We start from the raw sequence: 56,238 nt of genomic DNA, 5'->3' as shown, positions 1-56,238 counted from the left end.
CCTTTATGCGCCGTGAGGGCCGTCCCTCCCTGCCCGCCGTTCTGGCTTCCCGCCTGATCGACCGGCCCATGCGCCCCCTGTTCCCCTACGACTTCCGCAACGACGTGTGCATCCAGTGCACTGTCATGAGCGTGGACTATGACTGCTCCCCCGAGGTGGCTGCCATGATCGGCGCCTCCGCCTGCGTGAGCTACTCCGAGATCCCCTTCGCCGGCCCCATCGGCTGCCTGGAGGTGGGTTACTGCGATGGCCAGATCGTCCTCAACCCCAACCAGGAGCAGCGTAAGACCTCCCGCATGGACGTGACCGTGGCCGCTACCGCTGAGAAGGTGGTCATGATCGAGGCCGGCGCCGACGAGATCCCCGACGAGATCATGTATGCCGGTATCGTGAAGGCTCACGAGGAGATCAAGAAGCAGATCGACTTCATCAACCAGATCGTTGCCGAGATCGGCAAGCCCAAGATGGAGTATGAGCACGCTCAGTTCAACCAGGAGCTGTTTGACAAGATCGTGGACGAGTTCATGGACGAGGCCAAGGCCGCCATGGACACCGACGACAAGAACGTGCGTGAGACCCGCTGGAACGCCATGATCGACAAGTGGCACGAGAAGTATCTGGAAGAGTACCCCGACATGGACCAGTACCTGGAGGAGTTCACTTACAAGTTCCAGAAGAAGATCGTCAAGGCTTGGCTGCTGGAAGGCCACCGCGTGGACGGCCGCGCCAAGAACGAGATCCGTCCTCTGGCTGCCGAGGTCGGTGTGCTGCCCCGCGTCCACGGTTCCGGCCTGTTCACCCGCGGTCAGACTCAGGTTCTGTCCGTGTGTACCCTGAACACCCTGGCTGCCTGCCAGAAGCTGGACACCATCTGGGAAGAGGACGAGAAGCGCTATATGCACCACTACAACTTCCCCCCCTACTCTGTGGGTGAGGCCCGCGCTCCCCGTTCCACCAACCGCCGCGAGTACGGCCACGGCGCTCTGGCTGAGCGCGCTCTGGTGCCCGTGCTGCCCTCCGTGGAGGAGTTCCCCTACGCCATCCGGGTCGTGTCTGAGGTTCTGTCCTCCAACGGTTCTACCTCTCAGGGCTCCATCTGCGGCTCCACTCTGGCTCTGATGGATGCCGGTGTGCCCATCAAGGCTCCCGTGGCTGGCATTTCCTGCGGCCTCATTCAGGACGACAACGGCGGCTTCACCACCTTCATCGACATCCAGGGCGTGGAGGACTTCCACGGCGAGATGGACTTCAAGGTTGCCGGTACCAAGGCCGGTATCACCGCCATCCAGATGGACCTGAAGAACGACGGTCTGACCCACGAGATCATCAAGGAGGCTCTGGACATCACCCGCGATGCCCGCTACGCCATCCTGGACGAGATCATGCTGCCCTGCATCTCCGCTCCCCGCGCTGAGGTGAGCAAGTATGCTCCCAAGATGATTACCATGAAGATCGATCCCGACAAGATCCGCGAGGTTATCGGTAAGGGCGGCTCCGTGATCCAGAAGATCACCGCCGAGTCCGGCGCTACCGTGGACATCGAGGACGACGGCACCATCCACATCGCCTCCCCCAACGCCGAGGCCTGCGACGCCGCCAAGAAGATGATCGAGACCATCGTGTTCGTTCCCCAGGTGGGCGAGCTGTACTACGGCAAGGTCGTGCGCATCCTGCAGTTCGGCGCCTTCGTGGAGCTGGCTCCCGGCAAGGACGGCATGGTCCACATCTCCAAGCTGGCTGACCGCCGTGTGGAGAAGGTGGAGGATGTGGTCAACATCGGCGACATGATCTGGGTCAAGGTCACCGACATCGACGACAAGGGCCGCGTGAACCTGAGCTACCGCGACGCCATCAAGGAGATCAAGGCCAAGAAGGTCGCCGGCGAGAGCGTGAAGTAAGGTTTTTGCCTGAATAAGAAATAAAAAGTGGCTGCCTGTGAGGTAGCCACTTTTTTATGTTGGTTTATTTGGTAGTAGGATAAGGGGAGGAAACTGGGGTCAAGCCCAGAAGATAATCCACACTGGTATGATAGAATGTGGATAATTTGATCAGGACAGCGGTGGGAATATCATTTTCCCCTGTCTCGTATTTGGAATAGCCGGTTTGGGACATACCCAGCATTTCAGCCACCTGCCGCTGGCTCAGGTCGTGGTCCTCACGCAGGGCGCGGATTCTGGGATACATATTGCATCACCTCGGACTCAGTATAGGTTAACCTAAAACAGAGTATTTACTTTCAACCTGAAACAGGTTAAAATATAGGGGGTGAGAGGCATGGATAGACAAAAAAGAAAAATCTTGCGGATTTCAATTCCGGAAAAAGAGTATGAGCAGCTGCGCATATTGGCGGAGCAGGGCATGCGCACTGTGCCAGCATATAGCCAACAAATTATTCTGCGATACTTAAGAAAAGTGAAGCGTGGCGAATTAGAAGATGGTTGGGGACTGAATGAAAGAGTCGATTGAACCAATGCTCTATATGGATAAAGTAGCGGCTGTCTATTTGGACAGCCGCTTCACTTGTGTAAACCGTAAAATTTTTTTGAAATACCTGTTTACCTTCACACTTTAATGTGTTAATATAAAGGGAAAGCCGGGAACTTCCGTCCGTCCCGGAGGAAAGGAGAAGCCTTATGGCAAAAACGGAGCGTAAAGAGCGCAGCCAGGCCCTGTATGAGACCATTTTGAAGTTGAAGGACCTGGACGAGTGCCGGAAATTTTTTGAGGATCTCTGTACCCCCACGGAGCTGCAGTCTATGGAGCAGCGCTTTGATGTGGCCGTCTACCTCCAGCAGGGTCTGGTCTATCTGGACATCCTGGAGAAGACTGGAGCCAGCAGCGCTACCATCAGCCGGGTCCGCCGGTCCATGCTGGAAGGCGGCGCAGGCGGTGTGGTACGGGACATCATCATCCGGGAAGGCCTGGACAAAAAAGACTGAATCAGGAAGAAAGCAGGGAAGACTATGAAACAACTGATGTTGGGCAACGCGGCTGTTGCCCGTGGACTGTATGAGGCGGGGTGCTCTGTGGCCTCCAGCTACCCCGGTACCCCCAGTACCGAGATCACCGAAGAGGCCGCCAAGTACGACGCCATCTACTGTGAGTGGGCTCCCAATGAGAAGGTAGCCATGGAGACCGCCTTTGGCGCCTGCCTTGCCGGCAAGCGCTCCTTCTGCGGTATGAAGCACGTGGGCCTCAACGTGGCTGCCGACCCGCTGTTCACCATCTCCTACACCGGTGTGAATGCGGGCATGGTCATCGCCGTGGCCGACGATGCGGGCATGCACTCCTCTCAGAACGAGCAGGACTCCCGCCACTATGCCATTGCCGCCAAGGTGCCTATGCTGGAGCCCTCTGACTCCGCCGAGGCCCTGGCCTTTGCCAAGCGGGCCTATGAGATTTCCGAGGAGTTTGACACCCCGGTCATCCTGAAGATGTGCACCCGCGTGTCCCACTCCCAGTCCCTGGTGGAGCTGGGGGAGCGCACCGAGGCGGAGAAGCCCTATGAGAAGAACATCGCCAAGTACGTGATGATGCCGGGCAACGCTATCCGCCGTCACCCTGTGGTGGAGGAGCGCACCCGCAAGCTCACCGAGTTGGCCGAGACCTGTGACCTCAACCGGGTAGAGATGGGCGGCACCTCTATGGGCGTGATCACCTCTTCCACCTCCTATCAGTATGTGAAGGAGGTCTTTGGGGACAGCGTGTCGGTGCTCAAGCTGGGCATGGTCAACCCCCTGCCTGTGAAGTTGATTCTGGACTTTGCCAGCAAGGTGGACAAGCTGGTGGTCGTTGAGGAGCTGGACTCCATCATCGAGGACCACTGCCGCAAGCTGGGCCTGAAGGTTTGGGGCAAGAACGTGCTGCCTCTGGAGGGTGAGTTCTCCCAGAACCTGGTGGCCTCCAAGCTGGGCGGTACCGTACATACCGGCAAGACCCTGGAGGACGCCATTCCTCCCCGTCCCCCTGTTATGTGCGCCGGCTGTCCCCACCGCGGCCTGTTCTACACCCTGAACAAGAATAAGTGCACCGTCCTGGGCGACATCGGCTGCTACACCCTGGGTGCGGTGGCTCCCCTGTCCGCCATGGACATGACCCTGTGCATGGGCGGCTCCATCTCCGGCATCCACGGCTTCAACAAGGCCCGTGGGGAGGAGACTGAGGGCAAGACCGTGGCCGTCATCGGCGACTCCACCTTCATGCACTCTGGTATGACCGGTCTGGCCAACATCGCCTACAACCAGTCCAATTCTACCGTCATCATTCTGGACAACTCCATCACCGGCATGACCGGCCACCAGCAGAACCCCACCACCGGCTACAACATCAAGGGCGACCCCGCCGGTAAGATCGATCTGGAATCCCTGTGCAAGGCCATGGGCTTCAACCGGGTTCGGGTGGTGGATCCTTACGACCTGAAGGCCTGTGACCAGGCGGTGAAGGAAGAGCTGGCCGCCAACGAGCCCTCCGTCATCATCTCCCGCCGTCCCTGCGCTCTCTTGAAGTACGTCAAACACAACGCGCCTCTGGCGGTGAACAAGGAAAAGTGCATCGGCTGTAAGAGTTGCATGAAGATCGGCTGCCCCGCCATCTCCATCAAGGAGGGCAAGGCCTGGGTGGACAACACCCTGTGCGTGGGCTGCGGTGTGTGCGAGCAGCTGTGCCCCGTGGGGGCCTTTGAGAGCACCGGCAAGGAGGGTTAAGGCAATGGAAACCAAGAATATTATGATCGTAGGCGTGGGTGGCCAGGGCTCCCTGCTGGCCAGTAAGCTGCTGGGCCACCTGCTCATGGAGCAGGGATATGACGTCAAGGTGTCCGAGGTCCACGGTATGTCCCAGCGCGGCGGCAGCGTGGTTACCTATGTGCGCTACGGCGACAAGGTGAATTCTCCTGTCATTGACAAGGGCGAGGCGGACTTTATTGTCTCCTTCGAGCTGCTGGAGGCCGCCCGTTGGCTGGAGTATCTCAAGCCCGACGGACAGATCGTCACCTCCACTCAGCAGATCGATCCCATGCCTGTTATTACCGGGGCCGCCAAGTACCCCGAGAATCTGGTGGAGAAGATGAAGGCCACCGGAGCCAAGGTGGACGCGCTGGACTGTCTGGCTCTGGCCGAGCAGGCGGGTTCCTCTAAGGCAGTGAATATTGTGCTCATGGGCCGGCTGTCTCACTACTTCGACCTGCCGGAGGAGGCCTGGCAGGCTTCCCTGGAGGCCATGGTGCCCCCCAAGTTCCTGGAGCTGAACAAGAAGGCCTTCGAGCTGGGGAAGCTTTCTTAAAAGAAAGCTTCGCAAAGAATTTTATGCAAAGCTGCGCTTTGCCTCTGCGCCCGCCTGAAGAGATGCCTTCCATAAGGCGAAAGCCCGCCGGGAAGGCAGATGGGATGGGCCTTATTTAGGAGAAAAGCAAGATCACGAGATACACAAGAGAGGGATGAATCCATTGGAACGGTATTATCAGCCCGAGATTGAATGCGCCTCTCGGGAGCAAATTCGTGCCTGGCAGGATGAGCGCCTGGTCAAGCGGGTGCGCCATGCCTATGACCACGTGCCTTATTACAAGAAGCTGATGGACGAAAAGGGAGTGCGTCCGGAGGACATTAAGTCGGTGGACGACCTGCACAAGCTGCCCTTTACCTATAAAAAGGACCTGCGGGATACCTATCCCTATGGGCTGTTTGCCGTTCCCATGAAGGATGTGGTGCGGCTGCATGCCTCCTCCGGAACCACCGGAAAGCAGATCGTGGTAGGCTATACCCGGGAGGACCTGGATATCTGGGACGATATTGTGGCCCGTCAGCTGGTGGCCGTGGGTGCCACCGAGGAGGATAAGGTACATATCTCCTATGGTTATGGCCTGTTTACCGGCGGTCTGGGACTGCACGGCGGCGCTACCAAGCTGGGCGCCACGGTCATTCCCGTCTCCTCCGGAAACACCCAGCGGCAGATTACCATTCTCCGGGACTTTGGCTCTACCGTTTTGTGCTGCACCCCCTCCTACGCCGCCTTTATCGGCGAGACCCTCCACGAGATGGGACTCACCGGCAAGGACATTCCTCTGAAGGCGGGCATCTTCGGTGCCGAGGCCTGGAGTGAGGAGATGCGCCAGGATATCCAGGAGAAGCTGGGCATCAAGGCCTATGACATCTATGGCCTGACCGAGATCATGGGTCCCGGCGTGGCCTACGAGTGCTCCGAGCAGAACGGAATGCACGTCAACGAGGACCACTTTATTATCGAGATCATCGATCCCGAGACCGGAGAGGTGCTGCCCGAGGGTCAGCAGGGTGAGATCGTCTTCTCCTGCATCACCCGCCAGGCCTTCCCCCTGCTGCGCTACCGCACCCGGGACATCGGTGTGATCCGTCACGAGAAGTGTTCCTGCGGACGTACCTTCGTGAAGATGAGCAAGCCCATGGGCCGCAGCGATGATATGCTCATCATCCGCGGCGTCAACGTCTTCCCCTCTCAGATTGAGACTGTGCTCCTCAACCACGGCTATCCGGCCAACTACCAGATTATCGTGGATCGGGTCAAGTCCACTGACACGCTGGATATCCAGGTGGAGATGACTCCCGAGATGTTTACCGACAACCTGGGCGAGATCGACCGCCGGCAGAAGGAACTGGTGGAGGGCCTGCGCTCTCTGCTGGGTCTGGCCGCTAAGGTTACCCTGGTGGCCCCCAAGTCCATTGTCCGCAGCGAGGGCAAGGCGGTCCGGGTCATCGACAAGCGGAAAATTTAAGGAGGGTTCGCCATGAGCATCAAGCAGATCTCCATTTTTGTGGAAAATAAGCCGGGAGCCCTGTACGGCCTGACCGGTGTTCTGGCTCAGAACAAGGTGGACCTGCGGGCCCTTTCCCTGGCTGAGACCAGTGAATTCGGCATCGTGCGCATCATCGTCAACGATGTGTACAAAGCAACCACAGTTCTTAAGGACGCGGGCTATGTTCACTCCATCACCCCTGTGGTGGGTGTGGCCATCCCCGACGTGCCTGGAGGACTCAACCGGGTACTCCAGGTACTTTCCAACGCCAAGATCAACGTGGAGTACATGTACGCCTTCCTGGGCGGCAAGCAGGCTAACTCCGCCTACATGATCTTCCGGGTCCAGGATGTGGAGGCCGCGGAGCAGGCACTGGCTCAGCGGGATATCAAGGTGCTGGATCAGGACCAGATGGCCGGGGTATAAGAGAGAGCAACTGCCTTGGAATAAGGAACAATCAAATGGCAGTATCCAGATGTTCTGGATGCTGCCATTTTTGCCTTTTCAGACGTGGGAAGGTAGAAGAACAGAGAATGGTATGGTATACTGAATAAAAAGAGACCTGTTTTTACAGAGAGGAACAGAAGGGGAGAGGACAATGAAAAAACGTATCATTGGCGTATTTTTACTGGCGGCTGTCCTTCTTATCTGCGGCGTAGTATTTTATCAAAGCCAGAAAGAGGAGGATGGCGCTACGCTGGAAAGCAGAGAGGTGCTCTTGGATCAGGCGATCTCCCAGGGCAAAGGAACGCAGTGGACCATTGCCACGGAGACCAAGCTGGAGGACCATATTGTAAGCGGCGCGTACAGTACCGATGGAAAAGTGACCCTGGCTGTGTTCAGCCCCTTGGGAGACGGAAAATACGAATTTAGCTCTTCGGTAAACAGAGAGAAAGATGATATCGTGATTGATACCACTGCGATCAACGGAACACGATATAATCTGATCTGGTTTTGTGGAGCGCAGACCGAGTATGCCGAGGCAACGTACATTGTCAATGGGGAGCTGCAGCCTGTAAAACGCTTTGATACCACGAATATGGATATTATATGCGTGAAGATTGACGCGGCAGCAAAGGAGTATAGCAGCCATGTTGCGTACTACGACAGCCAGGGAAACCGATATGAGTAAACCGGGTTTGCCAATCAAACGCGTAGAGAGATAAAAAAGGACCACCCAATGCTCGGTGGTCGTAAAACAGTAATATGTGAATTTCTTGGAACAGGCATGATTTCGGTCATGCCTGTTCCGCTTTTATCAGTTCATACACGGGAATATAGCCAACAAGGTCATATTCGATATGTACCCTCTGTTTGCGTTTACCGCTGGACTGTCCGGTGCCTCCACATAAACCGCCTTTACAAGCTCTCTGAGAGCATATGGCGTAAGTTCTGTGAGGTCGGTGTATCTATGTGCCCGCTGAATAAACTGTTCAAGGTCTTCTATCTGTCGTTCCTGTACTTCAATCTCTTTTTGCAGATTTACGATTTCAACTTTGAGCTGCGCCTGCTCATCCTCGTAGGTCTTGCTCATCATGGAAAAGCGATCATCGTTTAGCTTGCCCTTGGCGTTGTCCTCGTAGATTTTGATAAACAGGCGGTCAAGCTCCCCTATACGCTTTTCTGCCTGTGCCAGACGCTTCTTATATAACCTTATGGTTTCCTCGCTTTGCAGACGGAGTTTTTGCTCCATTTCCACCCTGAAATGTGCTTCATATCGGGTCACATAAGAGATAACCTCTTTCATGTGATTCCAGACCAAATCCTCCAAAACTACGGCACGAATGTAGTGTCCGCTGCACTTGTCCTTGTTGGCACGGTGAGTGGAACAGATGAAAAAGTCCTGTCGCTTTTCAAAGTATTTGGTGGTGGAATAGTAGAGCTTCTGATTGCAATCGGCACAGAATACCAATCCCGAAAACGGACTGCTCTTGCCTGTTGCCGTTCGCCTGTGTCGCTGCTGACGAATCTCCTGCACCTTGTCAAAGACTTCCTGCTCGATAATGGCAGGATGGGTGTTGTAGAAAATCACTCGATTTTCTTCGGGATTCTCCCTCTGCTTCTTGTCCCAAATAGAATTGGTGTAGGTCTTAAAATTGACCGTTGCGCCAATGTACTCTTTTCGTTCAAGAATATTGACAACGGTGCTTTCGTGCCAGCGGTAAGGATTTTCCGGCTCGGTGTGCGGTGTTTTCACACCTTGCTTGTTTTTGTATGCGGTAGGTGTGAGTATCTTGTCCTTTTCAAGCTGGTCTGCAATTTGGCTCGGTCCTCGTCCGTTCATGCAGAGCGTGAAAATCTTCTTGACCACCTGTGCAGCTTCCTCGTCGATTACCCATTCCTTTGGATTTTCGGGGTTTTTCATGTAGCCATACGGCACATGGACGGTCAATCTTTCGCCACGCTCACCTTTTGCTTTTTGCACCGCACGAATCTTTCGGCTTGTATCCTTTGCGAAAAATTCGTTGAACCAGTTTTTAATACCAGCAATGTCACTGTCGGTGCTGTTGGGGTTGATGCTGTCAAAGTGGTCATTGATGGCGATGTAGCGGACATCGTTCTGAGGGAAAGTATAGTTGATATACAGTCCCGTCAAAGCGGAGTTTCGCCCAAGCCTTGATAGGTCTTTCGTAATGACTGCACCCACATGACCGGCTTCAATTTCATCAAGCATTTTCTGAAAACCAGGACGATCATAGGTCACACCGCTGTAGCCGTCATCAATGAAAAATGTCGGGTGGGGAAAGCGGTGATCTCGTGCGTATTGAAGCAACATAGCCTTTTGATTTTGGATGGAATTTGACAAATCCTCTTTGCCGTTTTTCTTCTCATCCTTGGTGTCCTCTACGGACAATCTGCAATAAAGTGCTGTGATTTTGTCGGTTGCCCTTAACATTTCGTTATCCTCCTTTTGTTGGGCAACTGTTTGTACAGGATTGGAATTGGTGTTTATATCAAGAGAGGTGTCGTTATTCATTCGCCATCCTCCGTGATATCAGATTCATCATCGGTAGCGTTCTGCTCCATAATGCGTTTGAGCTTTTTATCAAGAGTTTCCGTGCCCTCATAGCTGCCTGTAACGGTATATTCTGCGCCGCCGATTTCATCCACGATTGTCAATTCGGGCAGCCAAAAGGCAGACAGATTTCTTACAACAATGTTACCGTTCTCATCAAACTTGATGTCACGCTTTGGTGCATCATCGGGGCGAGACTCGACCTTGGCATACGGGTCGGGATTGGAGAAGTAGTATTCGGAAACTTCCTCGTCATACTCTCCGCTCTCAATCTGTTCCTCAAGAATCATATCGTCTATTTCTTCGGGAGTAAGCTCACGAACTTCTTCCTCTTTTCGTTTCTCATCCATCCTGTCGAGCCTCCTTTTCATTCACTTCGATTCTAAATTATCACTGGGATAGCAAGCACAGCAGGCGTAGCTGCACACTGTGATTTTTCAGAAAATACAGCGTTGCCGATTTTGCGGAAAACGAAAATCTTCCATTTGCCTACAAAAGGTTAAAACAAACTTTGCAAGCAGTGCACGTGTGTACACACATCGTGCGTTTTGCAAATTTCAGCGAAGCTGACTTTTGCAAAAGCTTGTTGGGAAGCATCCCAAACCCTTTGACGATTTTTTCAAAATCGGCTACGCTCCTGCGGAGCTAATATCACTTCAGATGGGAGAGAGAAAGCAGAATTTTTTTAATCCCTTCGTAGATTTCCTCTTGATTCTTTTTGATTTCTTCGATGTCCGTTTCGTAGATGTTACCCGTTGTGTTGAGCTGTTTGGCAATCTGGTTTTCGCTGTTGGATATTCGCTTCATTTTGAAAGTCAACTCACGGAGTTCGGGCATATCCAAATTCACAACATACCCGTCGATTGCCATTTTGCGGAGATAAGCACTCATGTTGTCCGTTCCCATCTGTGCCATTTTCTGTTTTATCAGGTCAAGCTCTTTTTCGTCTACAAAAAACTTGACCTGTATCGGGCGCTGACGGATTGCTGGTTTTCGTTTTTCTGCCATTGTGAATACCTCTAAAGCACTTCTTTTTTGCTGGTAGGTTATCGCAGCTCCCATATCATTTCGCTTAACCGATAGAACATTTCTTGTCGTTCTTCAATGGCTTGCTTATTCCAATCAGACCAAGACGACAGCAGTGAGTTTGTTCTATTGATAGCAGTATCCTGTCCTAAATTCACCAGTTCCGAGATAGAAGAAGTGATGTAGAATTTAGACTGTTTATAGTAAGTTGCCTTGTTTGCGTAAACATCATTCTGGATTGATCTGTTGATGGTGTTTTCAAGCAAGGTAAGATTTCCAAGCCTGTTAATATATACAGAAAATTCTTCTTCATTCATGCCGTACAATCCTTTATCTGTACAAGTCTGCGGCATAATGTGTTCAATCTCAACTGCTGTTTCCGTATAGGTGGTTAAGTCCTCCACCGTGGTTTTTCCTAATTTCAATGCATCTACATACGCAGTGATTTTACCAAGAATAAACTTGATTCGATATTGCTGCATACTGTTCAACCCCAAGCGAAGGAAGTTGGATTTATTATCGAGTTTCCAGTCATTCACCGTGGGAATAATAGTGTTCTTTACAAAACAATCTAAGTCCTCTGCTGTAACGATATTGCGAACATCTCTGCACCACAATGCAAAAGTTCGCTCTGTGATGTTGGTCGCTATTTTATCAATTACCGTGTAATAAACTACAGATTCAAGAATGCTTTTGAATTTGGCAAATGCTTCCGAGTTCATGTTGGAAGCCGCAAGAAGAAGCATCAAGTGCAGCTTATAAGATTTACCTGCCAACAAAGGAATGTTCTTCAAATGTACATTTCCTTCTGATGCATCATCGGGCATCCGGCACTTAACATATAACTCAACATTCTGTGCCATTTTTTGAACAAACTGAAATGGAGCTTCTTCATAATGGCACTGTGCGTTGTTATTACTGAGCCAGGTATAGATCTGATCTTCACGGAGAATCCCATCTTTTTCGCTGGAGGTATCATAATTGGCCATGATAAAATAGCGAAGAAAACGGAGCGGCTTCTCATCAATTTTTTCCAGCGAACGAGTAATAGATTTCCAGTTCATATTTAGTTCTTTGAATTTGCTTCTGTCAACCTGACGGAAAACCATATTCTTAAGCAAATCCATCGGGTCAAGCCCTTTGCCTCGCTGGTTGATTGTTTCAAAAATTTTCAGTGCATCGGAAATGTCATAAGTTTCAATACGAATAAAGCTTGTTTTGTTTAGCAGAAACACAACAAATTTTTTCAAATCAGCGATTTGGGGGAATTGCTCCTGCAAAAAGTCCTGGATCGTCTTGAATGCGTCGAACAGTCTTTCTCCCGATTGCGTGATATAGTTCGGCCGTTCCTGTCCTTTTTCAATCAGCTCCAAACAATTTCCTGCATCTTCATATTGAAGCTGGAGATGATACAAGTTAATCACATCACCCTCACTATTCATAGTTGGGCTATAAATTAAATTTTCAATAACACTGGTTTGTTCACCATGATCTATGTAGATTTTTTTGATCGCACACAACAGAATAAAAAATGTGGTAAGGCGCTGCTGTCCGTCAATCAACTCAAACTGGCTGCCAGAGTCATAAGTTACAATAGTGCCAAGGAAATAAGCCTTTTGACTATCGGTATTGTAGGCATCCAGTAAGTCTGCCAACAGCTGCTCTACCTGTTCGTCTTTCCAAACATACTCTCGTTGATAGTCGGGAACAATGTAGTGATTCTTAAATGCGGAGTTGATCGAGTGATCGTTATATTTAATATGCGTATCGGCCATCGGTTTCATCCTTTCCGGTAAGTCGGTGTGTGTACACACATCATTATACAAGAAGGCACCATATTTTTCAAGATTAGTTTCCCAATTCACCAAAGTAAAGCATAACTTTTCATGAACACATTTTTGCCAAAACAAGCGCTGCCCCGCTGAATGGCAGGGCAGCTCTTGTTCGTCACCAAAAATCAATCAAGGTTTTGGTATTCCGTAACTGTCTTGAGGTAGACAGCAGGATCGCCGTTAAGGATTAAATCAGCATATGCAGCAGGGTCATTATAGATCAGATAGTCGAGTTCCGACTGTTGATACATATTGTTTACTACCTCATTTTCCACAGCAATAGTGTCGATAGAAACCATGCTGCCGTCTGAAAAGCAAAGCTCTACACAAGCAGTATCAAGGTTAAATTCACAAGATAACAGGTGTTTCATGGTAAATACCTCCGTAATTTTATGTTTTGTTGGTAAAAAAGAACGATGCCGGTCATGCGACTCGACATCGTTCTTTTCGTTGTTGTTTCCAACCCTGCCAGACAGATGCCGTAAAATAGTAATTTTTTAGAATTACTGTCTTACGAGCACCCATCTAAAGGCGGTCCTTTTTTATGTGGCAGAAGATTAGTTGCCAGCCAGAGCGGCGGTGATAATAGCCATGGAGTAGACCTCCTGGGCGTTACAGCCGCGGCTCAGGTCGTTGATGGGGGCGTTCAGGCCCAGCAGGATGGGGCCGTAAGCCTCGAAGGAGCCCAGACGCTGAGCGATCTTGTAGCCGATGTTGCCGGCGTTGATGTCGGGGAAGATGAAGGTGTTGGCATAACCGGCCACCTTGGAGTCGGGGCACTTGGTGTGAGCCACGCGGGGAGACACAGCGGCGTCAAACTGCAGCTCGCCGTCCACGGGGATCTCGGGCATAGCAGCCTTGGCCTTCTCGCAGGCGTTGCGCATCTTGTCCACGTCCTCGCCCTTGCCGGAGCCGAAGGTGGAGTAGCTCAGGAAAGCAACCTTGGGGTCAATGCCGAAGATCTTGGCGCACTTGGCAGTCTCCACGGCGATCTCAACCAGCTCGTCCTCGTTGGGCTTGATGTTGATGGCGCAGTCGCCCATAGCCAGCACGTCGTTGTCGCCGGTGGCGGAAGGACGAACCAGGATGAAGCAGGAGGAGACGATCTTGTTGCCGGGCTTGGTCTTGACCAGTTGCAGAGCGGGACGGACGGTGTCGGCGGTGGAGTAGGTAGCGCCGCCCAGCAGAGCGTCGGCCTCACCCATAGCCACCAGCATGGTGCCGAAGTAGTTGCCCTTCTTCAGAGCAGCGCGGCACTCTTCCTCGGTCATCTTGCCCTTGCGCAGCTCGACCATCTTGGCAACCATAGCGTCCATGTTCTCGTAGGTCTCGGGGTCTACGATGATGGCGCCGCGGATGTTGAAGCCGGCGTCCTCAGCGGCAGCGCGGACTTCCTCTTCCTTACCCACCAGCATGGGGGTCAGGAAAGTACCGGACAGCAGACGGGCAGAGGCCTCCAGAATACGGGGATCGGTGCCCTCGGTGAATACGATCTTACGGGGATGAGCCTTCAGGATGTCGATGAGTTTCTTGAACATGTGAACCATTCCTTCCAAAACAGAAACTTGGGTGCGGGAGACGAAAAAAACGCCTCACGTCATGCACTCTTTTCTGGGACTATGGTAGCATTTTCCCGTGGAAAATGCAAGAGTTACTGCACTTTCATTTTGCCGGATTTCTCGAAAAGGATACAAAAAAACCCACAAAAATATGAAATTTCTCTTTACGAAAGGTATTGGGTCGTTTATACTATACCAAGTGTATTGATTTTTAGGGCGGCAGCCGGATCGAGTAATCGGCAGGCCTGGCCGCTCGGATAGAGGTGAACAATTTGAACGCAGAATTTGCCCGTACCCTGTCCCTGCTGCGTCAGGAAAAAGGAGTCAGTCAGCGCGCAGCCGCTGCGGAGCTGGGTATCTCTCAGGCCCTTATGTCTCACTACGAAAACGGCATCCGTGAGCCCGGTCTGCCTTTTGTGGTCAAGGCCTGTGATTATTATGGTGTGTCTGCCGATTACCTGTTGGGCCGCACCCTGACCCGGGATGGCACCACCATTGGAGCTGAGGAACTCTACGACGTCAGCGAAGAGAAAAACAATTCTATGCGGGGCTCTGTGCTGGCCCTGCTGTCCAAGAAGCTGCTGGTGAACTCGGTGGGAATGCTCTTCGACCTGCTGGGGAAGACCGGCAGCCGGGAGGCCATCCGTGCCGCCTCCAACTACCTGTCCTCGGCGGTCTACTCGGTGTACCGCCAGCTTTACCACGCCAACCCGGCCAACAACCCCGATTTCTTCTCTGTGTCCCAGCGGCATGCCCAGGCTGGCCTGGCCCAGGCGGATATGGATCTGTCCCGGGTGGAGCTGGAGGATGCTCTGGCCCAGCATGTGAAGGACAAGGGCCAGATGCCTGAGATGGACCACGCCGCTCTGGCCCGGGATTATCCCGTGCTTTATCAGTCCATGCTGCAGCTCATCCACAACTCCGGCGAGCGGATGAACAAGCTATTTGGCGGCCGGGATAATAAAGATAATAAATAAGCGCCGCCTGTTTATGAATCTGAATCTCATCTTTGGAGGGTATCTATGACCGATCAATCCAAAATCCGCAATTTTTCTATCATTGCCCACATCGACCACGGCAAGTCCACCCTGTCTGACCGTCTCATTGAGCAGTGCCATGCAGTGACTGAGCGGCAGATGGAGTCTCAGCTGCTGGACAACATGGACCTGGAGAAGGAGCGCGGTATCACCATCAAGGCCCGTGCCGTCCGTCTGGAGTACCAGGCCCAGGATGGGGAGACCTACCACCTCAACCTCATCGACACCCCGGGCCACGTGGACTTCAACTACGAGGTGTCCCGGTCTCTGGCCGCCTGTGAGGGTGCGGTGCTGGTAGTTGACTCCACCCAGGGCGTGGAGGCTCAGACTCTGGCCAACACCTACCTGGCTCTGGAGCACGACCTGGAGATCCTCCCCGTGTTCAACAAGATCGACCTGCCCGCCGCCAACCCCCAGAAGGCCAAGGAGGAGGTAGAGGCTATCATCGGCCTGCCCGCCATGGAGGCCCCGGAGATCTCTGCGAAAATGGGCATCAACATCCCCGCCGTGCTGGAGGACATTGTACAGAACGTGCCCGCCCCCACCGGCGACGCCAGTGCCCCTCTGAAGGCCCTGGTCTTTGACAGCCAGTACGACCCCTATGTGGGGGTTATCGTCTACTTCCGTGTGATGGAGGGTACCCTGAAGAAGGGGATGAATGTGAAGATGATGGCCTCCGGCGCCTCCTACCAGGTACTGGACTGCGGCTATCTCCGGCCTCTGGGTATGGACTCCTGCCCCGAGCTCACCGCCGGCGAGGTAGGCTGGTTTACCGCCTCCATCAAGAACGTGAAGGACACCCGGGTGGGCGACACCATCACCGGAACCGATCAGCCCGCTGCTGAGGCTCTGCCCGGCTACCGGCCCGCCCAGGCCATGGTTTACTGCGGTATCTACACCCAGGACGGCAGCAAATATCCTGACCTGCGGGACGCCCTGGAAAAGCTCCAGCTCAACGACGCTTCCCTGTCCTTCGAGCCCGAATCCTCCATCGCCCTGGGCTTTGGTTTCCGCTGCGGCTTCCTGGGCATGCTCCACATGGAGATCATCCAGGAGCGCCTGGAGCGGGAGTTCGATCTGGACCTGGTTACCACACTACCCTCTGTAATCTACGAGGTAGATAAAACAGATGGGACTACCGTGAAGGTGGATAACCCCCACAACTACCCCGATCCCGGCCTGATCACCGAGGCCCGGGAGCCCTACGCCAAGGTGTCCATCATCGCGCCCCCCGACTACGTAGGCAACATCATGCCCATGTGTCAGGACCGCCGGGGAATTTTTAAGGACATGCAGTATCTGGACACCAACCTGGTGGAGCTGCACTACTCCATGCCTTTGGGCGAGATCATCTACGACTTCTTCGACGCCTTGAAGGCCCGCACCAAGGGCTACGCCAGCCTGGACTATGAGCTGGAGGGCTATCAGCCCAGCCAGCTGGTGAAGGTGGACCTGCTCCTCAACGGCGACCAGGTGGACGCCCTGAGCTTCATTGCCCACAAGGACAAGGCCTACGGCCGCGCCCGGAAGATTTGTGAAAAGCTCAAGGAGAACATTCCCCGCCAGCTCTTTGAGGTGCCCATCCAGGCGGCCATCGGCGGCAAGATCATTGCCCGTGAGACCGTCAAGGCCATGCGTAAGGACGTGCTGGCCAAGTGCTACGGCGGCGATATCACCCGTAAGAAGAAGCTGCTGGAGAAGCAGAAGGAAGGCAAGAAGAAAATGCGCTCCCTGGGTACCGTGCAGATGCCCACCGAGGCATTTATGGCAGTTCTCAAGCTGGACGAGGAATAAAAAAGCCGCCGCAGGCGGCCCTCCCGCCAAAGCCAGCGCCTGCGCAGCCGTTGGCGGCTGTGCCGCCTTACGGATGCGGCGTGCCCCTTGCGGGTAAGCGGGTTTGGCGGGAAAAGGAGAAGCAAGGAAATGCAGCGAGGAGTGCCCGCCAGGGCGCTGTGAGCGGAATGGACTTTGCTTCGACGCCAGGGCAGTTCTCAAATTGGACGAGGAATAAAAGGAGAAGGATTTATGATCAAATTCAATCACTTCAACTTCAATGTCCTGGATCTGGACAAGAGCCTGGACTTCTATAAAAAGGCCCTGGGCCTGGAGCCTGTGCGGGTGCGGGATGCCGAGGACGGCTCCTTCCGTCTGGTGTACCTGGGGGACGGCCTCACCGAGTTTCAGCTGGAGCTGACCTGGCTGCGGGACCGGACCGAGCCCTACAACCTGGGCGAGTGTGAGTTCCACCTGGCCTTCCACACCGACGAGTACGAGCAGCTGCATCAGAAGCATGAGGAGATGGGCTGCATCTGCTTTGAGAACCCCGCTATGGGCATCTACTTCATTTCCGATCCCGACGGCTATTGGATCGAGATCGTGCCCGAGCATAAATAAGAAAACGGACCTGACGGAGCAATCCGCCAGGTCCGTTTTTTTAGCCCAGATAGGCCTTCTTTACTTGTTCGTTGTTGAGCAGCTCTCGCCCGGAACCCGACAGGGTGATCTTGCCGGTCTCCAGCACGTAGGCTACATCGGCGATGCGCAGAGCCATGTTGGCGTTCTGCTCGATGAGCAGGACCGTGACGCCCTGGCGGTTGATCTCCTTGATGATGTCAAAGATGCCCTTGACCACGATGGGGGCCAGGCCCAGGGAGGGCTCATCCATCATGATGATCTTGGGGCGGGACATGAGGGCGCGGCCCACAGCCAGCATCTGCTGCTCGCCGCCGGACAGGGTGCCCGCCGCCTGCCAGGAGCGCTCCTTCAAGCGGGGGAAGAGCTCATAGACCCAGTTGAGGTCGTCGTCCAGGCTGTCCCGGCGCAGGTAGGCACCGATCTTCAGGTTCTCCAGTACGGTGAGGTCCGGGAAGACGTGGCGTCCCTCGGGCACCAGGGTGATGCCCTTGGAGACGATGCGGTCGGGGCTGAGGGCGGTGATGTCCTCGCCTTGGAGGTGGATGTGGCCGTGGGCGGGCTTCACCAGTCCGGCAATGGTGCGCAGGGTGGTGGATTTGCCCGCGCCGTTGGCGCCGATGAGGGTGACGATCTTGCGCTCGGGTACCTCAAAGGTGATGCCCTTTACGGCCTCAATGCCGCCGTAGCTTACCTTCAATTCATCAATCTTCAGCATCGTCTGCCACCCCCAAATATGCCTCGATGACCCGAGGATTGTTTTGAATCTCCGCCGGCGTACCCTGGGCAATGAGCTTGCCGAAGTCCAGCACGTAGATGCGGTCGGAGATCTGCATGACCAGATCCATATGGTGCTCAATGATGAGGATGGTCAGATTGTATTCGTCCCGGATGCGGTGGATGAACTGGGAGAGCTCCTGGGTCTCCTGGGGGTTCATGCCGGCGGCCGGCTCGTCCAGCAGCAGGAGCTTGGGCTGGGTGGCCAGGGCGCGGGCGATCTCCAGGTGGCGCTGCAGGCCGTAGGGCAGAGAGCCAGCCACTTCGTCCTTCAGATGCAGCAGGTTCTGCTCCTCTAGCAGGGCCAGGGACTCCTCCCGCATCCGCTTCTCCTCCGCGGCGTTGAGGCGGAAGGTAGCGGAGAATACGTTCTGCTTGGCACGCATGTGCTTGGCGATGAGCACGTTGTCCAGCACCGACAGCTTGGAGAACAGGCGGATGTTCTGGAAGGTACGGGCGATGCCCAGCTGGGTGATTTTATCCGGGGTGGGGTTGAGAGTATGGGTGTACTTGCCCTTGTTTTCCCCGGCATACAGCTTCTGCATTTTGCCCTTGGGGAAGTTCTCCACCATGGGCTGATCCAGGAAGGAGATCCGGCCGTTGGTAGGCTCATAGACTCCGGTGATGCAGTTGAAGGCGGTGGTCTTGCCGGCGCCGTTGGGGCCGATAAGAGCCACGATCTCTCCCTTGTTTACCTCCAGGGACAGGTCATTGACGGCCACCACGCCGCCGAACTGCATGGTGATGTGTTCCAGTTGGAGGATATGTTCCAGGCTCATTTCGCCACCTCCTTGGTTTTCTTACGGGGTTTGAGCAGGTCTGTGATCTCCTTGTTGCCCATGATGCCCTGACGGAAGAAGAGCACCACGATCATGATGACCACGGAGAAGACCACCATGCGGAAGCCGTTGCGGAACAGGCCCAGTTTGATGCCCAGGAAGGAGCCCATGTCCAGGCCGCGCAGCCACCACTCGGAGCAGGCCACATACAGGAAGGTGGACAGGACAGAACCGGAGATGGAGCCGATGCCGCCGATGACCACGATGAGCAGGATCTCATAGGTCATGGTGGAGGTGTACACCTTGGCCTGGGCGTTGTTGGCGAACATGGCAAACAGTGCGCCGCCCACGCCGGAGAAGAAGGAGCTGATGACGAAGGAGAGCATCTTGTGCTTGGCCAGGTTGATGCCCATGGCCTCCGCGGCGATCTCGTCCTCCCGGATGGCCTTGAAGGCCCGGCCGTAGGAGGAGTTGATGAGCATGACGATGATGGCCACGCAGATGATCATGATGAGCATGGGGAAGAAGGAGGACAGGTAGAACACCACCTTGCCGCTGGAGTCGGTGATGTTGAAGTTGTTGAAGGTGGGGATCTGGGTGATCATGTTGGCGCCGTTGGTGATGGGGCCCAGAGCCTGCCACTGGAAGATGGCCCGGATGATCTCGGCAAAGCCCAGGGTGGCAATGGCCAGATAGTCACTCTTGAGGCGCAGCACCGGCAGGCCGATCAGGTAGGCAAAGAAAGCTGCCACGCAGCCGCCCAGAATGATGGCCAGCAGCACGCCCAGAATGAGACCGGCCGGGGTGTCCACCCCACCGAACAGGTCAGGCAGGGAGAACTTTACCGCCGAGCCGCCGAACAGGTAGTACACCGTGTCCTTGGCGGATACAGGGACCGTGAGGATGGCATAGGTGTAGGCGCCCAGCAGCATAAAGCCCGCCTGGCCCAGGGAGAACAGGCCGGTAAAGCCGTTGACCAGGTTCATGGACACGGCCACCAGGGAGTACACCGCGCCCTTTTTCAGGACCACAAACAGCTGGCTGGTGGAGGGGAGGGTGTTCTCCAGTACAGTCACCAGAACCAGCACCAGAATCGCGGCGGCCAGCCCCAGCAGGGCGCCCCGTTTGCTTCGTTTCTCTTGAATCATAGTGCTACCTCCTTACACCTTATCCGTGGCCTTTTCACCGAACAGGCCGGTGGGCTTAAAGACCAGAATGATGATCAGCAGGGCAAAGGTAAAGGCGTCTACGAAGGTGGTGGCACCCTCAAAGGGCAGGATCTTCACGAAGTTCTCGCAGATGCCGATGAGGAACGCGCCGATCACCGCGCCGGGGATGGAGCCGATGCCGCCGAACACCGCGGCCACGAAGGCCTTCAGACCGGGCATGGAGCCCACCGTGGGGACCACGGAGGAGTAGGTGGTGAAGTAGAGCATGGAGCCAATGGCAGCCAGAGCCGAGCCGATGATAAAGGTGATGGAAATGACGGAGTTGATTTTGATGCCCATGAGCTGGCTGGTCTCAAAATCCTTGGCCACCGCCCGCATGGCCATGCCCACCTTGGTGCGGTTGATAAGCAGGGTGAGCAGGATGACCAGGGCCACCACCAGAACGGGGGTGAGCAGCACCACCCACTTGATGGAGGTGCCGGCCACGGTGATGGTGTCGGACAGGAAGGGGAGAGAGGGGTAGATCATGGGCTGACCGCCGGTGACGTAGGTGGCGGTGTTCTGGAGCAGGTAGCTCACGCCGATGGCGGAGATCATGACGCTCATACGGGGGGCGGAGCGCAGGGGCTTATAGGCCACACGCTCAATGCAGAAGCCAAGAACCACCGTCAGGATGACCACCAGGGGCATAGCCACATACAGGGGGAAGGTGGCACTCAGGTAGATGCCCAAGAGGCCGGCCACCATGAACACGTCGCCGTGGGCGAAGTTAATCAGGCGCAAAATGCCGTAGACCATGGTGTAGCCGATGGCGATGAGGGCATATTGGCCGCCCACCGAGATGCCGAAAAGCAGGGTGGAGATAAAAAATTCCATGGAATTTCCTCCTCAGTCAAAGTTTTGCTGGACAGTCCCAAAAAGAGGGGGAGACCGCCTCCTTTTGGGGCGGCCCAGCGGGAGGTGGATACAGAATTGGCGGGGACCCGAGGGGGCCCCCGCCAAACCGTAAATCAAATCAATTGCGGGGCGGGGAGCTTACTTCGCTACCGTCTGCTGAGTCTCCAGCTCCCAGGCACCGTCGTTGGTGGAGTGCTTGATATAGGCGGTGTCACGCACGGCGTCGCCGTTGGTGTCGTCAAAGGCGATGTGGCCGGACACGCCGTCATACTCCACATCCCACAGGGCGGCCTTAATGGCGGCGGGGTCCACGCTGTCGGCCTTCTTGATGGCCTCGAGAGCCACATAGTAGGCGTCATAGCCCATGGCGGTGACCGCGGCTACGGTGTCGTTGCCGCCGTTGGACTCCAGAGCGCCGGAGGCGGTGTTGATGTAGTTCTTGATGCCCGCGTCGAAGTCAGGGTTGCCGCCCTCCTGATAGAAGGTGGACACGTACAGCTGAATGTTGGTGCCCTTGGCGGCCTCCAGGACCATGTTGTCGTCCAGGGTGTCAGAACCCACGAAGGGGATCTCCAGGCCCAGAGAAGCGGCCTGAGTGATGATCTGGGTGGCGTAGGCGATGGACACGGGGGTGAAGATAACGTCGGCGCCCTGGTCCTTGGCCTTGTTCAGGTAGGAGTTGAAGTCGGAGTTGTTGGTGGGGAAGGAGTCGGTGATGACCTTGCCGCCGGCGGCCTCAAAGGCCTGCTTGAAGAAGGCGATCAGGCCCTGGTCGTACTCGTTGCCCGCCTCGCCCAGGCAGTAGGCGGTTTTGGCCTGGAACTTATCCATGGAGAAGTTGGCCAGAACAGTGCCCTGGAAGGGATCCAGGAAGCAGATGCGGAAGTAGTAGTCGTTGCCGGCGGTGACGTTGGGGTTGGTGCAGGTCACGCCGATGGCGGGGATGCCAGCGTTGCCGAAGGTGGGGCCGGCGGCGATGGACACGCCGGAGCCGTAGGAGCCCAGCACCATGGCCACGCCCTCACTGACCAGCTGGGAAGCGGCGGTGGGGGCCTTGTCGGTGGAGGAGCCGTTGTCAGCATAGACCAACTCGACCTTGTACTCCTCGCCGCCCACAGTGACGGTAGGAGTCTCGGAGTTAGCATACTGCATGCCCAGCATTTCCTTCTTGCCGCCGGAGGCGGAGTCGCCGGAAGCGGGCTCAAACACGCCGATCTTGATTACCTTGTCGCCGGAAGCGGAGCCGCCGCCGGAACCAGAGCCGGAGCCGGAGCTGCCGCAGCCAGCCAGAGCGGCGATCATCAGGGCGCAGGACGTAGCCAAAGCCAGAAATCGTTTCATGTTCGTTCCTCCAATCTTTTTCGGGCAAATTCCCGAATGTCCACAACAAAAAGACAAATGTCCATGTGAACTTGTGGTTTATTATAGCAAAGTGAAAAAGAAAATGCAAGGGCAATTCAGGAAAGTTTCAGATTCGGCGATTTTAAGACGGAGATATAAAAATGGGGTAGAAAAAAGGGAAAAATAAACAAAAGACGCCTCTGGCTTTTGCCAGAGACGCCTTTATGGGAAGGAAGAGTATTACTTCTTCTGGGCCTCGCCCTCGGGGAAGATGATCTTGTTGACAAAGAAGAAGATCACCATGGAGATACCGCCGTTGAGCACCACGGTACCGATGTTGTAGATAAAAGCGGGCACGAACAGACCGGCCACCGCCATCCAGATGCAGTTAATGGAGTTGACGATGCAGGTGATGATGCAGAAGGCGATGACGTACCACAGGATCTGGTAGGCCAGGTTGCCCTTGCTGCGGAAGACCAGGTTGCGCTGGAGGGGGAAGTTGATGCACTCGCCGATGACCATGGCGACCATGTAGGCGCAGAAGTAAGGCAGGCCGCCGTGGTCCACGTCGTAGCCAAGGATGTTCCACTGGAAGGTCTCACCAAACAGGGTGATGGGGATCCCCGGCCAGCCGAAGTCCACCATGGGCAGACCGGCGAAGGCGGCGGGCAGGAAGGTCAGCAGGATGTACTTGAAGACGGTGATGACGTTGCTGACAATGACGAACAGGCCGCCTTCCCGGATCCACTTGGCAGCTCCGGGATGCTTGGCCGCAAAATTATTCCAAAAACTCACAGTTTTTTGCTCCTCTCCTTCTTGACCTTCCCGTTGGCGAAGAAGCCGGCGATGGTCTTACCCATGCCGCGGAAGAAGTGGCCGTTGCAGGCCTCCAGAATGGAGGCAGTCATCTCGGTGGTCACCAGTCCGTTGCTCATCTTGGCCAGGCCGCGGAAAGGCATGCTGTGGATAAAGAGAACGTTCAGGTTGGGCTGGTCCTTCTCTTCGCTCTTGCGCTGGATAGCCGCCAGACGGCCGGCAGCGAAGCGGGCCACAAAGCCCTTGGCGTAAATCATCTGGGACAGGCTGTCGTTGTAGCCCAGAGGCTGGGAGCGGTCCCACTTGTCCTGGGGGATGGGACGGCCCAGCAGGGTCTCAAACTGGTCGTCGGGGACGGCCTGGACCTGGGCGGAGTAGTAGCAGGACAGCTTCTCCCGGTCGTAGGGGATGGGAGCGCCGGTACCCTCCACCTCCACGGAAGCGGTGAGCAGGATGTCGGCGGCGCTGGCGCCCACCTCCAGGCGGTACTCGCCGCCCTCGATCTCCCAGCGGTTGGTCTTCACGTTGAAGTAACGGAAGGCCTTGTCATCCAGGGGGATGGTAACGGTGCGGCTCTCTCCGGGCTGGAGGAAGACCTTGGCAAAGCCCTTAAGCTCCCGCAGGGGAGTGAAGAGCTGGCTGTTGGGCCGGGAGACATACAGCTGGGCCACCTCCGCGCCGGCGCGCTTGCCGGTGTTGGTGAGGGTGAAGGTGACCTTCTCCTTGTCGGCCTTCAGGTCCGAGTAGGCGAAGGTGGTGTAGCTCAGACCAAAGCCGAAGGGGAAGCGCACGGCCTTCTGGGCGGTGAGATAGTAGCGGTAGCCCACAAAGATGGACTCCCGGTACTGGGCGGTGAGCTCCCGGCCGGGGAAGAAGTCCCGGTTGGGGGTGTCGTCATAGACCAAGGGATAGGTCTCGGCCAGCTTGCCGGAGGGATTCACCTTGCCGGTGAGGATGTCGGCCATGGCGCCGGCGCCAGCCTGGCCGCCCAGATAGCCGTGGACGATGGCGGCGGCCTTGTCGTACCAGGGCAGCTCCACAGGAGAGCCGCCGGAGAGGACCACCACTACCTTGGGGTTGGCAGCGGCCACTGCCTCCAGCAGTCGGTTCTGATTGGCGGGCAGGCGCATGTGGCTGCGGTCCATACCCTCGCTCTCGAAGATCTCAGGCAGACCCAGATAGAGCAGCACCACATCGGCCTGGGCAGCCAGCTGGACCGCGGCCTGCTGAAGGCCCGCGTCATCCTTGCCGTTGCGCAGGTAGCCCTGGGCGTGGCCCACTACGTCCAGACCGCTGGCCTTCAGGCAGTCCAGAGGTTTGTCCAGACGGGTGGGATTGACCAGAGAGGAACCGGCGCCCTGATACCGGGGCTCCAGAGCCATGTCGCCGATAACGGCCACCCGGGTGTTGGGAGCCAGAGGCAGCAGATCATTCTCATTCTTCAGCAGTACAGCGGTCTGTGCAGCGGCCTGACGGGCCACGGCGTGGTGGGCCTCCTGATCGAAGTCCCGCTTGCCGCCGGCGGTGGCCTCATGGGTGGCCAGGATCACGTCCAGCAGCTGGTCTACCCGCAGGTCGATCTCCCCTTCGGTGATCTTACCCTCTTTCAGGGAGGCCATCAGCTCCCGGTCGCTGTCGCCGATGGTGCCGGGCATCTCCAGGTTGCTGCCCGCTTTGATGCCGGCGGTCTGGCTGTTGCAGCCGCCCCAGTCGGTGACCACAAAGCCGTCAAAGCCCCACTCGTCCCGGAGGATCTCGGTGAGCAGGTGGGCGTTCTCGTTGGCGTAGGTGCCGTTTACCTTGTTGTAGGAGGACATGATGGACTTGGGATGGCCCTCCTTGACGGCGATCTCAAAGTTGGTCAGGTACAGCTCCCGCAGGGTGCGCTCATCCACCACGCTGTCGCTGGTCATGCGCAGCAGCTCCTGAGAGTTGGCGGCAAAGTGCTTGGGACAGGCGGAGATACCGTTTTCCTGCACGCCCCGGATGAAGGCGGCGGCCATTTTGCCGCCCAGGTAGGGGTCCTCGGAGTAGTACTCAAAGTCGCGCCCGTCCAGAGGGCTGCGCTTGGTATTCAGGCCGGGACCCAGCAGGACGTTGACCTGCTGGCAGGCGGCCTCCTTGCCGATGGTGCGGCCGCACAGGGTGGCCAGCTCCTCATCCCAGCTGTTGGCGATGCCGGCGGCGGTGGGGAAGCAGGTGGCAGGCTGACTGGCATTGATGCCTAAATGGTCGCCCTCTCCCAACTGCTTACGTACCCCGTGAGGGCCGTCGGACAGGAACATGCTGGGCACACCCGCCTTGGGAAAGGGGTAGGTGCTCCACACGTCACGGCCGGAGAGCAGGGCGATCTTTTGTTCCAGGGTCAGCTTATCCAGAATGTCTTTGTGTTTCACAGTCTATCTCCCTTTCATTCAGCGGTATGGGTGCCCATGGGGCAAAAGCGGAGGTAAGGGAATCCCCGGTGTTCCCGGGGATTTTCAGCGTGGTTAAACCTGTTCGGTGGTGTCCTCAGCGGAGGCATCCTCCATCTTCTTGGACTTCTTAACGATCATCACAGCGCCGGCCACCAGGATCACACCCACCACCACGTCGATGGCGATGGCAGCGATCTGCCAGCCCTGCAGGCCGCCGCCGGACAGGTTGGCGGGGTCATAGGCGCGGGAATTGACCGTGGTGTACAGGATGTTCTTACAAGCCTGACGCATAGCCAGCACGGAGGTAGCGCTGGTGGTGTCGGTGACATGGTTGGTCTCGGTGTCATAGGCGACCAGCATGCAGTCGGTGCCGCCGCGAATAGCCTGGTCGGAATCCATGTAGCCGTACACACCGAAGTAGTCGGTGAGCACGAAGCCCTGGAAGCCCCACTCGTCACGCAGGACGTTGTTGAGCAGCTCGTCACAGGCGCCGGCCCAGGTGGTGCCGATGTAGTTGAAGGAGGACATGACCGCCTGGCAGCCGCCGTCCTTCACAGCAATCTCGAAGGGCTTGAGGTAGATCTCACGGATGGACTGCTCGTTGGCCCAGGTGCACAGCATGCCACAGCGGTTGGTCTCCTGGTCGTTGAGAGCGAAGTGCTTCATGTAGGCGTACACGCCGTGCTCCTGAGCGCCCAGGATGGCGTTGGCAGCCATGTTGCCGCCCAGAACGCCGTCCTCGGAGTAGTACTCGAAGTTACGGCCGGCGAAAGCGGAGCGGTGGGTGTTCATAGCGGGAGCGTACCAGCCGGACACGCCCATCTCGTCGGCCATCTTGCCGATGCGCTCGCCGAAGTCATTGGCCAGATCCACATTCCAGGTGGCGGCGATCATGACAGCGGCGGGGAAGCCGATGGAACCCTTGCCGGTGAAGTTGTTGTTGATGGAGGCAGGACCGTCGCAGTCGATGAGGCCCTCGGCAGCGGCGGTCTCATAGAACTTGTAGCCCACATAGATGCCCTCTACGTAGTTGACAAAGGAGGGAACCGCGCCGTCCACGGCAAACTCGTCCATGTTGTCATAGAACATGCTGCCGAAGTTGTTCCAGGTGGGGGTCTGGGTCAGGTCATAGACATAGGTGTCCACCATCTTGGCGGAGGGATTCACCCCGCCGGCGAGGATCTCGCCCAGAGCGTTGAAGCCGGTCTGACCGGGGCCGGCCATATCACAACTTAACCTCGTTTTTTCATGAAAGGCACAAACTGCTGTCTTTTGGGCGCAAACTGTAAAAAATATTGTGAAAGTACACAAAATAAAACCCCGCTTGTTTGGCAGTATAAACAAGCGGGGGTGGCCGCAAGGGGAAAGTTTTTCCGCAACTTAATGGTGCTCCAGCGGAAAGAGCAAGGTGAGCTGAAACCACTCGTCCTTGGCCTGGACCGTCATGGTGCCGCCGTATTTTTGGGCGGTGTAGCGCATGCTCTTCAGGCCGTAGCCGTGGTACTCCCGGTCGGCCTTGGTGGTCATGGGCAGACCATCCTGAAAGACGGGGGGAGCGGGGCAGTAGTTTTCGCACCGGATGACCAGAAAGTCCTTTTTGGCATAGACCTCCAGGTGAATGAGCCGCTTTTCTTTATCCGGGATGGACAGTTCACACTCGATGGCGTTGTCCAAAGCATTGCCGAACAGAGTACAGATGTCCATCACGTCCATAAAGGACAGCCGGGCTCCGTCGGCCACGCAGGTGAGCTTGATTTGGTGCTTGGCGCAGTAGAGGCTCTTGCCGGTAAGCACCGTGTCCAGCACCGAGTTGCCCGTCTTGTTCTGGGCCTCGTAGTGCTGGATCTCCTCCTCCATCTGGTCCAGAAAAGCGGAGCGGCGGGCGGGATCCTCCTCCGCCCGGAGCACGGCAATCTGGTGCTTGAGGTCGTGGTACTTGCGGTTGATGACATCGATGGACTCCCGGGACTGGCGGTACTGTACATACTGGTTTTGCAGAATGTTCTTGATGGCGTCCAGTTCCCGGCGGGTGTGCAGCTCAAAGAGCTGGATGTGGTAGGCGTAGAGAATGACGACACCGGCCAGATCCACAAGGGTGCGGATGTTGGCGATCTCCTGCTCCACCGAGCTGGTGAAGGGAGTGTTGGCGGTGACGAAGCTCATATTGCTGATGAGAAAGGCGGCCAGGCCCATGGAGGCGGCGGACAGCAGCTCACGCCGGGTCATCCGGGGCAGGTCACCTCCCTGGGATACCCGCTGCTCCAGGTGGTAGGTCAGCAGAAAGACGCAGCTATATATCACAACGAGAAAGACAGTCGCCGGAATAAAGCCGTCGATTTTGGTTCCCTCACGAAGAAAGCGTACAGCTGCCACTCCAGCGAGGCGGTGAATTCCGCCAGCAGGAAGGCGCGCACCGTGCAGTAGCCCGCACCCAGCAGGTCGCTGCGGCCGCAGACCACTAGGAACAAAAACATGAGCCCCACGGCTACCGCCATGGCGGGCATCCAGAAAGCGACGGGGAGGGAGCCGGTTCCCTCCAGCCACAGAACCTGCACCACCAGAGCGCCCGCCGCAGCCAGCCAGAACCGAAGGCCGTTGAGCTTGCGGGGATATTGAAGGAGAAAGAGCATGCAGGCTCCCCACTCGGCCAGAGCGGTAAACAGGCGGGGCATGGTCTCACTCAACGGGCGCCACCTCCCATGTAGGCGGTGAGGGCCTCCAGGAAGGGGGCCTTGCGGGAGCGGCTGATGAGCAGCTTATGCTCTCCCACCAGGGCGCAGTCGTCCTGGATGCCGTCCACATGTGCCAGGTTCAGGAGATAGCCCTTGTTGCTGCGGAAGAAGTGGTAGCCCTCCAGCTTCTCCTCCGCGTCCTTGATGGTCCCGGCGCTGACATACTCATCCTCCGCGGTGTGGTAAATGAGGCGGTGGCCCTGGCTCTCCACAAAGGTAATGTCCTCCACCGCCAGCTTCATAGCCCCTCCTTTGATGGGGACGGTGATATAGGTGCGCTCCCGGCGGCGCATCCGGCTCAGCGCCCGGCTCAGCCGCTGGGCAAAGGTGGTGTAGCCCACCAGCTTGAGCATGTAGTCCAGCGCGTCCACCTCATAGCCTCGGATGGCGTACTGGCCATGTTGGTAATAAAGATGATGATGACCTCCGGGTCGGTGCGGCGGATCAGCTCCGCGGTGGCCATTCCATCCAGAAAGCGCATCTGGACATCTAAAAAAACCAGATCAAACTGTCCATGATACTGCTCCAGCAGATCCTCTCCATCGGCAAACAGAGACACCTCAAAGCTTTTACCCGATTCCCGGGCGTATTGGTCCACATAGGTTTGCAGTTGATGAGCCCAGGACAGATCGTCCTCAGCCACAGCGATTCGGATCATCCGGGCACCTCCCTTCCGAAAAAATCTTTCTGGATCATACGGCTGGCATTTTTTCATATTTACTATACCAAAGAAAGCTACCTGGGTAAAGAGAAATGCAAAAAATGATACCGGAACAGCACCATACCCGCGCCAGGAGGATATTGACAATCCATGCGGGAAAAAGTACTCTTGTACCAGATTGTAATGAAGGGGGAACTCTTATGAAAAAGCGAGTGGGTATCCTGACCTCCGGCGGTGACTGCCCGGGGCTCAACGCGACCATCCGCGGCGTGGCCAAGGCCCTGTATCAGCGCTTTGGGGAGGACGTGACCATCGTCGGCATTTCCAACGGCTTCTCCGGTCTCATCAACGGCGAGTGGCGGGAGATGAAGCCCTATGAATTTTCCGGTATCCTTACCGTAGGCGGCACCATCCTGGGCACCAAGCGCACGCCCTTCAAGCTCATGCGGGTCGTGGGCGAGGACGATGTGGACAAGGTGGCTGAGATGAAGAAGAACTACGCCGCCATGAAGCTGGACTGCCTCCTCTGTCTGGGCGGCAACGGCACCCATAAGACGGCCAATCTTCTGGCTGAGGAGGGCCTCAACATCATCGGCCTGCCCAAGACCATCGACAATGACATCTACGGCACCGACGTGACCTTCGGTTTCCACTCTGCCGTTGATATTGCCACCGAGGCCATCGACCGGGTCCACACCACCGCCGGCAGCCACAGCCGCTGCATGCTGGTGGAGCTCATGGGCAACAAGGCGGGCTGGCTCACCCTGTACGCAGGCATCGCCGGCGGCGCAGATATCATCCTCATTCCCGAGCGACCCTACACCATTGAAAAGGTGTGCGCCGCCATCGAGAACCGGGCCAAGCAGGGCAAGCACTTCTCCATCCTGGCCGTGGCCGAGGGCGTCTATGACGTCAAGGAGTCCCGCATGAAGAAGAAGGAGCGTCTGGCCAAGCGCAAGGAGGAGGGCATCACCACCGCCACCAACCGCATCGCCCGCCAGATCGAGGAGATGACCGGCTTTGAGACCCGCACCTGTGTTCCTGGACACACCCAGCGGGGCGGCAGTCCCTCTCCCTACGACCGGGTGCTGGCCACCCAGTTCGGCTCCTACGCCGCCAAGATGGTGGAGGACGGCAACTTCGGTATCACCGTGGCCATGAAGAACAACCACGTGGGAGAAAACAAGCTCGCCGACATTGCCGGCAAGAGCCGCCTGGTCCCCGACGGCCACGGCATGCTGGAAGTGGCCCGGCGCATGGGCATTTCCCTGGGATAAAAGGGAATCCAGGGGTTGACTTTTGATTGGTTCTGGGTTATGATACTTTAACGGTTTAAAGATTGAAACCGCGAAAGCATCCGGGCCTCGCCCGGTTTTGAAAGGAACGAGCGCCATGCCTATCACCGATCTGCTGGAGCGCAACAGCAAGCTCTACGGCGACGAGGTCGCCCTGGTAGAGATCAACCCCGAGGTTCAGGAGACCCAGCGGGTCACCTGGAAGGAGTATGCGCTCATTCAGCCCACCTCCACCGCACCCTACCGCCGGGAGATCACCTGGTCCGTCTTTGACGAGAAGGCCAACCGGGTGGCCAACCTGCTGTTGGGCCGAGGGCTGAAAAAGGGCCAGAAGGTGGCCATTTTGCTGATGAACTGCCTGGAGTGGCTGCCCATCTACTTCGGCATCCTCAAGGCCGGAGCGGTGGCGGTGCCCCTGAACTTCCGCTATACTGCCCAGGAGATCGAGTACTGTGTGAAGCTGGCCGACGCCGACGTGCTGTTCTTCGGTCCGGAGTTTATCGGCCGTGTGGAGGACATTGTCCCCTCCATCGGACGGGAGCGCCTTCTGTTCTTTGTGGGTGAGACCTGCCCCTCCTTTGCCGAGGACTACCACCGCGCCACCGCCAACTGTTCCTCCGCCGCCCCCAAGGTGCTGGTGGACGACGAGGATGACGGCGCCATCTACTACTCCTCCGGTACCACCGGCTTCCCTAAGGCCATCCTGCTCAGCCACCGCTGTCTCTTGCAGGCGGCCCGGATGGAGGCCATCCACCACGAGACCACCCATGAGGACGTGTTCCTGTGCATCCCGCCTCTCTACCACACCGGCGCCAAGATGCACTGGTTTGGTTCCCTGTTTACCGGCAGCAAGGGAGTCCTGCTGAAGGGCAACAGCCCCAAGGCCATCTTTGACGCCGTCTCCCAAGAGCGGTGCACCATCGTGTGGCTGCTGGTGCCCTGGTGTCAGGATATCCTGGCCGCGCTGGACCGGGGCGACCTGAAGCTGGAGGACTACCAGCTCAGCCAGTGGCGGCTGATGCACATCGGCGCACAGCCGGTCCCGCCCTCCCTCATTAAGCACTGGATGGAGTATTTCCCCCACCACAAATACGATACCAACTACGGCCTGTCCGAGTCCACCGGCCCGGGCTGTGTCCACCTGGGGATGGATCACATCCACAAGGTGGGTGCCATTGGCGTTCCCGGCTACGGCTGGAAGGTGAAGATCGTGGACGAGCAGGGCCAGACCGTGCCCCAGGGTGAGGTGGGCGAGCTGTGCGTCAAGGGTCCCGGCGTCATGCGGTGCTACTACCACGACCCCGAGGCCACCGCCGCCGTGCTCCACGGGGAGTGGCTCCACACCGGCGATATGGCCAAGCAGGATGCGGACGGTTTCTACTTCCTGGTAGACCGGAAGAAGGACGTTATCATCTCCGGCGGTGAGAACCTCTACCCCGTCCAGATCGAGGACTTCCTGTCTGCCTACCCCAAGATCCACGATGTGGCCGTGATCGGCCTGCCCGACAAGCGCCTGGGCGAGATCGCCGCGGCCATTATCCAGGTGAAGGACGGCATGACCTGTACCGAGAGCGAGATCAACCAGTTCTGCACCGACCTGCCCCGGTACAAGCGGCCCCGGAAAATCATCTTCGCCGACGTGCCCCGCAACCCCACCGGCAAGATCGAAAAGCCCAAGCTGCGGGAGAAGTACTGCGGCGTGCGCCTGGTGGAGGCCCAGAACCAAGCCTAATATGCCAACAGCCCGTCCCTTTGTGGGACGGGCTGTTTTTGTGCTTAAATGACCTGGAAGAGGAAGAACTTCAGGTAGTTGGTCTCCTCCACGTTCCAGAGGATGGGGTGGTCAGGAGCCTGCTGGCGCACCTCGATCTGCCGCAGCTGCCGCCCGGCATCGGCGGCGGCGGAGCGGAGCATTTTGATAAACATCTCCTCGGTGGCAAAGTGGCTGCAGCTGGCGGTGGCCAGGTAGCCGCCGCGAGGCAGCAGTTTCATGGCCCGGTAGTTGATCTCCTTGTAGCCACGCATGGCGTTGCGGGCAGTCTTGCGGGACTTGGTGAAGGCGGGCGGGTCCAGAATGATGAAGTCGTAGTCCGGCTGGTGCTCCAGATTGGGCAGCAGGTCAAAGACGTCGGCACAGAGGAAATCCATGCGCCCTTCCAGACCGTTGAGCACCGCGTTGTCCCGGGCCAGGTCCACCGCGGCCTGGCTCACATCCACGGCGGTGACGTGCTCCGCGCCGCCCAAAGCGGCATTGAGGGCAAAGCTGCCCGTGTGGGTGAAGCAGTCCAGCACACGCTTGCCCCGGGCCAGCTTGGCCACCTCCCGGCGGTTGTACTTCTGGTCCAGGAAGAAGCCGGTCTTCTGGCCGTTTTCAAAGTCCACCCGGTAGCGCACGCCGTTCTCGCAGATTTCAGTCCAGGTCTCCTGGGGATGTGTCAGCCCCTCCAGGGGGAACCAGCCCTTGTTTTCCTCCAGGCCCTCACGCTGGCGCAGCGCCACATCGTTGCGCTCGAAAATACCCTGGATATCTTGGCCGTCCTGGCGCAGCACGTCCACCAGAATGGGGAAAAGGACGGACTTCAGCTGCTCCATGCCGTAGGACAGGGTCTGGGTCACCAGCACCGGGCCGAAGCGGTCCACCGTCAGGCCGGGGAACTGGTCGGCCTCGCCGAAGATGACCCGGCAGCAGCTGAGATCCTCCGGCCCCATCACCGTTTTGCGGTAGGCCCAGGCGTATTCCACACGGCGGCGCCAGAAGTTCTCGTCAAAGCGGTCGTTGGCGTTGCGGCTGAGAAGCCGTACCCGGATCTTGCTGTGCTGGCTCAAAAGGCCCGTGCCAAGGTAGCGGCCTTTGGCGCTGACCACGTCCACCAGCGCGCCGTTGGCGGGGGCGGGATCGGGCTGGTCGGTGAGCTCTTCTGCGTACACCCAGGGGTGGCCGGACAGAATCGCGCGCTCCCCCTTGGGAGTGATGGTATAGACGGGATAGGGGCGGCTTTGTTTCATAAAACAAGTTCCTCTCTGGTAAAAAATGAATTCGTAATCTTCATTATAGCATGGATCGGCCCTGTGTGCTAGAATGAAGAAAAGCGAAAGGAGCGAATCCGATGGAAATTGAACGCAAGTGGCTCACCGACGGGTGGCCCCAGGGGTTGGAGGAGCAGCGGCGTATCCTCATGCGCCAGGGGTACATCACCACCCGGCCTACCGTGCGCATCCGCAGCGAGGCGAGCGGAGACGTGACCGAGTATGTGCTGTGCTTCAAGGGGGCGGCAGGGCCGGACGGCCTGGCCCGGGAGGAGATCGAGACCAACATCGACCTGGAGCTGTTTGCCAAGCTGGAGGCGTTCGTCGGCCGTCCCCTCATCGAAAAGGAACAGCGGCGTTACGCCCTTCCCGGCGGTCTTACCCTAGAGGTCAACCAGGTAGACCGGGGACAGCCGGGGGAGTTCTTCTATGCTGAAGTGGAGTTCCCCACCAAGGAGGCTGCCCTGGCCTGGCAGCCCGGTGAGCTGGGAGAGTATCTCAGCGACGAGGTCACCGGCAAGCCCGGGCAGAGTATGGCGGCCTACTGGACCGAGACGCGGGGAGAATTTTAACAGTATATTTTGGAAAGGCAAAAAGCGGGTAAATTCACCATTTAGGGCTTGCCGAACCCAGGAAAACTGAGTATACTAATACAAGATTTACATAAGATGGGGGATAGCCACCATGGAGCAGACACCAACCCGCCGCCGCAGGAGCAGTTCCGCTTCCTCCGGCGGCCGACGGCAGCAGCCGCAGACCCGACGTCCCGCACCCAAAAAACGCAAGCGCCGCAGCATTGGCTGGACGTTGTACGCAATCCTGGTGGTCATTTCCGCCATCATCGTGGGCGTGTATGCTGCAGGGCACTTTTTTATCAAGGCTCCGGAAATTAAAGGGACTGAGGGTGATATCTCCACGGCACCGGTGGTGGATGAAAGTACCCAGGAGCCGGAGAACCCCAACGCGCTGATCCGAAAAGAGGGGGTCTATAACTTCCTTCTGCTGGGCAAGGACGTGGACAGCAGCAACACCGATACCCTGATCGTGGTCAGCTACGACACGGTGAATCAGAAGATCGGCATGGTGTCCATCCCCCGGGATACCGCAGTGACCCGCGAGTGGAGCAGCATGCCCAAGATCAACGCCGCCTTCCACAGCAAAAAGGCCGGTCCCGAGGTGCTGAAGGAAGAGATCAAGAACACCTTTGGTATTCCCATCGACTACTACATCCATGTGGATCTGCAGGGCTTTATCGCCCTGGTAGATGAGCTGGACGGCGTGGATATTGAGGTTCCCCTGGATATGAACTACGACGACCCCTATCAGGACCTGCACATCCACCTGAATGCCGGTATGCAGCATCTGAATGGGCAGCAGACCATGCAGGCGGTGCGCTACCGCCACGACAACTCGGACAGCCCCAATTACCAAGCCAACCAGTGGTACAGCGACGTGCAGCGCGGCGAGTTCCAGCGCCAGGTGCTGGTGGAGCTGGCCAAGAAGGTGATCTCCTGGAACTCCATCCCCAAGGTGACCTCCTTCCTGGAACTGTTCAATACCTATGTGAAGACTGACCTGAGCATGCAGGACATGCTCTACTTTGCCACCAAGGCCATGGAGGTGGATGTGTCCACCGCCATCACCCAGGGCAACTTGGATGGCCGGGGCGAGGGTGTGGTCAACGGATACAAGTACTGCTTTGTCTATGAGGCGGAAGATATCCTGCCCACCATCAACTCCCTTATCAATCCCTACACCCGGGATCTGACCGCGGACGATTTGAACCTGCCTGTGCCGGAATACTACTGGAACGGCGGGATCATTGATTAAAAGACGAGGACCCGTACAGCGCTGCGCTGTGCGGGTCCTTTCTTATAAAAAGAGAGCCAGGATTTCTGAAGAGAAAGAAAGATACTGGAAGGGGAGAAACCCAGTCTGCATGATTCCTTAAGAAATCATAAAACAACCTTTAGAAGGCTTGTCGAAGGAAGGGGAATCGGATATACTGGGGCACATCTCAAACAAGATTGGAGGGAGCTCCCCTGGCTCAGACACAGATACCAAACCGACGCTCGTCCTCCGGCGGCCGACGGCAGCATCCGGTCAAGCGATATAAGCGCCGCCGCCGCGGCGCCATTTGGGCCCTTTACACCTTTGTGGCTGTACTGGCCGTTTTAGTGGTAGGTGCGTATGCCGCCGGAACCTTTTTCATCACGCCTCCGCCGGTAAAAGAGGCGAGAACCCAGGTCACCGCCCCAGCGGCCGGAAAGACCGAGAAGGAAGAACAGAATGAGGCCGGGGGCGAGGCTCCTCAGGTGGCCGGAACCGGCGCGCTGAAACGGAAGGAAGGCGTTTATAACTTCCTGCTGCTGGGCAGCGATAAGGGCGGCGGTAACGCCGACACCATCATCGTGGCCAGCTATGACACCAAGTCCCAGAAGGTGGGTGTGCTCTCTGTCCCCCGCGACACCATGGTGGACCGGGACTGGAGCCGCAACGGCAAGATCAACGCCGCCCTGGGGCACGGCGGACCGGAGCTGCTGGCCGAAGAGATCACCAAGACGCTGGGCGTGCCCATTGACTACTACTTCCATATCAATCTCCAGGGCTTTGTGGCGCTGGTGGATGAGCTGGGCGGCGTGGATGTGGATATCCCTGTGGATATGAACTATGACGACCCCTACCAGAACCTGCACATCCACTTCAAGAAAGGCCCCCAGCATCTGGACGGCCAGGCGGCTATGGAGGCGGTACGCTACCGCCATGACAACAAGACCACCGTCAATTCCAATTACAGCGACCTGGACCGCACCAAGCTGCAGCAGCAGGTGCTCACCGGGCTGGCGGACAAGGTGATCTCCTGGGGCAGCATCACCAAGGTGCAGTCCTTCCTGAATATCTTCAACACCTACGTCAAGACCGATATGGGGCTGAAGGATATGCTCTACTTTGCCACCCAGGGCATGAAGCTGAATACCTCCAGCGCCGTTAGCTCGGCTACCCTGGAGGGCCGTGGAGACGCCTACTACCGGGCCTCTGCCTGGTGTATGGAACTCAACCAGGAGTCTACCGTGAAACTGGTCAACGAGCTGGTAAACCCTTATACCCGGGATCTTACCTTAAAGGATATGAACCTGCCCCGGGCTGAGCGCTACTACTTCAATTATTGACCGGACAGCCGTCCGGCGGAGAACTCTCGTGTCTCCGTCGGGCGGTTTTTTGTTGGGGTTGACAGAGCGGGCAAAATGGGCCATGATGGGAGAGAAAAACGCCGGAAAGGACCGATGAAGGATGGAAAACTGGAAGGGCTGGCTGGAGGTCTGGTATAAGGAGCAGGTGGAGGTGCGTCATATGCTGCACCGAAATCCGGAGCTCCCCTATGAGGAGCGGGAGACCACCCGTTTTTTGAAGCAGCAGCTGAAAGACTGGGGCATCCAGGTGGAAGAGCTGCCCGGCCTGGAGACCGGCGTGTCCGCGGTCATTGAAGGGGCACACCCTGGTCCTATGCTGGTGCTGCGGGAGGACATTGACGCTCTGCCCATCCTGGAGAACACCGGCCTGGATTTCGCTTCCCAGAAGTCCGGCGTGTGCCATGCCTGCGGCCATGACGTGCATACTGCCGCCCTGCTGTACGCAGCCCGGGCGCTGCAGCAGCTGCGGGAAGAGCTCCACGGCAGTGTGAAGCTCATCTTCCAGTGCGCCGAGGAGGTGGGCAGCGGCGCCTATAAGATGCTGGAGGCCGGAGCCCTAAAAGACTGCCAGCCCCAGGCGGTGGTGGGCTTTCACTGTGCGCCTCTGCTGGAACTGGGCAAGATCGGTGTGCGCCGGGGACCCAGCAATGCCAGCTTTGATATCTTCACTTGGACCATCACCGGACGGGGCGGCCACGGAGCCTATCCCCAGCGGTGCGTGGACCCGGTAGTGGTGAGCGCCCACCTCATTACTCAGCTTCAAACGGTGGTCAGCCGCTTCAATAATCCCACCCACCCGGCCGTGCTCACTGTGGGGGAGATCCACGGAGGCACCGCCCCCAACATCATCCCCGACCAGGTGACCATGCGGGGCGCCATGCGGGCCTTTGATGAGGGGCTGCGCCAGGAGATGCTGGAGCAGATCCGGCAGATTACCCAGGATTGCTGCGCCGCCCTGGGGGCTAAGGGAGAGGTCAGCCGGGATGTGGGCATCCCTTCCATCATCAGCGACCCGGAGATCGCCGACGGAGTGGCCCGGGCGGTGGAGGAGAGCCTGGGGCAGGAGCACCTGCACTGGGTGCCGGAGGCGTCCATGGGCTCGGACGATTTCTCCGTGTGGATGGAGGCCTGCGGAGGCTGGGGAGTGCAGTTCCAAGTGGGTACCCACGATCCTGCCTGCCCCAACAGCGGGCTGGGGATCCACGTAGCAGAGAACATCTTCCCGGATGAGGCGCTCCGCTATGCTGCGCCGGTGCTGGTGCAGTTTGCGGTGGATTATTTGAAAAAATAATTTGCCTTTTGTGGGAAGACGGTGTTACTTTGCCCGCGGCGGCAAAGTAACCAAAGCGCCGCCGGGGGACGGCTCCGATGAGCGCCTTCGCACAGCGGGCGCTCATAGTCACCTTTCCCCCGGGCCCCCGTTTACGGGGGGCGCCCTCCTGTTTCCTGGGCATGTGCGTCCGGCGGTCCTAAGACAAGACCGTCTGGTTCTGCTTGCCACGGCCCACTGGGGCCTACCCAGTGCAAATATTTCAGTGCCTGCGCTGTGCGAACGCCGCTTAATCTGGCATAGCCATGGCAGTTGGGTGGGCTGACAACTATAAATCAACAAAAAACGAGGGAGCGACCGGAATGGTCACTCCCTCGTATGCTGTTTCAGAACGGGCGCAGAGGCGAAACGAAGTTTCGCAGAAAGCTTTTTTGCTTACTTTTTTCTCCGAAAAAAGTAAGTTAGCCCTTCAGGGTCTCAGCCCAGGCGGCGTACTTGGCCACCTTCTCGTCGCACTCGGCCTTGGTGACGCCGTTGGCCAGGATGTAGACCTTGACCTTGGGCTCGGTGCCGGAGGGACGGACGATGAGGCTGGTGCCGTCGGCCATCTCGTAGCGCAGCACGTTGGAGCCGGAGAGCTCCATGGTGCTCTTGCAGCCGTCGGCCACGTTGACCACGCTGCCGTCCTTGTAGTCCTTCTGCTCCTTGACCGCCACACCGGCAATCTCCACAGGGGGCTTCTCACGCAGATTGGCCATCAGGTCGGCCATCTTCTTCAGACCGTCCAGGCCGGGCATGACCAGGTTCAGAGTCTTCTCGCCGTAGTAGCCGTACTTCTCAAACAGAGCCTGGAGGGCGTCATACAGGGTCATGCCCTGGCTGGCGTACCAAGCGGCCATCTCAGTGAGCTCCACGCTGGCGGAGACGGCGTCCTTGTCCCGGACGTAGTCGCCCAGCATGTAGCCGTAGCTCTCCTCGTAGGACATAATGACGTTGCCCTCGCCGCTGTTCTCCAGCTGGTCCTTCTTCTGGGCCAGGAACTTAAAGCCGGTGAAGGTGTCGTAGCACTGCAGGCCGTTGACCTCAGCCACCTTGCGGGCCATCTCAGTGGTGACAATAGTCTTGAGGGCCACGGGCTTCTCAGGCATCTTGCCGGTGCGGCGCTTGGCACCGATCAGGTAGTCCAGCAGCAGCACGCCGGTCTGGTTGCCGGAGATGACCACAAAGTCGTCGTCCTTGGTGCGCACCATAATGCCCACGCGGTCGGCGTCGGGGTCGGAGCCCAGGATAAAGTCGGCGTTGTTCTTCTTGGCCAGGTCCACCGCCAGATAGAAGCCCTCGGGGTTCTCGGGGTTGGGAGAGACCACGGTGGGGAAGTCGCCGTCAATGACCATCTGCTCAGGCACGCAGATAACGTGCTTCATGCCCAGGCGCTTGAGAGCCTCGGGGATGAGCTTATAGCCGGTGCCGTGGAAGGGGGTGTACACCATCTTGAAGGTGTCGGCCATCTTCTCCACCACGGCCGTGTCGTTGACCTGCTCCATGACGTTGGCCAGGAACTTCTCGTCGGTCTCAGCGCCCATGAGGACGATCTTGCCCTCGGCCACGGCCTTGTCGTAGTCCATGGTCTTGACGCAGTCGAACACGTCCAGCTCCTTCATCTTCTTGGCCACCTCGTCAGCGTGCTTGGGGGGCAGCTGGGCGCCGTCTTCCCAGTACACCTTGTAGCCGTTGTACTCCTTGGGGTTGTGGCTGGCGGTGACGTTGATGCCGGCGATGCAGCCGTACTCACGCACAGCAAAGCTGAGCTCGGGGGTGGGGCGCAGGGACTCAAACAGACGCACGGGGATGCCGTTGCCCGCCATGACGCAGGCGGCCTCCCGGGCAAAGGTGTCGGAGTTGTTGCGGCAGTCAAAGCACACGGCCACGCCCCGCTTTACCGCCTCGGGACCCTCCTCCAGGATGACCTGAGCAAAGGCCTGGGTAGCGTGACGGATGACATGCACGTTCATACGGTACAGGCCCACGCCCATGGTGCCGCGCAGACCGGCGGTGCCGAAGGACAGCTGGTCAAAGAAGCGGGACTCGATCTCTTTTTCATCGTTCTTGATCGCCTCCAGCTCGGCCTTTTCGTCGGCGGACAGAGCGGGGCTGTTAAGCCATTTCTCGTAATTCTCCCGATAAGACATAGGTACATAACCTCCTGTAAAGATAAAAACTCCGCTGGGATTGGCTGTTGTGGTAAGTGTACCACAACCAGGCGCAAATTTCCAGCGGAGTTTCGTCAAATTTATGGAAAAACATGGGATTCTACTTGTGGTAGCTGGAGCCCTCGTTGATCTTAAAGGCCCGGTAGACCTGCTCCAAAAGCATCACCCGTGCCAGGTGGTGGGGGAAGGTCATGGGGGACATAGAGAGCTTGAGCCAAGCCTGCTGCTTGATGGAGGGGTGCAGGCCATAGGAGCCGCCGATGAGAAAGACCAGATGCTTGGCGGAGGACTGCTGCCAATCGGCCACGATCTTGGCCAGTTCCTCACTGGAGCGCAGCTTTCCCTCCACACAGAGGGCTACCAGACTGGCGCTGGGAGGAAGCTTGGCGCGGATAGCGTCGGCCTCCTTGGCCAGAGCCTGATCGATCTGGCCCTGGGTGGGGTTCTGAGGCAGCTTCTCCTCGGGCAGCTCGGTGAGGGTGAGCTTGCAGTAGCCGCCCAGCCGCTTTTCGTACTCCTTGCAGGCCTCCAGATAGAACTTCTCCTTCAGCTTTCCCACGCAGATGAGATGAACGCTCAGCATACGGCGGCCTCCTGTCTGACTCCCTGGCGGGAGAGATGGTATACCCGGCCCGGCTCCTTCCGGGGAGCGGCCTCCAGGGTAACTGTATCCTCAAAGCCCGCCTGACGCAGGGTGCGGCCCACCACCTCCAAGGCGTGGGCGGGGGTGTTGTTCTCCTCAGACAGATGGGCCAGCAGAATGGTGCGGGCACCGTTTTGTGCAGCCAGCAGAGCCAGATGAGCCCCGGCCTCGTTGGACAGATGCCCACGGCGGCCCAGTACCCGCTGCTTAAGGTAATAGGGGTAGGGACCGGTGCGCACCCACTCCTCGTCGTGGTTGGCCTCGCACACCAGCAGGTCGCATCCGGCCACCGCACGCTCCACCTGGGGAGATATGTAGCCCAGGTCGGTACACAACACCATGCGGCTGTCGCCGCCGGTAATGGCGTAGCCCACGCTGCAGGCGGCGTCGTGGGAGGTGGCAAAGGGCTCGATCCACAGTTCCCCCAGGGGGAAAGACTCTCCGGGGGCAAAGAAGCGGCCCAGCCGTTTTTCGGGAATGGCGGGTACTTTCATGGCCAGGGCATCCAGGGTGGGAGCGGTGGCATACACCGGCAAGCTGAGCTGCTTGGTGAGAGTGGCAAGGCCGGAAATGTGGTCAGTGTGCTCATGGGTGATGAGGACTCCGGACAGGGATGCTGGGTCCACCCCAAGGCCGCGCAGGGCGGTGGTGATGCGCCGGGCAGAGATGCCCGCATCCAGCAGGATATGAGTCTGGCCGCAGGAGACCAGGGCGGCGTTGCCGCTGGACCCGCTGGCCAGGGTGACAAATGACAGCAATGAAGGCGCTCCTTTCCGCGTACAGGCAAAAAAAGCGGGAGCCGGAGCGGGACAGTCGTCCCGGACCTGCGCTCCCGCTTTTTATTATTCGTTTAGCCCACCTGGGACTTGGCGTCCTCGTCAGGGACGGTGATCATTTTAATGTTGGCGCCTACGCCGGACAGCTTGCCCACCAGGTCCTCGTAGCCGCGCTCGATGTGGTGGATATCACCCACCTCGGTGATGCCCTGAGCAGCCAGACCGGCGATGACCATGGCAGCGCCCGCCCGCAGGTCGCAGGCATTCACCGGTGCACCGGTGAGCTGGGGCACGCCCTCGATGACGGCCACCTTGCCGTCCACCTGGATGTGAGCGCCCATGCGGCGGAACTCATCCACATAGCGGTAACGGCTGTCCCACACGCCCTCGGTGAGTACGCTGGTGCCGGTGGCAAGGCAGAGTACCGCGGCGATCTGAGGCTGCATGTCGGTGGGGAAGCCGGGGTAGGGCATGGTCTTCACGTTGGTGCGGCTGATGGGGCCAAAGCGGCGTACCCGCACCGCGTCGTCCAGCTCCTCCACATCCACGCCCATCTCCACCAGCTTGGCGGTGATGCAGTCCAGATGCTTGGGGATGACGTTCTGAATGAGCACGTCGCCGCCGGCAGCGGCCACGGCGGCCATATAGGTGCCCGCCTCGATCTGGTCGGGGATGATGGAATAGGTGCCGCCCTTGAGACGCTTGACGCCGCGGATCTTGATCACGTCAGTGCCCGCACCCATGATGTTGGCGCCCATGGAGTTGAGGAAGTTGGCCAGGTCCACGATGTGGGGCTCCTTGGCGGCATTTTCAATGATGGTCATGCCGTCGGCCAGCACACCGGCCAGCATGATGTTCATGGTGGCGCCCACGGACACCATGTCCAGGTAAATCTGTCCGCCGGACAGACGTCCGCCGGGGACCTTGGCGCAGATCAAGCCGTTGCGCACATCCACGTCCGCACCCATGGCCACAAAGCCCTTGATGTGCTGGTCAATGGGCCGTCCGCCCAGATCACAGCCGCCGGGCAGGGGTACCTCGGCCCAGCCGAAGCGGCCCAGCAGAGCGCCTACCAGGTAGTAGCTGGCGCGGATCTTGCGGGCCAGCTCATAGGGGACCTGACGGTTGCGGATGTGAGAGCAGTCAATGTCCACCGTGGTACGGTTGACGGTACGCACGTCAGCCCCCAGCTCCTGAAGGATCTGGAGAATCAGAGTGACGTCGCTGATCTGGGGAATGTTCTCGATTCGGCACACCCCGTCCACCAGCAGGGCAGCGGGGATGATAGCGACAGCGGCGTTTTTGGCGCCGCTGATGGTGATGGTTCCGTGAAGGGGCTTACCGCCCTGAATCTGATACTTATTCAAACTTGTCTGCACCCTCTCGAAGGAAATAAACATGGGGTTTATATGAACATACGGCGCAGCGCGCCATAAGTAGCCGCAAAAGCGATCCAAAAAAGGCTTCTCCCACAGGGAGACGCTCTAAAACGCATATATTATACCATCAGTATATCCAAAAGGCAATGAATTTTACACCGCGGGCACAAAATTGTGCAAAAAGTAAGAAGCATCGAAAAATCAAGGACAGCCTTGGTCGAGATGATCATGGCGGGGTCTGGAAACCAGATCCTCCCAGTGCGCCTGCTCCTGCCGTTCCAGCAGGTCGCCGATAAGCTGGTTGGACAGCAGGAAGCCTTTTGGGGTGAAATGCCAACGCCCGTCGGTCTGCTCCGCCCAGCCCTGAGCGCGGAATTGCTCCAGCCGGGCCTGGAGAGGAGCGAAGTCCATGAAATAGGTGCTGCGGTACTCCTGCTCGTTGATGCCCTGCACGGTGCGCAGGCGCAGCATCAGATATTCTCCGCACCGCTCCCGCTTGGGAATGATTTCCGATTCGTCAATGATATCGCCGCCCTGGAGCACCCCCTGAATATAGGCGTCCAGATCCTGCACAAAGGAGTAGCGCCGCCCGCCGAAATCGGAGTGGGCGCCGGGACCAAAGCCGATGTAGGGCTGGGTGAGCCAGTAGCGCAGGTTGTGCCGGGAGGCAAAGCCGGGCTTGGCAAAGTTGGAGATCTCATACTGGGGGTAGCCCGCCCGCTCCAGCCGTCCCACCGTCCACAGGTAGAGGTCGGCCTGCTGGTCGTCATCGGGCAGTATCTCGCCCTGAGCCACCCGGGCGGCCAGGGGGGTGCCCTCCTCCACCTTTAATCCATAGCAGGACAGGTGCTGAGGAATAAGAGACAGGGCGTGCTCCACGGTGGCCTTCCAGCTGTCCATGGTCTGGCCGGGCAGACCGTAGATGAGGTCCAGGGACAGGTTGGTAAAGCCAGCCTTCCGGGCGGCAGTGGCCGCTTCGTTGACCTGCTGGGGGGTGTGGATGCGGTGGATGCGCTCCAACTCGCAGGCGTTGGCTGACTGCATCCCCATGGACAGGCGGTTGACCCCTGCCTTGCGCAGGATCTTCAGGGACTTCACGTCCACACTGTCGGGATTACACTCCACGGTGACCTCGGCGTCCTTCTCTACCTTATAGAGTTTGCGGATCACACCCAGCAGCTCTTTAAGCCGCTTGGCCCCGTAGTAGCTGGGGGTGCCGCCGCCGATGTAGATGGTGTCCACAGGGAAGTCCTGGGCCAGGGGAGCGGTCTCCTTAATGTGGGAGAGCAGCGCCTTTTGATATTGGTCCATCCGGTCGTCCCGACCGGCCAGGGAGTAGAAGTCGCAGTAGTCGCACTTACTGCGGCAGAAGGGAATATGGATATAGATGCCCAGCTTGTCCGCCATGGATACACACCTCATAAAAACATGAAAAATATTGTCTGGAACAAACCGGGGTTTGCTCCCACGCATTATATACCACAGTCTTTGGGAGTGCAAGGGAGGGAAAAGAGAGAGAATGCTGTTTTTTTGAGAAGAAAATTGGCAAAATATGCCGAGACGCAAAAAAGATGTAAAGCCTGCTTGACATGTAATGTAAAGCAAGCTATACTATTTTTGTAAAGGGAGCTTTACATAGAAAGGAGGCGGCGATGTGACCAACCGCATTGCCCAGCTGCGCAAGGAGCGGCGCATCTCCCAGGCGGAGCTGGCCGACGCCGTGGACGTGACCCGGCAGACCATCATCTCCCTGGAGAACGGACGCTACAACGCCTCTTTGCTGCTGGCCCATAAGATCGCCAAATATTTTGGGATGACCATTGAAGAAGTATTCCTGTTTGAGGAGGAAGAGGAATGAAAAAGATTCATCGGAAGTACTGCATCGCCCTGGCGCTGCTGAATATCTTCGCGCTGCTGAAGGTGACCCTGGTGCCCAACCTCCAGCACACCGCCCTGTACCGCCCGTTAAAGGATGGCATCACCGCCTTGGGCTGGGTACTGGTGGCCTATATGGGATATTGGTATCTGGAGCGGAGACGGTGGGAGAAGGCCTCACCGGAGGAGCGGCGGGATATGGAGCGCTCCGGCCAGGATGAGCGCAACCAGTTCCTCTGGGGCCAGGCGGCCTATTTCTCCTGGCAGATCACGCTGGCGGCCATTGCGGCCATGGCGGTGGCAATGTCGGTGCTGGACTGCACGGCGGGGATCCTGGCCGCGGCGGTCCTGTTTGGGGTGCATGTGCTGTCCTATCTCGTCCAGCTGTCCCGGCTGAGTCAGAAGTTTTAACGGTGTTTTCTGCGTGGAAAGGAGTTCTGCCATGAAAGAGCGTTTGAAGAAAATATTGCCCATTCTGGGCATTCTATGCGGAGCCTGCCTGGTTCTGGCCGCCGTAGTGCTGGGGGAGCAGGTGCCCAAGGGGATGGGCGGAGCCCTGTTTGGCACAGGCGGTGTGTTGATGGGCCTGGGTGTGTCCGGCATCGCCATGGATGTGATCTGGCGGCGGATGAGCGAGGACGAGCGCCGGGAGGCGGAGCGGGGCGAGCGGGATGAGCGCAACGTGGCCATCCGGGAGAAGGCGGCCTACGCCAGCTGGTACTGGACCTTGTATCTGCTGTGGGGAGCCTTCTTTGTGACCCTGTTTTTGGGCAGCGGCTTTCCTACCGCCCTGGTGTCGGTGCTCATCGTGCTGCACTGTGTCTTTTTGATGGTGAATATGAACCGCTGGGCCAAGCGGATGTGAGGGGGATAGGGATATGATCTTGAAAAGGATGACGCAAAATGCAGGCGGAGATTACAGCAAGAGCCTGCGCCAGCGGAGTTGGGCGGCCCTGGCTATCCTGGCCATCGGGCTGGCAGGTCTGGGGTGCTATGTGTGGCTGGTGCCGGGCAGCGGCCTGAGCGACCACGCTCAGGGCTTCTACCTGGGAGGCGCCTGCGGGATTACCGCAGGGGGACTGGGCCTGCTGATCCGGAGCCAGTGGATGCTCCGCTACCCGGAGAAGTGGCGCAAGGCCCGCATCCAGGAGACCGACGAGCGCAATCAGCGCATTACCGCCCAGGCCGCCCAGCTGGCGGGGGTGGGAGTGTTCTTCCTCCAGGCATTGGCTGCCTTTCTGTTGGTAGCAGTAGACCGGCGACTGGTGACGGTGCTGCTGTGCTCCATGGCGGGCTACATCCTGCTGTTCCTGGGGGCCCAGTTCGTCCTGTCCCGAAAGCTATGAGCGCGCGGCGGCTGGAACTGCCCATCACCGGGGCGCTGGCGGGGATCAAGGTGGATACCCTGCTCAAGCGGCACCTGGGGCTGTCCGGGACGGTGGTGCGGCGGATCAAATGGTTAGAGGACGGCATCCTGGTGGACGGGGCGCGGGTGAACACCCGGTTCTGTCCTCAAGAGGGGCAGGTGCTGTCGGTGCGCCTGTCCGATCCCGAGCGGCGCAGCGGCATTCTGCCTGCACCAGGACCCTTGGATGTCGTCTACGAGGACGGGGATGTGGTGGTGCTCAATAAGGCTCCCGGAGTGCCCGTCCACCCCGGCCCGGGGCATTATTCCGATACTGTGGGGAATTATCTTCTCTATTATTACGATCAGGAGGGGACAGAGGGGGATTTTCACCCCGTCCACCGCCTGGACCGGGGGACCTCCGGCCTGCTGGTGGTGGCCCGCCACCCTCATGCCCAGGAGGTGCTGAAGGAGCAGCTCCACACCGACTGCTTCCGCCGGGAGTATCTGGCAGTGTGTGAAGGAATTCTGGAGCCGCCTGTGGGAACCATCGAGGAGCCCCTGGGGCCGAAGCCCGGCTCCCTGGTGGAGCAGATGGTCCGTTCCGATGGAAAATTTGCCCGCACCCACTATGAAGTGGTGAAAGCGGGGGAGAGCTGCACCCTGGTGCGCCTGGTGCTGGACACCGGCCGGACTCATCAGATCCGGGTCCATCTGGCCCATCTGGGCCACCCGTTGGTAGGGGACTTCCTCTACGGGAAGGAGGAGCCGGAACGTATCCCACGGCCCGCCCTTCACTCCCACCGCCTCACCTTCCGCCACCCCATCACGGGACAGGAGATGGGCTTTACGGCCCCGGTGACCCAGGACATGAAGCGGCTTCTGGATCAGGAAGAATTATAGAAAAAGCCCTTTGGCTGCCAAATGGCAGCCAAAGGGCTTTTATGTGCTTAGTGTGCTTTCAGCATCCGGCTGGCATTCAAAATGGCGATCACCGACACGCCTACGTCGGCAAACACCGCCCACCACAGACCGACCAGTCCTGCCGCGGACAGAGCCAGCACCGCCAGCTTGACCCCGATGGCAAAGATGGTGTTTTCCTTCACGATGGTCATGGTCTTGCGGGCAATGGCCACCGCTCGGCAGAGTTTCTTCAGGTCGTCGTCCATGAGCACCACGTCGGCGGCCTCGATGGCGGCATCGGAACCCATAGCTCCCATGGCTACCCCAACGTCCGCCCGGGAAAGAACTGGCGCATCGTTGATGCCGTCGCCCACATAGACCAGAGTGTGGCCGGGGGCTTTTTCCTTTAAAAGGGCCTCCACACGGTCCACCTTATCGCCGGGGAGCAGCTGGGCATACACCTGATCCAGCCCCAGCTCCTGGGCAGCAGCCTGCCCGGCGGCTTCGCTGTCGCCGGTGAGCATCACGGTGCGGCCCACCCCGGCGGCCTTCAGAGCCTGGATGGCCTCCTTGGCTCCGGGTTTAAGCTGGTCGGCAATGACCAGCCGCCCGGCGTATTGGCCCTCCAACGCCAGATAGATTACTGTGCCGGGAGCTGCCGGCTGTTCGGGGAGGACGATGCCGTTCTCAGTCATCAGACGCTCATTGCCTGCCAGCACGGTCTTGCCATCCACCTGGACCCGCAGACCACGGCCTGCCAGCTCCTCCACCTGGGCCACCCGGTCCCGGTCAGGGGTCCCGCACCAGGCGGTGAGGATGGAGCGGGCAATGGGGTGGGTGGAGAACTGCTCGGCCTGAGCGGCCAGCTCCAGCAGCTCCTGCTCACTCATCCCCACAGGGGAGACTTCGGTGACGGCAAAACGGCCCTGGGTCAGGGTGCCCGTCTTATCAAAGACCACCGTGTCCGCCTTGGCCAGGGCTTCCAGATAGTTGCCGCCCTTGACCAGGATGCCCTGACGGGAGGCTCCGCCGATGCCGCCGAAGAAGCTGAGGGGGATGGAGATGACCAGCGCGCAGGGGCAGGACACCACCAGGAAGTTTAGTGCCCGCAGCACCCAGGTGCGCCAGGTACCCAGCCCCACCAGAGGAGGCAGCACGGCAAGGGCCACGGCGCACAGCACCACGGCGGGGGTGTAATACCGGGCGAATTTCGTGATAAAGTGCTCCGCCTTGGCCTTTTTGGCGGCGGAGTTTTCCACCAGATCCAGAATTTTGGCCACGGTGGACTGGCCGAAGGGGCGGCTCACTTTCACCCGCAGCAGACCACTGAGGTTGACACAGCCGCTGACCACCTCGTCCCCGGTCGCCACGTCCCGGGGCATGGACTCGCCGGTGAGGGCGGCGGTATCCAGGGCGGAGGCGCCCTCCACCACGGTGCCGTCCAGGGGCACTCGCTCTCCGGCACGGATGACGATGATCTCGTCCACCGCCACCTCCTCCGGGTCCACGGTGACCACCTGGCCGTCCCGCTCTACGTTGGCGCTGTCGGGGCGGATGTCCATGAGCTGGGCGATGGAGGCGCGGCTGCGGCTGACGGCCACACTCTGGAACAGCTCGCCCACCTGGTAGAAGAGCATAACGGCCACGCCCTCCCGGTACTCTCCGCAGCCAAAGGCGCCTACCGTGGCCAGAGCCATGAGAAAGTTCTCGTCAAATACCTGGCCGTTTTTGATGTTCCGGACTGCCTTCCACAAGATGTCCCAGCCGATGAGGGCGTAGGGCAGCAGATAGAGAAGAAATTCCCACCAGGGGGGCAGGGAAGCTAGAGCGGTCACCGCCCACACCACGGCAAACAGCACTGTGCTGCCTAAAATGCGCCGGAGGGTCTTTTTCTGCTTTTTGGTCATGGCCAGCGGCCTCCTTTTCTTCCTCAGATCTTACTTGACCACGATCTCGCAGTCAGGCTCCACCTTCTTGCAGGCCTTCACCGCTTCCTTTACGATCTGATCAAAACGCGCGTCGTCCGCCTCCAGGGTGAGCTTCTGGGTCATAAAGCTGACGGTGGCGTGGGTGACGCCGTCAATGTTCTGGATGGCACGCTCCATCTTGGCGGCACAGTTGGCACAGTCCAGGTCGATCATCTGAAAGGTCTTTTTCATGGTTTATTCCTCCTCAATATGTTCCATTCCTTGATTCAAAATACTTACCACGTGGTTATCGGCCAGGGAGTAGTAGATGGTCTTGCCCTCCCGGCGGAATTTTACCAGCTTGCTGGCCTTCAAGACCCGCAGCTGATGGGAGACGGCAGACTGGCTCACATCCATGAGCTTTGCGATGTCGCACACGCACAGCTCCGACTCCAGCAGAGCATAGAGAATTTTCACCCGGGTGCTGTCCCCGAAGATCTTGAATAGCTCCGCCAGGTCGTAGAGTGTCTCGTCCCGGGGCAGCTGGGCGCGGACATGTTCCACCGCGTCGGTGTGTACCTGGGTGATGGCACAGCACAGATCCTGGTCGCGCTCCTGCTCCATGGGTCATTCCTCCTTCAAATTATCATATGAATAACTGTTCATATATTGTACCATCAAGATACACCCAACACAGCCAACTGTCAAGGGCGGGCAAAAAATTTTTTTAAAAAGTTGGGAACCTTTTTTTTCAAAGACCGTCCAACCCACTGAAAACAAAAAATACCGCTGAAATACAGCGAAGAAAAAAGGAGTAATCGACTATGAAACACCGCACTTATGCTCTGCTTCTTGCCGCGACCCTCTCCGTCTCTCTGCTGGCCGGCTGCGGCTCCAGCAATGGCGCAAACAGCAGCCAGAGCTCTGATAACAGCAGCATCTCCTCCAGCCAGGGCAGCCAGTCTTCTTCCGGCTCCGATGTGAGCACCCCTGACGCCTCCGGCTCCGGCTCTGACGTGAGCACTTCCGCCTCTGGCAGCACCAGCACCCCCGACGGCTCCCAGGGAGAGACTCAGGAGCAGGCCAAGCTGACCCTGAGCCGCACCGGCTTTACTCTCTTCTCCGCCGGTTCCAGCTACACCCTGAAGGTGGACGGCGTGGCCGAGGGCACCAAGGTGACCTTCAAGTCCGGCAACCCCGACGTGGCTACCGTAGATGAGAACGGCAAGGTGGTTGCCGTCAAGCCCGGCAACACCAAGATCACCGTCACTGCCGGTGACCAGACTGCTACCTGCGTGGTTGCCTGCAAGTGGGAAGAGAGCAAGCCCTCCACCGGCAGCGGTTCCAGCTCCAGCGGCGGCGGTACCACCACCCCGGATCCCGAGCCCAGCAAGGTGGACCTGGCGGCTTTCTGCACAACGGTTACCACGAACTACTCTCTGCCCCACCTGAGCTTGGCTGATTCCACCATGCTGGACAACTACTACGCCGGCCTGAGCAGCGTGGCTACCGAGCAGAGACAGGTATACATCAACATGATGTCCATGAACATGGGCGAGCTGGCCGTGGTCCAGGTGAAGGACAGAAAGGACGTGGCCACTGTGAAGGCCATCTTCCAGGCCCGTATTGATTCCATGGTCAACGGCGGCGCTTGGTATCCCGAGCCCACCCGCATCTGGAGCGAGCAGTCCCGCGTGGTTTCCAACGGCAACTACGTGATGATGGTGGTCGGCGAGGACTGCGATGCCATCGTGAAGGATTTTAATGCTCTGTTTTGATTGATTCTCCCCCGCGGAATGTGATATTATGGGGCGGACGGTCTGTGCCGTCCGCCTTTCATTCTGTTTCGTTTTACCCAGGAGGATAACCATATGGTTTTTTCGACCCCAATCTTTCTATTTTATTTTCTGGCCTTGACCTTACTGGTCTATTATCTGGTGCCCCGGAAGGGGCGCAACGTGGTACTGCTTATTTCGTCCCTGTTCTTCTATTACTGGGGCGAGCGAGAGTATGTAGCCATCATGTTCCTGTCCACCGCCATCGACTATACCCACGGTATGTTGGTGGAGCGGTGCAAGAACAAAGGCAATGACAAAGGAGCCCGGCTGGCGGTGGCCTCGTCCATCATCTTCAACCTGGCGCTGCTGCTGTTCTTCAAGTACTGGGACTTCCTGGCCGGTTCGCTGCAGGCCATGGGCCTGACCTTCATGCCGGTGCTGGGCATCCATCTGCCCATCGGTATCTCCTTCTATACCTTCCAAACCATGAGCTACACCATCGACGTGTACCGCGGAGATACCCGTGCCCAGCGCAGCATCATCAACTTCGGCACCTTCGTTACCCTGTTCCCCCAGCTCATTGCCGGTCCTATCATTAAATATAAGGACCTGGGCGATCAGATTAACGAGCGCACCACCTCTACCGAGAAGTTTGCCTCCGGTGTGCAGATGTTTATGGTCGGCATGGCCAAGAAGGTACTGGTGGCCAACAACGTGGGCATGCTGTGGGAGGCCTATAAGGCCATGACCGCCGGAGAGCTCACTGTGTTGGGCGCGTGGCTGGGCGTGATCGCCTTTACCTTCCAGATCTACTTCGACTTCTCCGGCTATTCTGACATGGCGGTAGGCTTGGGCCGGATGCTGGGCTTTGAATTCCTGCCCAACTTCAATTACCCCTATATCTCCAAGAGCATTACCGAGTTCTGGCGGCGCTGGCACATCTCCCTGTCCACCTGGTTCCGGGAGTACCTGTATATCCCCCTGGGAGGCAACCGCTGCTCCAAGCCCCGGTGGATGTTCAACCTGCTGGTGGTGTGGGCCGCCACCGGTATCTGGCACGGCGCCAGCTGGAACTACCTTATCTGGGGCCTGTACTTCTTTGTGCTGCTGATGCTGGAGAAGTTCTTCCTGCTCAAAGTTCTGAACAAGGCTCCCGCTGTGGTGGGCCATATCTACACCCTGTTCTTTGTGGTGGTCAGCTGGGCCATCTTCGCCATTGAGGACTTTGCTCAGCTGGGCGCCTACCTGAAGGTGATGTTCGGCTTGGGCGGCGTGCCTCTGGTGGATGCTCAGCTGGGCTACTACGTGACCAGCTACCTGCCCATTCTGCTGGTGGCCGCTGTGGCCTCCACTCCCTTGGGCGCCAAGCTGTACCATAAGCTCAAGCCCCGGGCGGCTGAGGTTGTGTGTACGGTGCTGGTGCTGGCGGGACTGGTTGTGTGCACCGCCTATCTGGTAGACGGCACCTACAACCCCTTCCTGTATTTCCGCTTCTAAGGAGGGTATCCATGAATAAAAAGTATTGCATCTTTTTGACGATCCTGTTTTCCCTGTTCATCGGCGGGATTTTGGTGGGCAGTCTGCTGGCGCCGGATCAGGAGTTTTCTGAGCTGGAAAACCGTTATCTGCAGACGCCCCCTAAGCTGAGCCTGGAGAACCTGGAAAGCGGTAAGTTTATGGAGGACGCAGAAGACTACGTCAATGACCACGTGATCGGCCGAGACTTCTGGGTGGCCCTGAAGGCCTGGAGCGAGCGGCTGAGCGGCAAACAGGAGAACAACGGGGTCTACTTCGGCAAGGAGGACACCCTGCTCAACCGTCTGGACGAGCCGGACTACGACACGTTGATGACCAGCGCTGGATACGTCAACGACCTGGTGTACAATTTGAACGTGCCCGTCTATTTCGGCATTATCCCCTCCTCCACGGAGATTTGGTCGGACCGGCTGCCCGCCGGAGCCCCCACTGCCGATGAGAAGACCATTATTGACGATCTTTACGACACAGTGCAGACGTTCACCATTGACATGTACTCCGCTCTGGAAGAGCATAAGGACGAGGAGATCTACTACCGCACCGACCACCACTGGACCAGCCTGGGCGCCTACTACGGTTACACAGCCCTGATGGAGGCCATGGGGATGGAGGCGGTTCCTCTGGACGAGAGCGCCAAGGTAACGGTGTCCGACTCCTTCTATGGTACCACCTTCTCCACCTCCGGCGTGCGGTGGGTGGCTCCTGACCACATCGACCGGTATATCTCCGGCGACGGCGTGAAAGTGACCGGCTATCCCGAGGGAAGCCCGGTGGAGAGCAGCCTGTATGTGGACAGCTATCTGGATAAGAAGGACAAATATTCTTCCTTCCTGGGCGGCAACCAGCCTCTGTGCGTCATCGAGACCGAGCACACCGACGCCCCCAAGGTGCTGGTGATCCGGGACTCCTACTCTGACTCTCTGGCTCCCTTCCTGACCCAGAGCTTTTCTGAGATCCACCTCTTTGATACCCGTATGAACAAGACCAGTATTAAAGCTTATGTGGAGGAAAACGACATCGACCAGGTGGTGGTGCTGTACAGCATCTCCAACTTCATCTCCTCCAGCAAGGACATGTTCCTGCTAGGCCGATAAGCAAAAAAATCCCGTGGATTGCTGTGAATCCACGGGATTTTTCGTTCTCAGAGGAAGAGGCGAAACGCAGTTTCGCAGGAAGTTCTTTGCTAAGCTTTCTTTCAAGAAAGCGTTGTCTACTTTTCTTTCGAGAAAAGTAGGCCTGTTAGGTCTAAGGGCGGGGTGTACTCCTCCTTGGCGCTGGTGCGTTCCTGACAGAAACCGTCCAGCCCTAAATTCTGCATATACTGGATCGCAGAGCTCATCTCTCCCCGGCGCAGGCGGCGGTCGATCTCCGGCACGTTGGAGAGGTCGCCCCAGGGGGTGTACTGGCTCATCAGGGAAAAGAGCACCGTCCCCTTGGGGAAGGTGTCCGCAACCCAGTCCATCACCGCCTTTGCCCCGTCCACCTGTCCGGGCAAAATCAGATGGCGGATGATGACACCTTTTTTCATCAAGCCGTTCTCATCAAACTGGCATGGGCCTACCTGGCGCACCATCTCCTGAATGGCATCCACAGCTACCTGTGGATAATCTGGGGCGGCAGAATAGCGGGCGGCGGCGTTTCCGTCCAGATACTTTAAATCCGGGAGGTAAATATCCACAAGTCTGTCCAAACTGTGCAAAGTTTCCAGGCGCTCATACCCGCCTGTGTTCCAAACCACCGGGACGGTGGGGCGGTACCGGGTCAACAGCGCACGGAGCACATGGGCATAGTGGGTGGGGGTGACAAAGTTGAGGTTGTGAGCTCCCTGGGCGATGAGGTTTTCACACACCTGCTCCAGCTGAGTCAGAGTGAGGGCCTTCCCGAAGTGCTCGTGGCTGATCTTCTCGTTCTGGCAGAACACGCAGCCCAGAGGACAGCCGGAGAAGAAAATGGTGCCAGAGCCCTTGGTGCCGGAAATGGGTGGTTCTTCCCACATGTGGAGAGCCGCCCGGGCCACCATAGGGCCTTCCGGCATCCCGCACAGCCCGTCTCCGCGTTCAGAGGTGCGCAGAGCATGGCATTGCCGGGGACAGAGATCGCAGATCATAATCGTCCCTCCTTAAAAATAACCCAGGCGCTGGGCGACTGCATCAGAAAAGGCAGAGAAGGCGTTGGGGACTGCGTAGTCCCGCTCCAGCGCGCCCCGGTCGGCCCACACCCAGCCGTCGGGCAGGGTCTCCGGCTCCACCTGGGCAGTGCAGGCAGTCATGTGCCATTCGATGTGGGAAAAGATGTGCTTGCCGGTGGTCACTCTCTTACATTCGTCGGGAGAGAGTCCCAGCTGGGCCGGGATGGCATTCTCTCCCTCCAGCTCGTTGGGGTATTCCCAAAGTCCCGCTAACAGGCCCCGCTCCGGACGGCGGCGGAGAGCCACGCCCCGGTCGGAGAAGATCAGGTACACCCGCCGCTTTTCGATCCGCCTGGGTTTTTTAGGGGCTTTTACCGGAAACTCCCCGGTGCGGCCCTGCTGAAAGGCCTGACAGAACTCGGCGGCCGGGCATTTCTCGCACAGAGGCGCCCCGTTGGGCAGGCAGACGGTGGCTCCCAGCTCCATCATGGCCTGGTTGAACTGCCCGGGCTGGGCGGTGGGGATGACCTGCTGAAGGGCGGTGGTGATGCGCTTTTTGGTGGAAGCGGCGAGAATATCCGAAGGATCGGCGGTGAGACGGGTCACCACCCGCAGCACATTCCCGTCCACCGCAGGCACCGGAATGCCGAAGGCGATGGAGGCAATGGCTCCGGCGGTATAATCCCCAACTCCTGCTAGAGAGCGGATGCCCTCATAAGTATTCGGAAATACCCCGCCCCAGTCCTCTACGATCTGCCGGGCGGCCTTTTGCAGGTTGCGGGCCCGGCTGTAATAGCCCAGTCCCTGCCACAGCTTCATCAGGGCATCCTCGGGCAGAGCGGCCAGATCCTGCACGGTGGGTGCGGCCTGCAAAAAACGGCGATAATAGTCCAGCACCGCCGCTACCCGGGTCTGTTGGAGCATGATTTCTGACACCCACACCCGATAGGGGGTAGGGTCCTGCCGCCAGGGCAGAACCCGGGCGTGCTCCCGGTACCACAGAAGCAGAGGGATGGGCAGTTGTTCCAATGGCTGCATGGAGATCCTCCTTGAAGAAATGGATTTTTTGATTATAGCCTATTTCCTTTTCCCGCGCAAGGAAGCAGAGAATATAAGCAATCAGCAATATAAACTATAATGAAATTGGGAATGGTGTTTTTCCAGGAAGGGTGGTAAAGTTTGTATCGGCAAAAGGTTAAAAATTTAACAAGAATTTGGTTACCGCTCTTACCAGGTTCTTGAAAAAACCTTTGCAGCTCGATTTTCCATTCCTTCCTTCTCACAAAACAGTCAAAACGGGAAGTCCGGCGGGGCTTCCCGTTTTGGCGTTTTCCGGGGGTTACTCGCCCTTGGAGGCAAAAATCTCCTCCAGAAGCTCAGCCATCTCAAAGACCAGCGCGTCGCAGTGGTCCTTGCGGGGGATGCCCTGCTCCTTGGCCAGGGTCAGAAGGGTGGTGCAGTCGGTGGCCTGGTGGCGCTGGCGGAAATCGTGGATGATCTGGCGGGCCTGCTGACTGTCGTAGCCAGCCATGCCCAGAATCATCTGGGTGGCGCTCAGCGCGCCGCAGGCGGAGCCGTGAAGCATGCCGGAGCCAAAGAAGCTGCCCAGCTTATCAGCCTGCTCCTTGTCCAGGCCAACCTGCTCGGCAAAGGGGACCAGCAGGGACTGGGCGCAGTTATAGTGGCGGCCGTTGGGCTCGGTGCGCAGGTACTTGACTTCTTCCATACGGGTCATATT

56 protein-coding genes (1 of these 56 only partly in view) are annotated in these 56,238 nt (G+C 58.0%); 25 read left to right on the top strand and 31 right to left on the bottom strand.

Annotation, left to right across the window (positions count from 1 at the left end; translation table 11 throughout):
- Positions 1–1,898 carry the 3' portion of a polyribonucleotide nucleotidyltransferase gene (locus tag ACLTXB_RS05060; protein ID WP_428226247.1) on the top strand. It extends 253 nt beyond the left edge of the window, so the window shows 1,898 of its 2,151 coding nt (coding positions 254–2,151); its start codon lies off the left edge, out of view; the stop codon is at positions 1,896–1,898.
- Positions 1,899–1,962: 64 nt separating this feature from the next.
- Here the strand turns inward: ACLTXB_RS05060 and ACLTXB_RS05055 are convergent, their stop codons facing one another.
- Positions 1,963–2,184, bottom strand: a complete 222-nt coding sequence (locus tag ACLTXB_RS05055; protein ID WP_325207686.1) for a helix-turn-helix domain-containing protein — start codon at positions 2,182–2,184, stop codon at positions 1,963–1,965.
- A gap of 90 nt (positions 2,185–2,274) precedes the next feature.
- On the opposite strand from ACLTXB_RS05055, the gene ACLTXB_RS05050 reads away from it, so the two are divergent.
- From ACLTXB_RS05050 to ACLTXB_RS05020, 7 genes are all read left to right on the top strand, one after another.
- A complete protein-coding gene (locus ACLTXB_RS05050) occupies positions 2,275–2,466 on the top strand; it encodes a hypothetical protein (RefSeq protein WP_428226246.1) in 192 nt (63 codons plus the stop codon).
- A gap of 167 nt (positions 2,467–2,633) precedes the next feature.
- A complete protein-coding gene (locus ACLTXB_RS05045; RefSeq protein WP_008982125.1) occupies positions 2,634–2,939 on the top strand; it encodes a YerC/YecD family TrpR-related protein in 306 nt (101 codons plus the stop codon).
- 24 nt (positions 2,940–2,963) lie between these two features.
- Entirely contained in the window at positions 2,964–4,703 is a 1,740-nt protein-coding gene (iorA, locus tag ACLTXB_RS05040) for an indolepyruvate ferredoxin oxidoreductase subunit alpha (RefSeq protein WP_428226245.1), read from the top strand.
- A gap of 4 nt (positions 4,704–4,707) precedes the next feature.
- Positions 4,708–5,280 (top strand): indolepyruvate oxidoreductase subunit beta, encoded by a 573-nt coding sequence (locus ACLTXB_RS05035; protein ID WP_151075300.1) that lies wholly within the window; start codon positions 4,708–4,710, stop codon positions 5,278–5,280.
- A 163-nt stretch (positions 5,281–5,443) separates the two neighbouring features.
- Positions 5,444–6,745, top strand: coding sequence for a phenylacetate--CoA ligase family protein (locus tag ACLTXB_RS05030; RefSeq protein ID WP_428226266.1), 1,302 nt, complete (start codon positions 5,444–5,446; stop codon positions 6,743–6,745).
- Positions 6,746–6,757: 12 nt separating this feature from the next.
- A complete protein-coding gene (locus ACLTXB_RS05025) occupies positions 6,758–7,192 on the top strand; it encodes an ACT domain-containing protein (protein WP_008982121.1) in 435 nt (144 codons plus the stop codon).
- A gap of 172 nt (positions 7,193–7,364) precedes the next feature.
- Entirely contained in the window at positions 7,365–7,898 is a 534-nt protein-coding gene (locus ACLTXB_RS05020; RefSeq protein ID WP_428226244.1) for a hypothetical protein, read from the top strand.
- A 126-nt stretch (positions 7,899–8,024) separates the two neighbouring features.
- Here ACLTXB_RS05020 and ACLTXB_RS05015 read toward each other — a convergent pair whose 3' ends face one another.
- The 6 genes from ACLTXB_RS05015 to pta all read right to left on the bottom strand — a co-directional run bounded on the left by ACLTXB_RS05015 (position 8,025) and on the right by pta (position 14,178).
- Positions 8,025–9,743: a recombinase family protein gene (locus tag ACLTXB_RS05015; RefSeq protein WP_428226243.1), complete on the bottom strand. Its 1,719-nt coding sequence runs from the start codon at positions 9,741–9,743 to the stop codon at positions 8,025–8,027.
- On the bottom strand, positions 9,740–10,132 hold the full coding sequence (locus tag ACLTXB_RS05010) for a hypothetical protein (RefSeq protein ID WP_428226242.1): 393 nt from the start codon (positions 10,130–10,132) through the stop codon (positions 9,740–9,742). The genes ACLTXB_RS05015 and ACLTXB_RS05010 overlap by 4 nt, the downstream gene beginning before the upstream one ends.
- A 301-nt stretch (positions 10,133–10,433) precedes the next feature.
- Positions 10,434–10,790 carry a plasmid mobilization protein gene (locus tag ACLTXB_RS05005; RefSeq protein WP_428226241.1) on the bottom strand — a complete coding sequence of 119 codons (357 nt, stop codon included), beginning with the start codon at positions 10,788–10,790 and terminating at the stop codon, positions 10,434–10,436.
- Between the two features lie 38 nt (positions 10,791–10,828).
- Entirely contained in the window at positions 10,829–12,769 is a 1,941-nt protein-coding gene (locus ACLTXB_RS05000; protein WP_428226240.1) for a DUF262 domain-containing protein, read from the bottom strand.
- On the bottom strand, positions 12,766–13,011 hold the full coding sequence (locus ACLTXB_RS04995; RefSeq protein ID WP_079698696.1) for a DUF6061 family protein: 246 nt from the start codon (positions 13,009–13,011) through the stop codon (positions 12,766–12,768). The genes ACLTXB_RS05000 and ACLTXB_RS04995 overlap by 4 nt, the downstream gene beginning before the upstream one ends.
- 186 nt (positions 13,012–13,197) lie before the next feature.
- Entirely contained in the window at positions 13,198–14,178 is a 981-nt protein-coding gene (gene pta / locus ACLTXB_RS04990) for a phosphate acetyltransferase (protein ID WP_428226239.1), read from the bottom strand.
- A 284-nt stretch (positions 14,179–14,462) separates the two neighbouring features.
- On the opposite strand from pta, the gene ACLTXB_RS04985 reads away from it, so the two are divergent.
- The 3 genes from ACLTXB_RS04985 to ACLTXB_RS04975 all read left to right on the top strand — a co-directional run bounded on the left by ACLTXB_RS04985 (position 14,463) and on the right by ACLTXB_RS04975 (position 17,630).
- A complete protein-coding gene (locus ACLTXB_RS04985) occupies positions 14,463–15,176 on the top strand; it encodes a helix-turn-helix domain-containing protein (RefSeq protein WP_428226238.1) in 714 nt (237 codons plus the stop codon).
- A 45-nt stretch (positions 15,177–15,221) separates the two neighbouring features.
- Positions 15,222–17,030, top strand: a complete 1,809-nt coding sequence (gene lepA, locus ACLTXB_RS04980; RefSeq protein ID WP_008982116.1) for a translation elongation factor 4 — start codon at positions 15,222–15,224, stop codon at positions 17,028–17,030.
- A gap of 231 nt (positions 17,031–17,261) precedes the next feature.
- On the top strand, positions 17,262–17,630 hold the full coding sequence (locus tag ACLTXB_RS04975) for a VOC family protein (RefSeq protein ID WP_428226237.1): 369 nt from the start codon (positions 17,262–17,264) through the stop codon (positions 17,628–17,630).
- A gap of 40 nt (positions 17,631–17,670) precedes the next feature.
- Here the strand turns inward: ACLTXB_RS04975 and ACLTXB_RS04970 are convergent, their stop codons facing one another.
- The 12 genes from ACLTXB_RS04970 to ACLTXB_RS04915 form a co-directional block, all read right to left on the bottom strand.
- Positions 17,671–18,366, bottom strand: coding sequence for an ABC transporter ATP-binding protein (locus ACLTXB_RS04970; RefSeq protein WP_428226236.1), 696 nt, complete (start codon positions 18,364–18,366; stop codon positions 17,671–17,673).
- The gene (locus tag ACLTXB_RS04965) at positions 18,353–19,204 is read right to left on the bottom strand and encodes an ABC transporter ATP-binding protein (RefSeq protein ID WP_428226235.1); all 852 of its coding nucleotides are present in this window, start codon (positions 19,202–19,204) and stop codon (positions 18,353–18,355) included. The genes ACLTXB_RS04970 and ACLTXB_RS04965 overlap by 14 nt, the downstream gene beginning before the upstream one ends.
- Positions 19,201–20,352 carry a branched-chain amino acid ABC transporter permease gene (locus tag ACLTXB_RS04960; RefSeq protein WP_110441431.1) on the bottom strand — a complete coding sequence of 384 codons (1,152 nt, stop codon included), beginning with the start codon at positions 20,350–20,352 and terminating at the stop codon, positions 19,201–19,203. The genes ACLTXB_RS04965 and ACLTXB_RS04960 overlap by 4 nt, the downstream gene beginning before the upstream one ends.
- A gap of 12 nt (positions 20,353–20,364) precedes the next feature.
- The gene (locus ACLTXB_RS04955) at positions 20,365–21,249 is read right to left on the bottom strand and encodes a branched-chain amino acid ABC transporter permease (protein WP_008982111.1); all 885 of its coding nucleotides are present in this window, start codon (positions 21,247–21,249) and stop codon (positions 20,365–20,367) included.
- Between the two features lie 159 nt (positions 21,250–21,408).
- Positions 21,409–22,611 (bottom strand): ABC transporter substrate-binding protein, encoded by a 1,203-nt coding sequence (locus ACLTXB_RS04950; RefSeq protein ID WP_020989399.1) that lies wholly within the window; start codon positions 22,609–22,611, stop codon positions 21,409–21,411.
- A 240-nt stretch (positions 22,612–22,851) separates the two neighbouring features.
- Positions 22,852–23,406 (bottom strand): hypothetical protein, encoded by a 555-nt coding sequence (locus ACLTXB_RS04945; protein ID WP_008982108.1) that lies wholly within the window; start codon positions 23,404–23,406, stop codon positions 22,852–22,854.
- A complete protein-coding gene (locus tag ACLTXB_RS04940) occupies positions 23,403–25,823 on the bottom strand; it encodes a glycoside hydrolase family 3 C-terminal domain-containing protein (protein WP_428226234.1) in 2,421 nt (806 codons plus the stop codon). The genes ACLTXB_RS04945 and ACLTXB_RS04940 overlap by 4 nt, the downstream gene beginning before the upstream one ends.
- Before the next feature lie 93 nt (positions 25,824–25,916).
- Positions 25,917–27,068 (bottom strand): glycoside hydrolase family 3 N-terminal domain-containing protein, encoded by a 1,152-nt coding sequence (locus ACLTXB_RS04935; RefSeq protein ID WP_428226233.1) that lies wholly within the window; start codon positions 27,066–27,068, stop codon positions 25,917–25,919.
- Between the two features lie 156 nt (positions 27,069–27,224).
- A complete protein-coding gene (locus tag ACLTXB_RS04930; RefSeq protein WP_428226232.1) occupies positions 27,225–28,145 on the bottom strand; it encodes an ATP-binding protein in 921 nt (306 codons plus the stop codon).
- The gene (locus tag ACLTXB_RS04925; RefSeq protein ID WP_428226231.1) at positions 28,142–28,528 is read right to left on the bottom strand and encodes a hypothetical protein; all 387 of its coding nucleotides are present in this window, start codon (positions 28,526–28,528) and stop codon (positions 28,142–28,144) included. The genes ACLTXB_RS04930 and ACLTXB_RS04925 overlap by 4 nt, the downstream gene beginning before the upstream one ends.
- Positions 28,525–28,947, bottom strand: coding sequence for a LytR/AlgR family response regulator transcription factor (locus ACLTXB_RS04920; RefSeq protein WP_428226230.1), 423 nt, complete (start codon positions 28,945–28,947; stop codon positions 28,525–28,527). Before ACLTXB_RS04920 ends, ACLTXB_RS04925 begins: the two co-directional genes overlap by 4 nt.
- Complete coding sequence (locus ACLTXB_RS04915; protein ID WP_428226229.1) at positions 28,887–29,234, bottom strand: LytR/AlgR family response regulator transcription factor; 348 nt, start codon at positions 29,232–29,234, stop codon at positions 28,887–28,889. The genes ACLTXB_RS04920 and ACLTXB_RS04915 overlap by 61 nt, the downstream gene beginning before the upstream one ends.
- Before the next feature lie 203 nt (positions 29,235–29,437).
- Here ACLTXB_RS04915 and ACLTXB_RS04910 point away from each other — a divergent pair, with 203 nt between their 5' ends.
- Together ACLTXB_RS04910 and ACLTXB_RS04905 are read left to right on the top strand one after the other, a co-directional pair.
- Entirely contained in the window at positions 29,438–30,514 is a 1,077-nt protein-coding gene (locus ACLTXB_RS04910; RefSeq protein WP_008982103.1) for a 6-phosphofructokinase, read from the top strand.
- Positions 30,515–30,629: 115 nt separating this feature from the next.
- Entirely contained in the window at positions 30,630–32,264 is a 1,635-nt protein-coding gene (locus ACLTXB_RS04905; RefSeq protein WP_235398396.1) for a class I adenylate-forming enzyme family protein, read from the top strand.
- Positions 32,265–32,308: 44 nt separating this feature from the next.
- Here the strand turns inward: ACLTXB_RS04905 and ACLTXB_RS04900 are convergent, their stop codons facing one another.
- Positions 32,309–33,538 carry a class I SAM-dependent rRNA methyltransferase gene (locus ACLTXB_RS04900; RefSeq protein WP_428226228.1) on the bottom strand — a complete coding sequence of 410 codons (1,230 nt, stop codon included), beginning with the start codon at positions 33,536–33,538 and terminating at the stop codon, positions 32,309–32,311.
- A 101-nt stretch (positions 33,539–33,639) separates the two neighbouring features.
- Between ACLTXB_RS04900 and ACLTXB_RS04895 the strand changes: the two genes are divergently transcribed.
- The 4 genes from ACLTXB_RS04895 (at position 33,640) to ACLTXB_RS04880 (ending at position 38,041) form a co-directional block, all read left to right on the top strand.
- Positions 33,640–34,131 (top strand): hypothetical protein, encoded by a 492-nt coding sequence (locus tag ACLTXB_RS04895; RefSeq protein ID WP_428226227.1) that lies wholly within the window; start codon positions 33,640–33,642, stop codon positions 34,129–34,131.
- A 112-nt stretch (positions 34,132–34,243) separates the two neighbouring features.
- Positions 34,244–35,389: an LCP family protein gene (locus ACLTXB_RS04890; RefSeq protein ID WP_428226226.1), complete on the top strand. Its 1,146-nt coding sequence runs from the start codon at positions 34,244–34,246 to the stop codon at positions 35,387–35,389.
- A gap of 197 nt (positions 35,390–35,586) precedes the next feature.
- Entirely contained in the window at positions 35,587–36,729 is a 1,143-nt protein-coding gene (locus ACLTXB_RS04885; protein ID WP_428226225.1) for an LCP family protein, read from the top strand.
- 121 nt (positions 36,730–36,850) lie between these two features.
- The gene (locus ACLTXB_RS04880) at positions 36,851–38,041 is read left to right on the top strand and encodes a M20 metallopeptidase family protein (protein ID WP_428226224.1); all 1,191 of its coding nucleotides are present in this window, start codon (positions 36,851–36,853) and stop codon (positions 38,039–38,041) included.
- A gap of 440 nt (positions 38,042–38,481) precedes the next feature.
- Here ACLTXB_RS04880 and ACLTXB_RS04875 read toward each other — a convergent pair whose 3' ends face one another.
- From ACLTXB_RS04875 to hemW, 5 genes are all read right to left on the bottom strand, one after another.
- Complete coding sequence (locus ACLTXB_RS04875) at positions 38,482–40,209, bottom strand: phospho-sugar mutase (protein WP_428226223.1); 1,728 nt, start codon at positions 40,207–40,209, stop codon at positions 38,482–38,484.
- Positions 40,210–40,330: 121 nt separating this feature from the next.
- Entirely contained in the window at positions 40,331–40,813 is a 483-nt protein-coding gene (gene rlmH / locus ACLTXB_RS04870; RefSeq protein ID WP_151075312.1) for a 23S rRNA (pseudouridine(1915)-N(3))-methyltransferase RlmH, read from the bottom strand.
- A complete protein-coding gene (locus ACLTXB_RS04865; RefSeq protein WP_428226222.1) occupies positions 40,807–41,631 on the bottom strand; it encodes an MBL fold metallo-hydrolase in 825 nt (274 codons plus the stop codon). The genes rlmH and ACLTXB_RS04865 overlap by 7 nt, the downstream gene beginning before the upstream one ends.
- A gap of 92 nt (positions 41,632–41,723) precedes the next feature.
- Positions 41,724–43,049: a UDP-N-acetylglucosamine 1-carboxyvinyltransferase gene (locus ACLTXB_RS04860; protein ID WP_008982092.1), complete on the bottom strand. Its 1,326-nt coding sequence runs from the start codon at positions 43,047–43,049 to the stop codon at positions 41,724–41,726.
- Between the two features lie 180 nt (positions 43,050–43,229).
- Positions 43,230–44,435, bottom strand: coding sequence for a radical SAM family heme chaperone HemW (hemW, locus tag ACLTXB_RS04855; protein WP_428226221.1), 1,206 nt, complete (start codon positions 44,433–44,435; stop codon positions 43,230–43,232).
- Positions 44,436–44,682: 247 nt separating this feature from the next.
- Between hemW and ACLTXB_RS04850 the strand changes: the two genes are divergently transcribed.
- The 5 genes from ACLTXB_RS04850 to ACLTXB_RS04830 are packed head-to-tail and all read left to right on the top strand — an operon-like array spanning position 44,683 to position 47,151.
- A complete protein-coding gene (locus tag ACLTXB_RS04850; protein WP_428226220.1) occupies positions 44,683–44,886 on the top strand; it encodes a helix-turn-helix transcriptional regulator in 204 nt (67 codons plus the stop codon).
- A complete protein-coding gene (locus tag ACLTXB_RS04845) occupies positions 44,883–45,314 on the top strand; it encodes a hypothetical protein (RefSeq protein ID WP_428226219.1) in 432 nt (143 codons plus the stop codon). The genes ACLTXB_RS04850 and ACLTXB_RS04845 overlap by 4 nt, the downstream gene beginning before the upstream one ends.
- A gap of 31 nt (positions 45,315–45,345) precedes the next feature.
- Complete coding sequence (locus ACLTXB_RS04840) at positions 45,346–45,768, top strand: hypothetical protein (protein ID WP_428226218.1); 423 nt, start codon at positions 45,346–45,348, stop codon at positions 45,766–45,768.
- A gap of 13 nt (positions 45,769–45,781) precedes the next feature.
- Positions 45,782–46,249, top strand: a complete 468-nt coding sequence (locus tag ACLTXB_RS04835) for a hypothetical protein (protein WP_428226217.1) — start codon at positions 45,782–45,784, stop codon at positions 46,247–46,249.
- On the top strand, positions 46,246–47,151 hold the full coding sequence (locus ACLTXB_RS04830; RefSeq protein ID WP_428226216.1) for an RluA family pseudouridine synthase: 906 nt from the start codon (positions 46,246–46,248) through the stop codon (positions 47,149–47,151). The genes ACLTXB_RS04835 and ACLTXB_RS04830 overlap by 4 nt, the downstream gene beginning before the upstream one ends.
- 47 nt (positions 47,152–47,198) lie before the next feature.
- Here the strand turns inward: ACLTXB_RS04830 and ACLTXB_RS04825 are convergent, their stop codons facing one another.
- Genes ACLTXB_RS04825 through ACLTXB_RS04815 form a run of 3 tightly spaced genes read right to left on the bottom strand, consistent with a single transcriptional unit; the run spans position 47,199 to position 49,682 of the window.
- A complete protein-coding gene (locus tag ACLTXB_RS04825; RefSeq protein ID WP_428226215.1) occupies positions 47,199–49,058 on the bottom strand; it encodes a heavy metal translocating P-type ATPase in 1,860 nt (619 codons plus the stop codon).
- A gap of 30 nt (positions 49,059–49,088) precedes the next feature.
- Positions 49,089–49,310, bottom strand: coding sequence for a cation transporter (locus tag ACLTXB_RS04820; RefSeq protein WP_008982083.1), 222 nt, complete (start codon positions 49,308–49,310; stop codon positions 49,089–49,091).
- Positions 49,311–49,313: 3 nt separating this feature from the next.
- Complete coding sequence (locus ACLTXB_RS04815; protein ID WP_374737158.1) at positions 49,314–49,682, bottom strand: ArsR/SmtB family transcription factor; 369 nt, start codon at positions 49,680–49,682, stop codon at positions 49,314–49,316.
- A 200-nt stretch (positions 49,683–49,882) separates the two neighbouring features.
- Here ACLTXB_RS04815 and ACLTXB_RS04810 point away from each other — a divergent pair, with 200 nt between their 5' ends.
- The 3 genes from ACLTXB_RS04810 to ACLTXB_RS04800 all read left to right on the top strand — a co-directional run bounded on the left by ACLTXB_RS04810 (position 49,883) and on the right by ACLTXB_RS04800 (position 53,466).
- Positions 49,883–50,836: a DUF4358 domain-containing protein gene (locus ACLTXB_RS04810; protein WP_428226214.1), complete on the top strand. Its 954-nt coding sequence runs from the start codon at positions 49,883–49,885 to the stop codon at positions 50,834–50,836.
- 93 nt (positions 50,837–50,929) lie between these two features.
- Positions 50,930–52,333, top strand: a complete 1,404-nt coding sequence (locus ACLTXB_RS04805; protein ID WP_151075322.1) for an MBOAT family O-acyltransferase — start codon at positions 50,930–50,932, stop codon at positions 52,331–52,333.
- Positions 52,334–52,344: 11 nt separating this feature from the next.
- Positions 52,345–53,466 carry a DHHW family protein gene (locus ACLTXB_RS04800; protein ID WP_428226213.1) on the top strand — a complete coding sequence of 374 codons (1,122 nt, stop codon included), beginning with the start codon at positions 52,345–52,347 and terminating at the stop codon, positions 53,464–53,466.
- A 116-nt stretch (positions 53,467–53,582) separates the two neighbouring features.
- On the opposite strand, the gene ACLTXB_RS04795 is transcribed toward ACLTXB_RS04800, so the two are convergent.
- The 3 genes from ACLTXB_RS04795 to ACLTXB_RS04785 form a co-directional block, all read right to left on the bottom strand.
- Positions 53,583–54,479 (bottom strand): 4Fe-4S cluster-binding domain-containing protein, encoded by an 897-nt coding sequence (locus ACLTXB_RS04795; RefSeq protein WP_428226212.1) that lies wholly within the window; start codon positions 54,477–54,479, stop codon positions 53,583–53,585.
- 12 nt (positions 54,480–54,491) lie between these two features.
- Positions 54,492–55,538 carry an A/G-specific adenine glycosylase gene (mutY, locus tag ACLTXB_RS04790; protein WP_428226211.1) on the bottom strand — a complete coding sequence of 349 codons (1,047 nt, stop codon included), beginning with the start codon at positions 55,536–55,538 and terminating at the stop codon, positions 54,492–54,494.
- A 301-nt stretch (positions 55,539–55,839) separates the two neighbouring features.
- Positions 55,840–56,238 (bottom strand): C-GCAxxG-C-C family protein (locus tag ACLTXB_RS04785; RefSeq protein ID WP_428226210.1); only part of this gene is annotated, 399 nt, incomplete at its 5' end.

It is taken from the genome of Flintibacter sp. (genome assembly GCF_046973065.1).
Note: the sequence above shows the minus strand (reverse complement) of the source record. Positions and strands in the feature narration are given on the sequence as shown.

Coding starts and splice junctions, on each gene's coding strand:
- ACLTXB_RS04960 (WP_110441431.1), bottom strand. CDS start 20,352: ATGATTCAAGAGAAACGAAGCAAACGGGGCGCCCTGCTGGGGCTGGCC.
- ACLTXB_RS04815 (WP_374737158.1), bottom strand. CDS start 49,682: ATGGAGCAGGAGCGCGACCAGGATCTGTGCTGTGCCATCACCCAGGTA.
- ACLTXB_RS04825 (WP_428226215.1), bottom strand. CDS start 49,058: ATGACCAAAAAGCAGAAAAAGACCCTCCGGCGCATTTTAGGCAGCACA.
- ACLTXB_RS04795 (WP_428226212.1), bottom strand. CDS start 54,479: ATGATCTGCGATCTCTGTCCCCGGCAATGCCATGCTCTGCGCACCTCT.
- ACLTXB_RS04895 (WP_428226227.1), top strand. CDS start 33,640: ATGGAAATTGAACGCAAGTGGCTCACCGACGGGTGGCCCCAGGGGTTG.
- ACLTXB_RS04830 (WP_428226216.1), top strand. CDS start 46,246: ATGAGCGCGCGGCGGCTGGAACTGCCCATCACCGGGGCGCTGGCGGGG.
- ACLTXB_RS04820 (WP_008982083.1), bottom strand. CDS start 49,310: ATGAAAAAGACCTTTCAGATGATCGACCTGGACTGTGCCAACTGTGCC.
- ACLTXB_RS04805 (WP_151075322.1), top strand. CDS start 50,930: ATGGTTTTTTCGACCCCAATCTTTCTATTTTATTTTCTGGCCTTGACC.
- ACLTXB_RS04905 (WP_235398396.1), top strand. CDS start 30,630: ATGCCTATCACCGATCTGCTGGAGCGCAACAGCAAGCTCTACGGCGAC.
- ACLTXB_RS04845 (WP_428226219.1), top strand. CDS start 44,883: ATGAAAAAGATTCATCGGAAGTACTGCATCGCCCTGGCGCTGCTGAAT.
- ACLTXB_RS04970 (WP_428226236.1), bottom strand. CDS start 18,366: ATGCTGAAGATTGATGAATTGAAGGTAAGCTACGGCGGCATTGAGGCC.
- ACLTXB_RS04910 (WP_008982103.1), top strand. CDS start 29,438: ATGAAAAAGCGAGTGGGTATCCTGACCTCCGGCGGTGACTGCCCGGGG.
- ACLTXB_RS04955 (WP_008982111.1), bottom strand. CDS start 21,249: ATGGAATTTTTTATCTCCACCCTGCTTTTCGGCATCTCGGTGGGCGGC.
- ACLTXB_RS05055 (WP_325207686.1), bottom strand. CDS start 2,184: ATGTATCCCAGAATCCGCGCCCTGCGTGAGGACCACGACCTGAGCCAG.
- ACLTXB_RS04965 (WP_428226235.1), bottom strand. CDS start 19,204: ATGAGCCTGGAACATATCCTCCAACTGGAACACATCACCATGCAGTTC.
- ACLTXB_RS05045 (WP_008982125.1), top strand. CDS start 2,634: ATGGCAAAAACGGAGCGTAAAGAGCGCAGCCAGGCCCTGTATGAGACC.
- rlmH (WP_151075312.1), bottom strand. CDS start 40,813: ATGCTGAGCGTTCATCTCATCTGCGTGGGAAAGCTGAAGGAGAAGTTC.
- ACLTXB_RS04860 (WP_008982092.1), bottom strand. CDS start 43,049: ATGTTTATTTCCTTCGAGAGGGTGCAGACAAGTTTGAATAAGTATCAG.
- pta (WP_428226239.1), bottom strand. CDS start 14,178: ATGTTCAAGAAACTCATCGACATCCTGAAGGCTCATCCCCGTAAGATC.
- ACLTXB_RS05015 (WP_428226243.1), bottom strand. CDS start 9,743: ATGAATAACGACACCTCTCTTGATATAAACACCAATTCCAATCCTGTA.
- ACLTXB_RS04810 (WP_428226214.1), top strand. CDS start 49,883: ATGAAACACCGCACTTATGCTCTGCTTCTTGCCGCGACCCTCTCCGTC.
- ACLTXB_RS04890 (WP_428226226.1), top strand. CDS start 34,244: ATGGAGCAGACACCAACCCGCCGCCGCAGGAGCAGTTCCGCTTCCTCC.
- hemW (WP_428226221.1), bottom strand. CDS start 44,435: ATGGCGGACAAGCTGGGCATCTATATCCATATTCCCTTCTGCCGCAGT.
- ACLTXB_RS04875 (WP_428226223.1), bottom strand. CDS start 40,209: ATGTCTTATCGGGAGAATTACGAGAAATGGCTTAACAGCCCCGCTCTG.
- ACLTXB_RS04840 (WP_428226218.1), top strand. CDS start 45,346: ATGAAAGAGCGTTTGAAGAAAATATTGCCCATTCTGGGCATTCTATGC.
- iorA (WP_428226245.1), top strand. CDS start 2,964: ATGAAACAACTGATGTTGGGCAACGCGGCTGTTGCCCGTGGACTGTAT.
- ACLTXB_RS05020 (WP_428226244.1), top strand. CDS start 7,365: ATGAAAAAACGTATCATTGGCGTATTTTTACTGGCGGCTGTCCTTCTT.
- ACLTXB_RS05035 (WP_151075300.1), top strand. CDS start 4,708: ATGGAAACCAAGAATATTATGATCGTAGGCGTGGGTGGCCAGGGCTCC.
- ACLTXB_RS04935 (WP_428226233.1), bottom strand. CDS start 27,068: ATGGCCGGCCCCGGTCAGACCGGCTTCAACGCTCTGGGCGAGATCCTC.
- ACLTXB_RS04915 (WP_428226229.1), bottom strand. CDS start 29,234: ATGATCCGAATCGCTGTGGCTGAGGACGATCTGTCCTGGGCTCATCAA.
- ACLTXB_RS04950 (WP_020989399.1), bottom strand. CDS start 22,611: ATGAAACGATTTCTGGCTTTGGCTACGTCCTGCGCCCTGATGATCGCC.
- ACLTXB_RS05025 (WP_008982121.1), top strand. CDS start 6,758: ATGAGCATCAAGCAGATCTCCATTTTTGTGGAAAATAAGCCGGGAGCC.
- ACLTXB_RS04900 (WP_428226228.1), bottom strand. CDS start 33,538: ATGAAACAAAGCCGCCCCTATCCCGTCTATACCATCACTCCCAAGGGG.
- ACLTXB_RS04880 (WP_428226224.1), top strand. CDS start 36,851: ATGGAAAACTGGAAGGGCTGGCTGGAGGTCTGGTATAAGGAGCAGGTG.
- ACLTXB_RS05010 (WP_428226242.1), bottom strand. CDS start 10,132: ATGGATGAGAAACGAAAAGAGGAAGAAGTTCGTGAGCTTACTCCCGAA.
- ACLTXB_RS04835 (WP_428226217.1), top strand. CDS start 45,782: ATGATCTTGAAAAGGATGACGCAAAATGCAGGCGGAGATTACAGCAAG.
- ACLTXB_RS04995 (WP_079698696.1), bottom strand. CDS start 13,011: ATGAAACACCTGTTATCTTGTGAATTTAACCTTGATACTGCTTGTGTA.
- ACLTXB_RS05005 (WP_428226241.1), bottom strand. CDS start 10,790: ATGGCAGAAAAACGAAAACCAGCAATCCGTCAGCGCCCGATACAGGTC.
- mutY (WP_428226211.1), bottom strand. CDS start 55,538: ATGCAGCCATTGGAACAACTGCCCATCCCTCTGCTTCTGTGGTACCGG.
- ACLTXB_RS05050 (WP_428226246.1), top strand. CDS start 2,275: ATGGATAGACAAAAAAGAAAAATCTTGCGGATTTCAATTCCGGAAAAA.
- ACLTXB_RS04800 (WP_428226213.1), top strand. CDS start 52,345: ATGAATAAAAAGTATTGCATCTTTTTGACGATCCTGTTTTCCCTGTTC.
- lepA (WP_008982116.1), top strand. CDS start 15,222: ATGACCGATCAATCCAAAATCCGCAATTTTTCTATCATTGCCCACATC.
- ACLTXB_RS04975 (WP_428226237.1), top strand. CDS start 17,262: ATGATCAAATTCAATCACTTCAACTTCAATGTCCTGGATCTGGACAAG.